General features: G+C 59.9%; 52 protein-coding genes and 1 pseudogene (1 of these 53 running past the window's edge). 15 read left to right on the top strand and 38 right to left on the bottom strand.

Going from position 1 to position 57,406, the window contains the following annotated elements; all coding sequences use genetic code 11:
- The 4 genes from HP062_RS19315 to HP062_RS19330 all read right to left on the bottom strand — a co-directional run.
- A protein-coding gene (locus HP062_RS19315; RefSeq protein ID WP_010466724.1) for an SdiA-regulated domain-containing protein crosses the window boundary here: on the bottom strand, nt 1-246 show its start. Its footprint begins 672 nt before the window's first position; only the first 246 of its 918 coding nucleotides appear in the window; its start codon is at nt 244-246; its stop codon lies beyond the left edge, outside the window.
- 105 nt (nt 247-351) lie between these two features.
- On the bottom strand, nt 352-1,281 hold the full coding sequence (locus HP062_RS19320; protein WP_154502110.1) for an SdiA-regulated domain-containing protein: 930 nt from the start codon (nt 1,279-1,281) through the stop codon (nt 352-354).
- Nucleotides 1,282-1,535: 254 nt separating this feature from the next.
- The gene (locus tag HP062_RS19325) at nt 1,536-2,201 is read right to left on the bottom strand and encodes a fumarylacetoacetate hydrolase family protein (protein ID WP_010466720.1); all 666 of its coding nucleotides are present in this window, start codon (nt 2,199-2,201) and stop codon (nt 1,536-1,538) included.
- A gap of 22 nt (nt 2,202-2,223) precedes the next feature.
- Entirely contained in the window at nt 2,224-3,618 is a 1,395-nt protein-coding gene (locus HP062_RS19330) for an FAD-binding oxidoreductase (protein WP_010466719.1), read from the bottom strand.
- Nucleotides 3,619-3,981: 363 nt separating this feature from the next.
- Here HP062_RS19330 and serA point away from each other — a divergent pair, with 363 nt between their 5' ends.
- A complete protein-coding gene (serA, locus tag HP062_RS19335) occupies nt 3,982-5,211 on the top strand; it encodes a phosphoglycerate dehydrogenase (protein WP_010466716.1) in 1,230 nt (409 codons plus the stop codon).
- 60 nt (nt 5,212-5,271) lie between these two features.
- On the opposite strand, the gene HP062_RS19340 is transcribed toward serA, so the two are convergent.
- The gene (locus tag HP062_RS19340) at nt 5,272-5,697 is read right to left on the bottom strand and encodes a DUF4399 domain-containing protein (RefSeq protein WP_010466714.1); all 426 of its coding nucleotides are present in this window, start codon (nt 5,695-5,697) and stop codon (nt 5,272-5,274) included.
- 136 nt (nt 5,698-5,833) lie between these two features.
- On the opposite strand from HP062_RS19340, the gene HP062_RS19345 reads away from it, so the two are divergent.
- Complete coding sequence (locus HP062_RS19345) at nt 5,834-6,418, top strand: transporter substrate-binding domain-containing protein (RefSeq protein WP_102594809.1); 585 nt, start codon at nt 5,834-5,836, stop codon at nt 6,416-6,418.
- A gap of 125 nt (nt 6,419-6,543) precedes the next feature.
- Here HP062_RS19345 and HP062_RS19350 read toward each other — a convergent pair whose 3' ends face one another.
- Together HP062_RS19350 and HP062_RS19355 are read right to left on the bottom strand one after the other, a co-directional pair.
- Nucleotides 6,544-7,029 carry a DUF523 domain-containing protein gene (locus HP062_RS19350; protein WP_102594808.1) on the bottom strand — a complete coding sequence of 162 codons (486 nt, stop codon included), beginning with the start codon at nt 7,027-7,029 and terminating at the stop codon, nt 6,544-6,546.
- 2 nt (nt 7,030-7,031) lie between these two features.
- The gene (locus HP062_RS19355) at nt 7,032-7,664 is read right to left on the bottom strand and encodes a 2OG-Fe(II) oxygenase (RefSeq protein ID WP_042932493.1); all 633 of its coding nucleotides are present in this window, start codon (nt 7,662-7,664) and stop codon (nt 7,032-7,034) included.
- A 123-nt stretch (nt 7,665-7,787) separates the two neighbouring features.
- Between HP062_RS19355 and HP062_RS19360 the strand changes: the two genes are divergently transcribed.
- On the top strand, nt 7,788-8,540 hold the full coding sequence (locus HP062_RS19360) for a DUF2059 domain-containing protein (RefSeq protein WP_169857161.1): 753 nt from the start codon (nt 7,788-7,790) through the stop codon (nt 8,538-8,540).
- A gap of 50 nt (nt 8,541-8,590) precedes the next feature.
- On the opposite strand, the gene HP062_RS19365 is transcribed toward HP062_RS19360, so the two are convergent.
- Nucleotides 8,591-9,538, bottom strand: a complete 948-nt coding sequence (locus HP062_RS19365; RefSeq protein ID WP_169857162.1) for an alpha/beta hydrolase — start codon at nt 9,536-9,538, stop codon at nt 8,591-8,593.
- 98 nt (nt 9,539-9,636) lie between these two features.
- On the opposite strand from HP062_RS19365, the gene HP062_RS19370 reads away from it, so the two are divergent.
- Both HP062_RS19370 and HP062_RS19375 read left to right on the top strand, forming a co-directional pair.
- Complete coding sequence (locus HP062_RS19370) at nt 9,637-10,215, top strand: DUF6436 domain-containing protein (protein WP_083375517.1); 579 nt, start codon at nt 9,637-9,639, stop codon at nt 10,213-10,215.
- Between the two features lie 102 nt (nt 10,216-10,317).
- Nucleotides 10,318-12,729: a penicillin acylase family protein gene (locus HP062_RS19375; RefSeq protein WP_172791890.1), complete on the top strand. Its 2,412-nt coding sequence runs from the start codon at nt 10,318-10,320 to the stop codon at nt 12,727-12,729.
- A gap of 127 nt (nt 12,730-12,856) precedes the next feature.
- Here HP062_RS19375 and HP062_RS19380 read toward each other — a convergent pair whose 3' ends face one another.
- Nucleotides 12,857-13,822: a GlxA family transcriptional regulator gene (locus HP062_RS19380; RefSeq protein ID WP_172791891.1), complete on the bottom strand. Its 966-nt coding sequence runs from the start codon at nt 13,820-13,822 to the stop codon at nt 12,857-12,859.
- A 336-nt stretch (nt 13,823-14,158) separates the two neighbouring features.
- Between HP062_RS19380 and HP062_RS19385 the strand changes: the two genes are divergently transcribed.
- Entirely contained in the window at nt 14,159-14,800 is a 642-nt protein-coding gene (locus HP062_RS19385; RefSeq protein WP_077747187.1) for an HD domain-containing protein, read from the top strand.
- Between the two features lie 132 nt (nt 14,801-14,932).
- Here the strand turns inward: HP062_RS19385 and HP062_RS19390 are convergent, their stop codons facing one another.
- The 7 genes from HP062_RS19390 to HP062_RS19420 all read right to left on the bottom strand — a co-directional run bounded on the left by HP062_RS19390 (nt 14,933) and on the right by HP062_RS19420 (nt 23,306).
- Nucleotides 14,933-15,826, bottom strand: a complete 894-nt coding sequence (locus HP062_RS19390; RefSeq protein ID WP_010466694.1) for an ABC transporter permease subunit — start codon at nt 15,824-15,826, stop codon at nt 14,933-14,935.
- The gene (locus HP062_RS19395; RefSeq protein ID WP_169857238.1) at nt 15,823-16,704 is read right to left on the bottom strand and encodes an ABC transporter permease subunit; all 882 of its coding nucleotides are present in this window, start codon (nt 16,702-16,704) and stop codon (nt 15,823-15,825) included. Before HP062_RS19395 ends, HP062_RS19390 begins: the two co-directional genes overlap by 4 nt.
- 35 nt (nt 16,705-16,739) lie before the next feature.
- The gene (locus HP062_RS19400; RefSeq protein ID WP_010466690.1) at nt 16,740-17,882 is read right to left on the bottom strand and encodes an ABC transporter ATP-binding protein; all 1,143 of its coding nucleotides are present in this window, start codon (nt 17,880-17,882) and stop codon (nt 16,740-16,742) included.
- A gap of 73 nt (nt 17,883-17,955) precedes the next feature.
- A complete protein-coding gene (locus tag HP062_RS19405; RefSeq protein WP_077747186.1) occupies nt 17,956-19,053 on the bottom strand; it encodes a polyamine ABC transporter substrate-binding protein in 1,098 nt (365 codons plus the stop codon).
- 188 nt (nt 19,054-19,241) lie between these two features.
- Nucleotides 19,242-20,354 carry a polyamine ABC transporter substrate-binding protein gene (locus HP062_RS19410; protein WP_010466686.1) on the bottom strand — a complete coding sequence of 371 codons (1,113 nt, stop codon included), beginning with the start codon at nt 20,352-20,354 and terminating at the stop codon, nt 19,242-19,244.
- A 169-nt stretch (nt 20,355-20,523) separates the two neighbouring features.
- Nucleotides 20,524-21,888, bottom strand: coding sequence for an aspartate aminotransferase family protein (locus HP062_RS19415; RefSeq protein WP_010466685.1), 1,365 nt, complete (start codon nt 21,886-21,888; stop codon nt 20,524-20,526).
- Between the two features lie 59 nt (nt 21,889-21,947).
- Nucleotides 21,948-23,306: a glutamine synthetase family protein gene (locus HP062_RS19420; protein WP_010466683.1), complete on the bottom strand. Its 1,359-nt coding sequence runs from the start codon at nt 23,304-23,306 to the stop codon at nt 21,948-21,950.
- A gap of 696 nt (nt 23,307-24,002) precedes the next feature.
- On the opposite strand from HP062_RS19420, the gene HP062_RS19425 reads away from it, so the two are divergent.
- Both HP062_RS19425 and HP062_RS19430 read left to right on the top strand, forming a co-directional pair.
- Nucleotides 24,003-25,379, top strand: coding sequence for a glutamine synthetase family protein (locus HP062_RS19425; RefSeq protein ID WP_010466681.1), 1,377 nt, complete (start codon nt 24,003-24,005; stop codon nt 25,377-25,379).
- A 263-nt stretch (nt 25,380-25,642) separates the two neighbouring features.
- Entirely contained in the window at nt 25,643-26,281 is a 639-nt protein-coding gene (locus HP062_RS19430) for a TetR/AcrR family transcriptional regulator (RefSeq protein ID WP_010466680.1), read from the top strand.
- A 202-nt stretch (nt 26,282-26,483) separates the two neighbouring features.
- On the opposite strand, the gene HP062_RS19435 is transcribed toward HP062_RS19430, so the two are convergent.
- The 9 genes from HP062_RS19435 to HP062_RS19475 form a co-directional block, all read right to left on the bottom strand.
- On the bottom strand, nt 26,484-26,699 hold the full coding sequence (locus HP062_RS19435; protein WP_003229256.1) for a molybdopterin-binding protein: 216 nt from the start codon (nt 26,697-26,699) through the stop codon (nt 26,484-26,486).
- A gap of 107 nt (nt 26,700-26,806) precedes the next feature.
- Nucleotides 26,807-27,613 (bottom strand): aliphatic sulfonates ABC transporter ATP-binding protein, encoded by an 807-nt coding sequence (gene ssuB, locus HP062_RS19440; RefSeq protein ID WP_010466673.1) that lies wholly within the window; start codon nt 27,611-27,613, stop codon nt 26,807-26,809.
- Nucleotides 27,610-28,392, bottom strand: coding sequence for an aliphatic sulfonate ABC transporter permease SsuC (gene ssuC, locus HP062_RS19445; protein WP_010466671.1), 783 nt, complete (start codon nt 28,390-28,392; stop codon nt 27,610-27,612). The genes ssuB and ssuC overlap by 4 nt, the downstream gene beginning before the upstream one ends.
- 7 nt (nt 28,393-28,399) lie before the next feature.
- A complete protein-coding gene (gene ssuD / locus HP062_RS19450; RefSeq protein ID WP_172791892.1) occupies nt 28,400-29,548 on the bottom strand; it encodes an FMNH2-dependent alkanesulfonate monooxygenase in 1,149 nt (382 codons plus the stop codon).
- Nucleotides 29,549-29,573: 25 nt separating this feature from the next.
- Nucleotides 29,574-30,539, bottom strand: a complete 966-nt coding sequence (locus HP062_RS19455; RefSeq protein ID WP_083375509.1) for a sulfonate ABC transporter substrate-binding protein — start codon at nt 30,537-30,539, stop codon at nt 29,574-29,576.
- Between the two features lie 101 nt (nt 30,540-30,640).
- Complete coding sequence (gene ssuE / locus HP062_RS19460; RefSeq protein WP_010466665.1) at nt 30,641-31,234, bottom strand: NADPH-dependent FMN reductase; 594 nt, start codon at nt 31,232-31,234, stop codon at nt 30,641-30,643.
- A gap of 316 nt (nt 31,235-31,550) precedes the next feature.
- A complete protein-coding gene (locus tag HP062_RS19465) occupies nt 31,551-32,189 on the bottom strand; it encodes a peroxiredoxin (RefSeq protein WP_172791893.1) in 639 nt (212 codons plus the stop codon).
- A gap of 293 nt (nt 32,190-32,482) precedes the next feature.
- On the bottom strand, nt 32,483-33,826 hold the full coding sequence (locus HP062_RS19470) for an OprD family porin (protein WP_010466661.1): 1,344 nt from the start codon (nt 33,824-33,826) through the stop codon (nt 32,483-32,485).
- 373 nt (nt 33,827-34,199) lie between these two features.
- Entirely contained in the window at nt 34,200-35,537 is a 1,338-nt protein-coding gene (locus tag HP062_RS19475) for an OprD family outer membrane porin (RefSeq protein ID WP_172791894.1), read from the bottom strand.
- A 363-nt stretch (nt 35,538-35,900) separates the two neighbouring features.
- Between HP062_RS19475 and tauA the strand changes: the two are divergent.
- Nucleotides 35,901-36,092: pseudogene (tauA, locus tag HP062_RS31520) on the top strand (taurine ABC transporter substrate-binding protein); the annotation flags it as partial.
- A gap of 347 nt (nt 36,093-36,439) precedes the next feature.
- Here the strand turns inward: tauA and argA are convergent.
- Both argA and argE read right to left on the bottom strand, forming a co-directional pair.
- Nucleotides 36,440-37,738, bottom strand: a complete 1,299-nt coding sequence (gene argA, locus HP062_RS19480; protein WP_172791895.1) for an amino-acid N-acetyltransferase — start codon at nt 37,736-37,738, stop codon at nt 36,440-36,442.
- A gap of 233 nt (nt 37,739-37,971) precedes the next feature.
- Nucleotides 37,972-39,141: an acetylornithine deacetylase gene (gene argE / locus HP062_RS19485; protein ID WP_172791896.1), complete on the bottom strand. Its 1,170-nt coding sequence runs from the start codon at nt 39,139-39,141 to the stop codon at nt 37,972-37,974.
- A 157-nt stretch (nt 39,142-39,298) separates the two neighbouring features.
- Here argE and HP062_RS19490 point away from each other — a divergent pair, with 157 nt between their 5' ends.
- Nucleotides 39,299-40,666, top strand: coding sequence for an inorganic triphosphatase (locus tag HP062_RS19490; protein ID WP_077747177.1), 1,368 nt, complete (start codon nt 39,299-39,301; stop codon nt 40,664-40,666).
- Nucleotides 40,667-40,787: 121 nt separating this feature from the next.
- Here HP062_RS19490 and HP062_RS19495 read toward each other — a convergent pair whose 3' ends face one another.
- A complete protein-coding gene (locus HP062_RS19495; protein WP_046045137.1) occupies nt 40,788-41,252 on the bottom strand; it encodes an Lrp/AsnC family transcriptional regulator in 465 nt (154 codons plus the stop codon).
- Between the two features lie 125 nt (nt 41,253-41,377).
- Here HP062_RS19495 and HP062_RS19500 point away from each other — a divergent pair, with 125 nt between their 5' ends.
- The 3 genes from HP062_RS19500 to HP062_RS19510 all read left to right on the top strand — a co-directional run bounded on the left by HP062_RS19500 (nt 41,378) and on the right by HP062_RS19510 (nt 43,981).
- Entirely contained in the window at nt 41,378-41,716 is a 339-nt protein-coding gene (locus tag HP062_RS19500; protein WP_172791897.1) for a hypothetical protein, read from the top strand.
- A 90-nt stretch (nt 41,717-41,806) separates the two neighbouring features.
- Nucleotides 41,807-43,591: a GspE/PulE family protein gene (locus tag HP062_RS19505; protein WP_077747176.1), complete on the top strand. Its 1,785-nt coding sequence runs from the start codon at nt 41,807-41,809 to the stop codon at nt 43,589-43,591.
- Nucleotides 43,592-43,660: 69 nt separating this feature from the next.
- Nucleotides 43,661-43,981, top strand: a complete 321-nt coding sequence (locus HP062_RS19510) for a DUF2388 domain-containing protein (protein ID WP_169857239.1) — start codon at nt 43,661-43,663, stop codon at nt 43,979-43,981.
- A gap of 174 nt (nt 43,982-44,155) precedes the next feature.
- Here HP062_RS19510 and gcvP read toward each other — a convergent pair whose 3' ends face one another.
- The 10 genes from gcvP to HP062_RS19560 form a co-directional block, all read right to left on the bottom strand.
- The gene (gene gcvP, locus HP062_RS19515; RefSeq protein ID WP_172791898.1) at nt 44,156-47,029 is read right to left on the bottom strand and encodes an aminomethyl-transferring glycine dehydrogenase; all 2,874 of its coding nucleotides are present in this window, start codon (nt 47,027-47,029) and stop codon (nt 44,156-44,158) included.
- A 173-nt stretch (nt 47,030-47,202) separates the two neighbouring features.
- Nucleotides 47,203-47,586, bottom strand: a complete 384-nt coding sequence (gcvH, locus tag HP062_RS19520; RefSeq protein WP_010464979.1) for a glycine cleavage system protein GcvH — start codon at nt 47,584-47,586, stop codon at nt 47,203-47,205.
- Between the two features lie 49 nt (nt 47,587-47,635).
- Nucleotides 47,636-48,718, bottom strand: coding sequence for a glycine cleavage system aminomethyltransferase GcvT (gene gcvT / locus HP062_RS19525; RefSeq protein WP_172791899.1), 1,083 nt, complete (start codon nt 48,716-48,718; stop codon nt 47,636-47,638).
- A 155-nt stretch (nt 48,719-48,873) separates the two neighbouring features.
- Nucleotides 48,874-50,490: an iron ABC transporter permease gene (locus tag HP062_RS19530; protein WP_102594811.1), complete on the bottom strand. Its 1,617-nt coding sequence runs from the start codon at nt 50,488-50,490 to the stop codon at nt 48,874-48,876.
- Nucleotides 50,491-50,701: 211 nt separating this feature from the next.
- Nucleotides 50,702-51,706 carry an extracellular solute-binding protein gene (locus HP062_RS19535; RefSeq protein ID WP_010464985.1) on the bottom strand — a complete coding sequence of 335 codons (1,005 nt, stop codon included), beginning with the start codon at nt 51,704-51,706 and terminating at the stop codon, nt 50,702-50,704.
- Between the two features lie 219 nt (nt 51,707-51,925).
- Nucleotides 51,926-53,143, bottom strand: a complete 1,218-nt coding sequence (locus tag HP062_RS19540) for a 2-octaprenyl-3-methyl-6-methoxy-1,4-benzoquinol hydroxylase (RefSeq protein WP_172792597.1) — start codon at nt 53,141-53,143, stop codon at nt 51,926-51,928.
- Nucleotides 53,144-53,152: 9 nt separating this feature from the next.
- Entirely contained in the window at nt 53,153-53,638 is a 486-nt protein-coding gene (locus HP062_RS19545) for a DUF4442 domain-containing protein (RefSeq protein WP_010464988.1), read from the bottom strand.
- The gene (gene ubiH, locus HP062_RS19550) at nt 53,631-54,818 is read right to left on the bottom strand and encodes a 2-octaprenyl-6-methoxyphenyl hydroxylase (protein ID WP_083375501.1); all 1,188 of its coding nucleotides are present in this window, start codon (nt 54,816-54,818) and stop codon (nt 53,631-53,633) included. The genes HP062_RS19545 and ubiH overlap by 8 nt, the downstream gene beginning before the upstream one ends.
- Complete coding sequence (gene pepP, locus HP062_RS19555) at nt 54,815-56,149, bottom strand: Xaa-Pro aminopeptidase (RefSeq protein ID WP_077747170.1); 1,335 nt, start codon at nt 56,147-56,149, stop codon at nt 54,815-54,817. Before pepP ends, ubiH begins: the two co-directional genes overlap by 4 nt.
- Before the next feature lie 26 nt (nt 56,150-56,175).
- Nucleotides 56,176-56,736, bottom strand: a complete 561-nt coding sequence (locus HP062_RS19560) for a YecA family protein (protein WP_010464994.1) — start codon at nt 56,734-56,736, stop codon at nt 56,176-56,178.
- A gap of 124 nt (nt 56,737-56,860) precedes the next feature.
- Between HP062_RS19560 and HP062_RS19565 the strand changes: the two genes are divergently transcribed.
- Both HP062_RS19565 and HP062_RS19570 read left to right on the top strand, forming a co-directional pair.
- Complete coding sequence (locus HP062_RS19565) at nt 56,861-57,070, top strand: TIGR02449 family protein (RefSeq protein ID WP_003213954.1); 210 nt, start codon at nt 56,861-56,863, stop codon at nt 57,068-57,070.
- Nucleotides 57,067-57,384, top strand: a complete 318-nt coding sequence (locus tag HP062_RS19570; RefSeq protein ID WP_007942435.1) for a cell division protein ZapA — start codon at nt 57,067-57,069, stop codon at nt 57,382-57,384. The genes HP062_RS19565 and HP062_RS19570 overlap by 4 nt, the downstream gene beginning before the upstream one ends.
- Nucleotides 57,385-57,406 lie beyond the last annotated feature (22 nt).

Here is a 57,406-nt window from a genome sequence, read left to right on the forward strand (position 1 = left end):
TTTGCGCACCGGATCGAAGGTCAGCGCCGACACGTCGTCGTTCAGCCCGTCAATGACCCGGGCTTCGATCTCCACCCGGTATTGATCCAGGCCGATGGACTCGCTGCTTAAAGGTTGCCAGAGGGTGTGCAGGTTGAACCAGGCGCGCTCGAACAGACGCATGTATTGGCCAACCGCAATCAGCGCGACCAGTGCAATGACTGTCAGGATCAAAATAAGGGGTTTGGGACGGGCAAGTCGGCGCATTCAGGCGGGCTCGGAAACAGAAACAGGCGGATGAAATATCACGCCTGTATGAATTCAAGCTTAATGGCCAGTTGCCTTTGACCACAACGCCTGGATTCTGAGCGCCTATTTCTGCTTTTCGAAACGGTAGAACAGGTTCGGCTCACTCACCATGTACAGCGTGCCCGCCTCGTCCATGGTCACGCCTTCGGCGCGCGGAATGGTCTTCTTCAAGCCGTTGAAGCCGCCCAGCAAGGTCATGAAGCTGACCTGCTCGCCCTTCTCGTCCAGTTCCAGCAACAAGTGGGAATCGGCGGACAGCACCAGGGTGTGGCCTGTGCGCGGGTCGATGGCCAGTCCCGAGAGGTTGCGGATGTCGAGTTCGTCATTGGCGAGTTTCTGCTTGTCGCCCTTGAGGGTCTGGCTGCCGTCGCTTTTCCAGCTGAACAGCGCAGGCGGACGCTCCTCACCCAGGAGGATTTGCTGATTGCGCGGGTCATAGACGATGGCTTCGAAGGCCTTGTTCTGGTCTTTCGAAGGGCCGAGGTCGTATTTAGGGAAGTTGGCGATGTTCAGTTCACGCGTGTCGGCATCGACCTTGACGATGGAGAGCATATGCTCACGCTCATCGACGATGGCCAGCAGACCATTGCCCATCATGGTCAGGCCTTCAGGGTTGCTCCAGCCCACCAGCGGCATCTTGCGCAGGACATCGCCTTGCAAGGTCAGCTCAACGAGGAACGGGTTTTTGCCCATGACCGAAAACAGGGTTTTGGTGTGCGGGTTGTAGGCCAGGTCCGACGCTTCGTCCTTCTCCATGCCCGGCAGCAGCTTGGCGTCGATCACTGCGCGGTAATCCGGTAGCCAGATACTTTCCTGACGCTCGGCCGGGCTTTCAAAACGCTCATGCAGCCAGAGCACACCGCGATCGTCCCAATGCATCGCAAAGGCGAGGCCATAAACGGCGACAGCCACCAGCAAAAGCCAGGAATACCAACGCATGACAAAGCGCGAGCGGCGGGCAGTTTTGACAGTGGGCAGCGGTCGGGTGGCCATTCAGGATGCGTTCCAGAAATTCAGGCTACGGGTAATAGCACAATTGGGACCGGCTCAGACGCCGGAATCCGCGGAATTATCCAGACAAGATGTGAAAAAAACGGGAAATGGCGGGATTGCCCTTCTGCGGGCCACCACAAACCGATGTCGGAGCGAGCCTGCTCGCGATGAGGGCGTGTCAGTCAACAGAGATGTCGAATGACAGGCCGGTATCGCGAGCAGGCTCACGCCTACAGGGTTTTGCGGTGTTTGGGTTAACGGACGCTGCTGGTGAAACTGCTCGCGCCGGACAGTTCGATCACCAGTTCATCACCGACATTCAGCGGGCCAACGCCCACTGGCGTGCCGGTCAGGATCACGTCCCCGGCCTGCAGCGAGAAGCAACCGGCCATGTGCTGGATCATCGGCACGATCGGGTTGAGCATGGCGCTGCTGTTGCCATCCTGGCGCACTTCGCCATTGATGGTCAGGCGAATGCCGATGTCAGTCAGGTCGGCAAAGGTGCTGCCGGACACGAACGGCGCAATCACCGCCGCGCCGTCGAAGGACTTGGCGATTTCCCACGGCAGGCCCTTGGATTTCAGCTCGGCCTGCTTGTCGCGCAACGTCAGGTCCAGGGCCGGGGCGAAACCGGAAATCGCATCCAGCACTTCTTCACGGCTTGGCTTGGTCGACAACGGCTTGCCGATCAACACCGCGATTTCCGCTTCGTAATGCACCGAACCGCGCTCGGTCGGAATGCTGAACCCGCCTTCCAGCGGCACCACGCAACTGCCTGGCTTGATGAACAGCAGCGGCTCGGTAGGCACCGGATTGTCCAGTTCCTTGGCGTGTTCGGCGTAGTTACGGCCGATGCACACCACTTTCCCCAGCGGGAAGTGAATACGCGTACCGTCGACATACTGGTGCTGATAGCTCATTACCGACTCCTGTTCCGTTGATTCAAACAGCGAAGATTTTGCCCGGGTTCATGATGCCGTTCGGGTCGAACACCGCCTTGACGGCTTTCATGTATTCGATCTCGACCGGCGAGCGGCTGTAGGTTAAATAATCACGCTTGGTCATGCCCACGCCGTGTTCGGCGGAAATCGAGCCGTTGTACTTCTCGACGGTTTCGAACACCCATTTGTTGACGGTGGCGCACTTGGCGAAGAACTCGTCCTTGCTCAGGTTTTCCGGCTTGAGGATGTTCAAGTGCAGGTTGCCGTCGCCGATGTGGCCGAACCAGACGATTTCGAAATCCGGGTAGTGTTCGCCGACAATTGCGTCGATTTCCTTCAGGAATGCCGGGACTTTCGACACGGTGACCGAAATGTCGTTCTTGTATGGCGTCCAGTGGGAAATGGTTTCGGAAATGTATTCGCGTAGTTTCCACAGGTTCTGCAGCTGGGTTTCGCTCTGGCTCATGACGCCGTCCAGCACCCAGCCCTGCTCAACGCAGTGCTCAAAGGTTTCCAGGGCGTGGTTGGCCACTTCTTCGGTGGTCGCTTCGAATTCCAGCAGCGCGTAGAACGGGCAATCGGTTTCAAACGCCGCCGGCACGTCGCCGCGGGCCATGACCTTGGCCAGGGCCTTGTCGGAGAAGAACTCGAAGGCGGTCAGGTCGAGTTTGCTCTGGAACGCGTGCAGCACCGGCATGATCGAGTCGAAATCGGCGGTGCCGAGGACCATCGCGGTGAGATTTTTCGGCGCACGGTCCAGGCGCATGGTTGCTTCGACGACAAACCCGAGGGTGCCTTCGGCGCCGATGAACAGCTGACGCAGGTCGTAGCCGGTGGCGTTCTTGATCAGGTCGCGGTTCAGTTCCAGCAGATCGCCCTTGCCGGTGACGACTTTCATGCCGGCTACCCAGTTGCGGGTCATGCCGTAGCGAATCACCTTGATCCCGCCGGCATTGGTGCCGATATTGCCGCCAATCTGGCTCGAACCCGCCGACGCAAAATCCACGGGGTAATACAGGCCTTTTTCTTCAGCCACGTTCTGCAGATGCTCGGTGACCACGCCTGGCTGGCACACGGCCGTGCGGTCGGTCAGGTTCACGTCGAGAATCTGGTTCATGTAGTCGAACGACACGACCACTTCACCATTGGCCGCCACCGCAGCGGCGGAAAGACCGGTACGACCGCCGGACGGCACCAGCGCCACCTTGTGCGTGTTGGCCCAACGGACAATGGCCTGGACCTGCTCGGTGGTCTTGGGGAACACGATGGCGGTCGGGGCCGGGGCGAAATGCTTGGTCCAATCCTTGCCATAAGTATTCAGGGAGTCGGCGTCGGTCAACACCTTGCCAGGCTCAACCAGGGTCTTCAGCTCATCAATCAGGGCAGGATTGGTCATCGACAGAACTCTCGAACAATTCATGGTCATCCTGAGAACGCTTCACGTCGCAGGAATGAGTGTTTAGCGGGGTGCGTATGCTAGCATACCGACCCCGCAGGGTAGTGCCCAACGGCTATTCTGCGGTGACGGCATTCTTGCCGTCCGGGTCAGCGTTATGTGCCCTGTTTTATACGTACGATCCTCTTTTGACGAGTGGCTGTTGTCGTCAGGCAAGGCGCCGCGACGAGTCATAGCCCGCTATGGCGAGGAGCGGCAACGCAGCATGACGGCAACAGACGCCGTCAAAAAGGATCAGTACGTATAAGACAGGGCACCCTGACTATTTCCTGCCATTTTTCTCCGGGATACAGGTTTACGCAGATGAGCAAGACTTCTCTCGATAAGAGCAAGATCAAGTTCCTTCTTCTCGAAGGCGTCCACCAATCGGCTGTCGACGTCCTCAAGTCGGCGGGCTACACCAGCATCGAGTACCTCACTGGTTCTCTGCCGGAAGCCCAGCTGAAGGAAAAGATCGCTGATGCGCACTTCATCGGCATTCGCTCTCGCACTCAACTGACCGAAGAGATCTTCGATCACGCGAAGAAGCTCGTGGCTGTGGGGTGTTTCTGCATCGGCACCAACCAGGTCGACCTGAACGCGGCGCGCGAACGCGGCATCGCGGTGTTCAACGCCCCGTACTCCAACACTCGCTCCGTTGCCGAGCTGGTGCTGGCCGAAGCGATCCTGTTGCTGCGCGGCATTCCTGAGAAAAACGCATCCTGCCACCGTGGCGGCTGGATCAAGAGCGCGGCCAACTCCTTCGAGATCCGCGGCAAGAAGCTGGGCATCGTCGGCTACGGCTCGATCGGCACTCAACTGTCGGTCCTGGCGGAAGGCCTGGGCATGCAGGTGTACTTCTACGACACCGTGACCAAGCTGCCATTGGGCAATGCAACCCAGGTCGGTAACCTGACCGAGCTTCTGGGCATGTCCGACATCGTTACCCTGCACGTTCCGGAAACCGCGGCGACCCAGTGGATGATCGGCGAGAAGGAAATCCGCGCCATAAAGAAGGGCGGCATTCTGATCAACGCCGCACGCGGCACCGTGGTCGAACTGGACGCCCTGGCGGACGCGATCAAGGACAAGCACCTGATCGGCGCGGCCATCGACGTGTTCCCGGTGGAGCCACGCTCCAACGACGAAGAGTTCGAAAGCCCGCTGCGTGGCCTGGACAACGTGATCCTGACCCCGCACATCGGTGGTTCCACCGCCGAGGCGCAGGCCAACATCGGTCTGGAAGTGGCAGAAAAACTGGTCAAGTACAGCGACAACGGCACCTCGGTGTCTTCGGTGAACTTCCCGGAAGTGGCCCTGCCGGCTCACCCTGGCAAGCACCGCCTGCTGCACATCCACCAGAACATTCCGGGTGTGATGAGCGAGATCAACAAGGTCTTCGCCGAAAACGGCATCAACATCTCCGGTCAGTTCCTGCAGACCAACGAGAAAGTCGGCTACGTGGTCATCGACGTAGACGCCGATTACTCGGAAATCGCCCAGGAGAAACTGCAGCACATCAACGGCACTATTCGTTGCCGCGTGTTGTTCTGACAGTGACTTGAGCGACAAAAAAAGGAGCCCTTCGGGGCTCCTTTTTCATGCGCTACCGTGTCATTTGACGTTGACGGTGATCTTCTTCGACACGATGGGCGGATCGAACGGCATGTGTCCGCTGTCGCCCAGCTCAAGCTGCAAGGTGTGTTTGCCCGGGGCCAGTTTGATTTCGGCCTGGGTCTGCGCCTTGCCGAAGTGCATGTGGTTAGCATCCAGCGGAATCGGTGCGCCGGCGGCCGGCAGTTTGTCGACATCGATCAGCAAGTGGTGGTGACCGGTGTTCTTGGTGACATCCCCGGCCGGTGCCAGGGCGATGTCCTTGACGCCGAATTTGACGGTGAAGGTTTCCGGGACAGTGGCGCCGTCTGCGGGAGATACGATAAACACTTCTGCACCCTTGGGCGCCGGAGTCGCAGCCGTTGCCAGCATCGAAGCACTCAGCAGCAGCCCAGCGAATGCTGCTCGTGACATAAACGTTTTCATTCTCTTCTCCAGTTTTTCCGTAAAATCCGCGTGGCCGAGACAACTTCACGGCCATTTGTTGTCGAAGGACCTCGACAACCATAGCAAAGCGAGCCTGAATCAGAGCATCGCGATAAATGTATTCAAAGGAGTGACCATGCGCTTTTTGCCTGGCCTGATCTGCCTGCTACCCCTTTTGAGCCCTTTGGCCCATGCCGAACTGATTGACGATGTAAACGATCGGGGCGAACTGCGTATTGCCCTTGAGGCTAATACACCCCCCTTCAATTTCAAGGACGAGGGCAAACTCACCGGCTTCGAAGTGGAATTGGGCCAACAGCTGGCCAACGAACTGGACGTGCGGGCCGACTTCGTCGTGACCGATTCCAGCGACCTGTTGTCCGGCGTTGAAACCGGCAAGTACGACATCGCCATCAACCACATAGCAATGACCCCGGATCTCAAGGATCGTTTCGACTTCACCGAGCCTTACATTCAAACCAATGCGCAATTGATCGCGCAGAAAGAAGAGCCGCGTTCGATCCTGTTGGTGCAGTCGCTGACGGAAGAAAAGCCGAAAACCGCCCCGGCTGTGGATTTGGCGATTCCGTTTCAGAAGGGTAACCCGGCGTTTCACGCCAGCCTGGAAGCTGCGTTGAAGCGGATCAAGGCGGATGGTCGACTGGAGGCGCTGGAGCAGAAGTGGTTTGGGGCGGATGCGAGTGTGACGCCCAAACCCTGATCCCGGACTGACGACCAACCCTATAGGAGTGAGCCTGCTCGCGATAGCGGCCTAACATTCAACATCACCGTTGACTGGTATGGCCTCATCGCGAGCAGGCTCACTCCTGCAGGGTGTGTAGGTGGTTAGTCTTGCGCGGTCAATGCAGCGGACGCTTCGGCCAGCTCCAACTCACTGAAGACTTGCACACCATGGCGCTTGAGCAACGCCGCCGTCACCCCCTCGCCGCTGACCTTCACACCGCTGAAGCTCCCGTCATACGTCAGCAAGTTCCCGCACGACGGGCTGTTGGCCTTGAGCACGGCGATGCGGATGCCGTGCTTTCGCACCAACTCCAGCGCCTGATAAGCCCCCGAGAGAAACTCGGCGCTGACGTCCTCACCCTCGGTAGTGATGACGGAGGCGTGGCCATCCAGCACTTCACCGCCCTGCCCGCCCGGAATTTCCGCTGCGGCCCTGGGTGTTGGCAAACCACCGGCAACCTCCGGGCACAACGGCACCACGCGACCTTCATCGAGCCACTGTTGAAGCTGATCGAACGGCCCGCTCGCCCCGCCGTCGTAACGCACGCGATGGCCCAGCAGGCAGCGGCTTACCAGAATCTTCTGCATGATCAGAACGGCTCGTTACCGCGGCGCCGGAACCAGCCCGTCAATGAAAGGCGATCCCGGGTCGCGGGCAGGACTTCGTGAGGCACCTCGCCTGACAGAAACACCACCAGGCATCCGCCAGTGGGCACCACGTCGTGTTCGACGCCGTCCTCCAAATACATGCGCAACTGGCCTCCGTGCTCGGGCAGCCAGCCGTCATTGAGGTAGATCACCGCCGAAACCATGCGCCGGTCGTCATCCCGAAAACGATCGACATGCTTGAGGTAAAACGCACCGGGCGGGTACAGGGCGAAATGGCTTTCGAAATCTTCCAGGCCCAGGTACAACCCGCGATTCATCGCCTCGCGCAGGCTGTCCATCAAGCTCAGGTAACTGTCGCACGCCAACGCCTGGCCGGGCTCGATCCACTGGATGTGGTCGCCGCGGATCCCCTCGCGAATCTCCGACGTCGGCCCTCGCCCCACGGCCGCCGGGGCCAATTCGCCCTCGGCTGCACGTTTACGGCACTCAGCCGCCAGTTCCCGGGTCAGACCCAGAGGCAGGAAAATATTCTGCTGCGACCAGCCGCGCTCGGCCAGGTCGTCGACGATACGTAACAGCAGCGGGTGATCAGAGGATATTTGCATGGCGCGCATAGTATTCCTGTGCCTGCAAATCCGACAGAGCCGCGCGGCGGAGGATTTGTCGGATTACTGATACGAATTCTCGACAAGTACGAAAGCCGCACGGAGAATAGTCGCCTGCTGACAGGAGTCCCTATGCGCCGTTTGTTTTTTTCATTGCTGATGCTCTGTGTGTTGCCCGCTTGGGCAGACGGCCACGACCAGTTGTACAAGGTCGCCGGTTGGCCAGATCAGCGCGCGCATTTTAACGACGCCCTCTCTGCCGCTCAGCAGCGCTACCAGAACAGCCTGCCACCGGCGGTGTTTCAAGCCTTGGTGAACAACAGCAATCAACGTTTCGCCTCCCAGGCCGTGGACCAGCGCGCCGAAGCTCAATTGCGTAAAAGCCTCGCCGATCCGCAACCTGCGCTGACCTTCTTTCAATCGCCCCTGGGCAAGAAAATCGTCGCCGCCGAATTGCTGGCGACCCGTCGCGATCAACTGGCGAAAAACGCCAAGGGTTTGCCGAAGATTCAGGCCAGTGACAGCCGTCTGCTGATCATCGGCCACCTGGCCCAGGCCCTGCCCGCTCGCGAGGCTGGTGCGGAAGTCAGCCTGGCGATCGCCGGTGTCGCGGCTGACAGCCTGAGTTCGATGATCCCGGGGTTGCTCGGTGGCGGTCAGGCGCAAGGGGTGTTGAACGGACAGCGCCAGCGTTTGATGGAACAGATTGGTGCTGATCTGAACAACACGCTGTTGTATGTGTATCGCGATCTGTCGGATGAAGAACTGGAAGAGTTCGCCACGTTTGCCGAGTCCACCGAGGGCAAGGCGTATTACCAGGCAGCGCTGGCAGCCATTCGGGCGGGGTTGGCGGTGGGGCAGGATCCAGCGAATCTCAATCAGTAATCTTTAGCGCCTGATACACCGACTTGCCCGCGATGAGGCCCTCACTTGCGCTAAAGATTCCGACCCTTGATCCGCTTGGTCAAAAACCCGAAATACTCCCGCCGCAACCCAACCGTCTCATTCGCCAGATGATGCCGCGCCTCTGGCAGCATCAATACCTGCGGCCGATCAAACTTGGCCTTCAACACCTCAAGGTTATGCTCCCAATCCACCGTCATGTCCGACTGCCCCTGCACAATCAGCGGTCGCCGTGGACTGTTCGGTGCCGCCTCGATTCGCTTGATCCACCGCGCCAACGCACCGACCCACGCCGTTGGCAGTCGCAGCGCTTGCAACGGATCGGCTTGCAGGAACGACAGGAACTCAGGGTCGTTGGAATTCTCGCTGAAGCGCCGGGCAATGCCGTTCACGAAAGGCTTGAGCAGGTAATAACTGAGCTGCGACCAGCCCCAGGCGCGCGGCCGAACCAGCGGTGACAGCAGAATCACCTGACCCTGGGCCGGACTGTCTGCACCGTGGTTAAGTACATGATCGATCACGATCGCCCCGCCAGTACTTTGCCCGCACAGGTGCCACGGCTGTGGGAGGTCAAGCGACTGCGCCTCGGCAAGCAACCCTTCCAGGGTGTGCTGATACTCGGCGAAATCCTTGATGCTCGCCCGCTCGCCACTGGACAGACCATGCCCCGGCAAGTCGCAGGCAATCACTGCGAAGCCCTGATCCAGCGCCCACTCGATCACATGCCGGTAGAGCCCGGTGTGGTCGTAGAAGCCATGGAACATAAACAGCGTCGCCTTCGCCTGGTCAGGCCACCAGACCTGGCTGACCACTTCATAGCCATCGACCTCGAAACGCCCCAATCCGCGGCGCAGCATTCGCCCCGGAAAATCCAGCCCGTAAAACCGCTGATAGGCCAGCGCCTCCACCGAAAGCGGCTGCCATTCGGCCAATGGCCGCAGGCTGGCGCGCAAATGATCGGGGTCGAAAGTGGCAGACATGAGCTATTTCCAGAGCGTTAAACAGACTTTATGGGCCTGCGATATTCATCTGTCGCGGCAAGCATGGCAAGCTAGCCGACCTTCGAGGATTGAAACCCATGCGCCCGGCCTACCGCACCACACTGCTTGCCAGCCTGCTCGCCCTCGTGTGTGCCGGCGTCTTGTGGGCGGCCTATGACTGGTTTCAGGGGCGCTACCTGCGCGCATTCAGTTCGCACACCGCGTTATTTTCCGGTGATCCGCTGCGCCTGCCCGCCGACCTCGCCGGCCCCGGCGCCATACGCCTGGTGCACTTCTGGGACCCGGCCTGCCCGTGCAATGTCGGCAACCAGCAACACCTGACTGAACTGGTCGATCAATACGTACCGCAGGGCGTGGAGTTTTACGCGGTCCAAAAACCCGGCAGCCACGGTCAGTTGCCCAGCACCTTGAGCCGCCTGAAAACCATCACCGTTCTCCCGGGTTCCGAACAGATCCCCGCCAGCCCGGCGGTGGCGATCTGGGACCGCAGCGGCAAACTGGCCTACTTCGGCCCGTACAGCGAAGGCCTGACCTGCAATTCGAACAACAGCTTTATCGAGCCCATCCTGCAAGCACTCAGCGAAGGTCGTGCGGTGGGCGCCACCCATACGCTGGCGGTCGGTTGCTACTGTCCTTGGCCGGAGGAAGCGAAGTAAGGCAATCCTGACTTTTCCAGGACCGCGATGCCCGGTACAGAAGGTCTGTGCTACATGTTTGCAGCCCGCACGGGCGGCAATCCCGAAGAACAAGGAGTCACCATGAAACGCGTCCTGACCGTACTTGTATTGCTGATCGTCACGCTCGTCATCGGGGTCGGCGGGTACGTGTACATCAAGCAGCCGACGCGCCAGGGCCAGGTGGAGTTGCAGCATCTTCAGGGCTCGGTGACCGTGCGTTACGACGAGCGCGGCGTGCCGCATATCCGCGCCGAAAACGAAACCGACCTCTACCGCACCCTCGGCTACGTGCAGGCTCAGGATCGGTTGTTCCAGATGGAAGCCATGCGCCGCCTCGCCCGGGGTGAGCTGGCCGAAATCCTCGGTCCGAAACTGATCGACACCGACAAACTGTTCCGCAGCTTGCGTATCCGGGAGCGCGCCGAGAGTTATGTGGCCGCACTGGATCGTCAGTCACCGGCATGGAAGGCGCTGGAAGCCTATCTGGATGGCATCAACCAGTATCAGGACACTCACGCGGCGCCCGTGGAGTTCGACGTGCTGGGCATCCACAAGCGCCCGTTCACCGCCGAAGACAGCATCAGCGTCGCCGGTTACATGGCGTACAGTTTTGCCGCCGCGTTTCGCACCGAACCTTTACTGACGTTTGTGCGCGACCAACTGGGTGTCGAGTACCTGAGTGTTTTCGAACTCGACTGGCAGCCCAAAGGCGTATTGGCCAAGACGCGCTCAACACCCGGCCCCGCCCTCGCTGCCGGTGACTGGAAAGACCTGAACGCCCTCGCCCGCCTGAGCGAACAGGCCTTGGCCGACAACGGCCTGCCGCAGTTCGAAGGCAGCAACGCCTGGGTGATTGCCGGCAACCGCAGCAAAAGCGGCAAGCCGCTGCTGGCCGGTGACCCGCACATTCGCTTCTCGGTGCCGTCGGTATGGTACGAGGCGCAATTGTCGGCGCCGGGCTTCGAGCTCTACGGTCATCATCAGGCGCTGGTGCCGTTTGCCTTTCTCGGCCACAACCTGGACTTCGGCTGGAGCCTGACGATGTTCCAGAACGACGACCTCGACCTGATCGCCGAGAAGATCAACCCGGACAACCCGAACCAGGTCTGGTATCGCGGCAAATGGGTCGACATGGTCAACACCGAGCAACAGATCGCGGTGAAAGGCCAGGCGCCGGTCACCCTGAAGCTGCGCCAGTCGCCCCACGGTCCGATCATCAACGATGTGCTGGGCAGCGCCGCCGGCAAGACACCGGTGTCCATGTGGTGGGCGTTCCTTGAAACGCCGAACCCGATCCTCGAAGGTTTCTACCAGCTCAACCGCGCCGACACCCTGGCCAAGGCCCGCGCCGCAGCGGCCAAGGTTCAGGCACCGGGATTGAACATCGTCTACGCCAACGCCAAGGGCGACATCGGTTGGTGGGCCTCGGCGCTGCTGCCCAAGCGTGCGGCCGGGGTGAAGCCCGGTTTCATCCTCGACGGCAGCACCAATCAGGCGGACAAGGAGGGTTTCTACCCGTTCAGCGCCAACCCGCAGGAAGAAAATCCGGCGCGCGGCTACATCGTCTCGGCGAACTTTCAGCCCGTTTCGCCGACTGGCATGGAGATTCCCGGTTACTACAACCTCGCCGATCGCGGCCAGCAACTCAATCATCAGCTCAGCGACAAGAGCGTGAAATGGGACAACGAGGCCAACCAGAAGCTGCAACTGGGCACCACCACCGCCTACGGCCCGCGTCTGTTGGCGCCGCTGTTGCCGGTACTGCGTGAAGGGGTGAGCGATCCCGCCGAACTGAAACTGGTCGAGCAACTGGCGCAATGGAAAGGCGATTACCCGCTGGATTCCACCAGCGCCACGCTGTTCAACCAGTTCCTGTTCAACCTGGCCGACGCGACGATGCACGATGAGCTGGGGAATGATTTTTTCGAGACCCTGCTCTCGACTCGCGTGATCGACGCTGCGCTACCCCGCCTGGCCGCGACGGCCGATTCGCCGTGGTGGGACAACCGCAACACCCTCGGCAAGGAAACCCGCGCCGATACAGTGAAAGTGGCCTGGCAAGCGAGCATCGCCCACCTAAAGACGACCCTTGGCCCTGACGTCGCGCACTGGCAGTGGGGCAAGGCGCACACCCTGACCCACGATCACCCTTTGGGCGTGCAGAAGCCGCTGGACCGAATCTTCAACGTCGGCCCGTTCGCGGCGCCCGGCACCCATGAAGTGCCGAACAACCTCTCGGCCAAGATCGGCCCGGCGCCGTGGCCGGTGACGTATGGCCCGTCGACGCGGCGCCTGGTGGACTTTGCCGACCCGGCCCACAGCCTGACCATCAACCCGGTCGGCCAGAGCGGCGTGCCGTTCGACAGCCACTACGAAGACCAGGCCGAGGCGTATGTCGAAGGGATTTACTACGAGGCGCACTTCAATAACGAAGAAGTCACGGCCAATACGCGCAGTACGTTGAAGCTGTTGCCGGCGCGAAGTGCTCAATAGTTTTGTATTGGCTGGACTGGCCTCATCGCCAGCAGGCTGGCTCCCACAGTGATCCTGTACACGCAGATCCATTGTGGGAGCCAGCCTGCTGGCGATGAGGCCCGCAAGAACAACGCCTGTTCATGGCTCAAACCATCGCCGCAAAATTCAGCCTGAACTGCTGCGGCGTCACTCCCAATCGGCGACTGAACACCGTGCGCATGTGCTGGGCATCGCGAAACCCGCATTGATACGCCACCGTTTTGAGCGGTGAATGGGTGCTTTCAAGCAGCACCCGCGCCGCGTCCACCCTCGCCCGCTCGACGAATTCCGCCGGAGTGATTTTCGCCTCCTTGGCGAACACCCGGGAAAAGTTGCGGGCACTCATGTTGGCCGCGTTCGCCAGATCGGCAATGGTCAGGTCGCCGGTCAGGTTGGCCAGGACGTAGAGTTGCACCAGTGCCACCGCCGACGTCGGTTCGGCGTGGGGTGTGAGGAACGGGCTGAACTGCGATTGCCCGCCCGAGCGTTGGGTGAACACCACCAGCCGCTTGGCCACGCTCAACGCCACTTCCGGCCCATGGTCCCGGGCCAACAGGTACAACGACAAATCAATCCCCGCCGTGACGCCGGCCGAGGTGAAGAGCTCACCGTCCTGAACGTAGAGGCGATCGGCATCGACCTGAGTCGATGGGCACGCTGTCGCCAACGCCGCGGCATCATCCCAATGGGTGGTGACGGTCCGTCCTTCGAGCAATCCGGCCCGGGCCAGCATGAACGCGCCGTTGCAGATCGAACCAAATCGTTGCGCCCGCGCACAGGCATCGCGCAACCAGTCATCGAAGGCGGCGCCAAAATCCAGGAACGGCAATTGCGGCCCGCCGGCCACCAGCAGCAAGTCATAAGCCTCCAGCGCTTCGCTGAAATGCCGATGGGCATTGAGCGACAAACCGTTGGAGCACGCCATCATCCCGTGCTCGACGCCGATAACCTCTAGCCGGTAATGGTCATGCGGTTCGAGGAAGCGATTGGCTTCGCAAAACACATCCATGGGACCGGTGACGTCCAACGACTGGACGCCAGCGAACACTACGATGGCAACGGTTTTACTCATGGTTGGACTGCCTCTACGGGTCACACTTACCTGTGGCGAGGGAGCTTACTCCCGCTGGAGTGCGCAGCACTCCCATTCCTGTCACTACTGTTTGCCTGGTGTAATTGAGTTGCAGGTTTTGGAGCCGCTTCGCAGCCCAGCGGGAGCAAGCTCCCTCGCCACAAAAGCGTATTCGCCGGTACCAAACTTAGCCAACCCGGGCGCAACAAGCGAGGTTGGCGCGATTTGCATGCTCATTGGCCGGGATCGCAGCCATGGATCGATTGTCCGGTTTTGGAGGCCGGAACAGACTTGTTCCATCAGCGCCGCCACGGCGTTCCCCACGAGGAAAGCACCATGAGCAGCATCATTGCCGGTATCAAAATCCCCGACAGCGCGTTGGCCAAGGCCACCACCGAATACATTCGCGACGCCGAGTCCGATTTGCTTTACCACCATTCGCGCCGGGTGTTTCTGTTCGGCGCCTTGAGCGGTGAGCGCAAGCAGTTGGCCTACGATCCAGAGATGCTCTACGTCGGCGCCATGTTCCATGACCTGGGCCTGGTGGAAGGTCATCGCACGGACAACGAGCGCTTCGAAGTCGATAGCGCCAACGCCGCCAAAGCGTTCCTCAAGCCGTATGGGTTGTCGGATGGCGATATCGAGCAGGTGTGGCTTTCGATTGCCCTGCACACCACGCCGGGCGTACCGCAACACTTGCGGCCTAATGTGGCATTGGTCACGGCCGGTGTGGAAATGGATGTGCTGGGTATCGATTACGCCGCGTTTCCCACCGTGCAGCGTGAGGAAGTGGTGCATGCGCACCCACGGGGCGAGGGGTTCAAGGAATGCATCCTGTGCGCGTTCGCCAACGGCTTCAAACACAAACCGGATACCACGTTCGGCACGGTGAACGCAGATGTGCTGGTGGACAGCGAGCCGGGGTTCAAGCCGATGAACTTCGTCGAGATCATCCGCAAGTCTCCCTGGATGTCCTAAAACAACTGTGGGAGCGAGCCTGCTCGCGAATGCGGTGTGTCAGTCGACATCTCTATCAACTGACACGACCTCATCGCGAGCAGGCTCGCTCCCACACTGGATCGGGGTTGGCCACATAATCGTGGCCAACCATCAAGCCGCTTCCGGCGCCTGCTGGGCGCGACGCACGTCCGGTTGTTTCCAGGAGTCGGCCGCGCTTTCTTCGATCGCCTGCTGGATCGCACGCTTGCGCGCTTCTTCGGCACGGCGGCTGAAGAACCAGACCAGGAAGGTCATCAGCGAAACCGCCAGCAGAATCAGGCTGGCCACGGCGTTGATCTCGGGTTTAACCCCAAGGCGCACCGCCGAGAACACTTCCATCGGCAGGGTCGTGGAGCCCGGGCCCGACACGAAGCTCGCCAACACCAGGTCATCCAGGGACAGGGCGAACGACATCATGCCGCCGGCACCCAGGGATGGCGCGATCATCGGGATGGTGATCAAGAAGAACACCTTCCATGGCCGCGCACCGAGGTCCATGGCCGCCTCTTCGATGGACAGGTCCAGCTCACGCAAGCGCGCCGACACCACCACCGCCACATACGCCGCACAGAACGTGGTGTGAGCGATCCAGATGGTGACAATGCCCCGTTCCTGTGGCCAACCGATCATCTGCGCCATGGCCACGAACAGCAGCAACAGCGACAGACCGGTGATCACTTCGGGCATCACCAGCGGCGCGGTGACCAGGCCGCCGAACAGCGTGCGACCCTTAAAGTGGGTGATACGGGTCAGCACAAATGCCGCCAACGTACCCAATGCCACCGCCGCCACCGCCGTGTAGCAGGCGATTTCCAGCGAGCGCACCACCGAGCCCATCAATTGAGTGTTGTCCATCAAACCGACGTACCACTTGATCGACCAGCCGCCCCACACCGTCACCAGTTTCGAGGCGTTGAACGAGTAGATCACCAGGATCAGCATCGGCGCGTAGATGAACAGCAAGCCCGCGATCAGCATGAAACTCGAGAAACGGAAGCGCTTCATTCTTTACCCTCCATTTCCTTGGCCTGACTGCGGTTGAACAGAATAATCGGCACAATCAGGATCGCCAGCATCACCACCGCCAGGGCGGACGCCACCGGCCAGTCGCGGTTGTTGAAGAATTCTTGCCAGAGCACTTTACCGATCATCAGGGTTTCCGGACCGCCCAGCAGTTCCGGGATCACGAACTCGCCCACCACCGGAATGAACACCAGCATGCAGCCGGCGACGATGCCGTTCTTCGACAGCGGAATAGTGATCTTCCAGAAGCTGTTGAACGTGCTCGAACCCAGGTCCGACGCAGCTTCCAGCAGACTGTTGTCGTGCTTCACCAGGTTGGCGTAAAGCGGCAGGATCATGAACGGCAGGTACGAATAGACCACGCCGATGTACACGGCGAGGTTGGTGTTGAGGATCTGCAGCGGTTCGTCGATCCAGCCCATGGTCATCAGGAAACCGTTGAGCAGGCCGTTGTTGCTGAGGATGCCCATCCACGCATACACGCGGATCAGGATCGCCGTCCAGGTCGGCATCATGATCAGCAGCACCAGCACCGTTTGCAGCTCTTTGCGGGCACTGGCGATGGCGTAGGCCATCGGGTAGCCAATCAACAGGCAGAGGACGGTGCTGATCAGCGCCATCTTCAGCGAGCCAAGGTAGGCAGCGATGTACAACTCGTCGCCGGCCAGCATCGCGTAGTTGCTCAGGTTAAGCAGCAACTGCACCTTCTGGTCGATGTAGCTGTAGATTTCGGTGTACGGAGGAATGGCTACGTCGGCTTCAGCGAAGCTGATCTTCAGGACGATGAAGAACGGCAGCATGAAGAACAGGAACAGCCAAATGAACGGAACCCCGATGACCAGCTGGCGCCCACCGGGAATTATTCGATTGAGGCGGCGTTTGAATTTGCGCATGTTCATGAGCGAAGTACCACGCCGCTATCGTCTTCCCAGTACACGTAGACCTGGTCACCCCAGGTTGGGCGCTGGCCACGGCGCTCGGCGTTGGCGACGAACGACTGGACGATCTTGCCGCTCGGCAGCTCGACGTAGAACACCGAGTGACCGCCGAGGTAGGCGATGTCGTGCACCTTGCCGCTGGACCAGTTGTATTCGCAGGTCGGCATGGTCGGGGTCACCAGCAGTTTTTCCGGACGGATCGCGTAGGTCACGGATTTGTCCTGCACCGAGGTGCTGATGCCGTGGCCCACGTAGATCTTCCGGTCGAGGTCCTTGCAGGTGATGATCGCGTGCCCCTCGGCGTCATCGATCACTTCACCGTCGAAGATGTTGACGTTGCCGATGAACTCGCAGACCAGGCGGCTGGTCGGGGTTTCGTAGATGTCGATCGGGCTGCCGATCTGAGCGATCCAGCCCAGGTGCATGATCGCAATGCGCTCGGCCATGGTCATGGCCTCTTCCTGATCGTGGGTCACCATGACGCAGGTCACGCCGACGCGCTCGATGATCTCGACCAGTTCCAGCTGCATTTGCGAACGTAGCTTCTTGTCCAGCGCACCCATCGGCTCGTCGAGCAGCAACAGCTTCGGCCGCTTGGCCAACGAGCGCGCCAGGGCCACACGCTGACGCTGGCCACCGGACAACTGATGCGGCTTGCGTTTGGCGTACTGGGTCATCTGAACCAGCTTGAGCATGTCTGCGACACGGGCATCGACTTCAGAGGCGGGCAGCTTGTCCTGCTTGAGGCCGAAGGCGATGTTCTGCGCCACGGTCATGTGCGGGAACAACGCGTAGGACTGGAACATCATGTTGATCGGCCGCTCGTATGGCGGCATGTCAGTGATGTCTACGCCATCGAGGTAAATGCGCCCCTCCGTGGGCCGTTCGAAGCCTGCGAGCATGCGCAGCAACGTGGATTTGCCCGATCCAGAACCGCCGAGCAAGGCGAAAATCTCGCCTTTCTTGATTTCCAGGGACACATCGTCCACGGCAATCGTCTCGTCGAACTTCTTCGTGACCCGGTCGATTTTGACCAGCACCTGTTTAGGTGTCTGGTCGCCCTCGAGGGCTTTCTTATAGGCGCCGGAGGCAACTGCCATTTACGAAACTCCCAGAAAAAAAGAGTGCAGTTCGCTCAAGGTGAGCCAACCTTGGATAGTTTGAGCCTTGTCGCTATTTACCCGACTTGACCTTGGTCCAGCTGCGGGTCATCAAACGTTGAATGTTTGGTGGTAACTCGACGGACACATAGGTCTTGTCGAGAACGGCTTGCGGTGGATAGACCGACTCGTCGGTGCGGATGGACTGTTCCATCAACTTGTCCGAGCCAGGGTTGGGGTTCGCATAGCCAACAGAATCACTGACCTGTGCGATCACCTCGGGTTTCAACAAATAGTTGATGAAGGCGTGGGCCTCTTTGACGTTGCTCGAATCCTTCGGAATCGCAAGCATGTCGAACCACAGCGCACCGCCCTCCTTGGGAATGGTATAGGCCACATTCACGCCTTTGCCGGCCTCGGATGCCCGGGCCTTGGCCTGGAACATGTCACCGGAGAAACCGATGGCGATGCAGATGTCGCCGTTGGCGAGGTCCGCGATGTATTTGGAGGAGTGGAAGTACGTCACGTAAGGGCGCACCGCCAGCAACTTGGCTTCGGCCTTTTTGTAGTCTTCGGGGTTGGTGCTGTTAGCGTTGAGGCCCATGTAGTTGAGGACGGTGGGCATCATTTCATCGGCGGAATCGAGGAACGCGACGCCGCAAGCGTGCAGCTTCTTGATGTTCTGCGGTTCGAATACCGCGCTCCAGGAGTCGATCTTGTCGACGCCCAGTACCGCCTTGATCTTGTCGACGTTGTAACCGATGCCGTTGGTGCCCCACAGGTAAGGCACGGCGTACAAGTTGCCCGGATCGTTTTGCTCAAGACGCTTGAGCAGTACCGGATCGAGGTTGGCATAGTTAGGCAGCTTCGACTTGTCGAGCTTCTGGAAGGCGCCCGCCTTGATCTGTTTGCCCAGGAAGTGGTTGGACGGTACGACCACGTCGTAACCGGTGCGCCCGGCCAGCAACTTGCCTTCCAGGGTTTCGTTGGAATCGAAGACGTCATAAACCGGTTTGATGCCGGTCTCTTTCTGGAAGTCGGCCAGCGTCGTCGGGCCGATGTAGTCCGACCAGTTATAAATATGCACAGTGCCGGCGGCCTGGACACTGACAGCGAGTGTCAGCCCGGCGCCGACCAGCATGGCATTGCGCAACAAAGAAAAAATAGGCAAGTGGAGGTCCTCTAAAATTAGTTGGGCCCAAGTTGCCCCGCGTTACATGACAGGCATGGCTGCCCAGCAACAAAACCGGCGCGCAACTTACCCTCGAAAAACCGTTCCAGCAAAACTTTCTGTCATTTAATTACACCTGTTGCCGTCACCGCGCAGGCGACGGCAACAGGTTGTTGCCTCAAAACGGCTTATTTACCCGATTTGATCTTGGTCCAGCTGCGCGTCATGATCCGCTGGGTCGCGGCCGGCAAGTCGGCAATCGCGTACAACTTGGCCAGCACTTCTGCCGGCGGGTAGATGCCCGGGTCGGCGGTGATTTCTTTATCAACCAAGGCGGTGGCGGCCGCGTTACCGTTCGGGAAGCGCACGGCGTTGGTGATTTCAGCCATGATTTCCGGCTTCTGCAGGAAGGTCATGAACTTGTAGGCGCCTTCGACGTTTTCGGCATCTTTAGGGATGGCGACCATGTCGTAGAAGCTGCCGGCACCTTCTTTCGGAATGTTGTAGCTGACTTTCACCTTGTCACCGGCTTCAGCCGCGCGGGACTTGGCCTGGTAGATGTCACCCGAGTAACCCACAGCCACGCAGATGTTGCCGTTGGCCAGGTCGGAGATGTACTTGGACGAGTGGAAGTAGCCCACCGAAGGACGAATCTTCAGGAACAGCGCTTCGGCTTCGGCCAGTTGTTTTTTGTCCTGGCTGTCGGTTGGATAGCCCAGGTAGTGCAACGCCACCGGAATCATCTCGGTTGGCGAATCGAGGAAACTGATACCGCACGACTTCAACTTCGCGGCGTTTTCAGGTTTGAACAACAGGTCCCAGGAATTGGTTGGTGCATCGGCACCCAGTGCAGCCTTGACCTTCTCGGCGTTGAAGCCAATGCCGATCGAACCCCACATGTACGGGAACGCGTGTTCGTTGCCCGGGTCGCTCACCGACACAGCCTTGAGCAGGTCAGTGTTCAGGTTTTTCCAGTTAGGCAGCTTGGACTTGTCCAGCTTCTGGTAAACGCCGGCCTTGATCTGCTTGGCCAGAAAGTTGTTCGACGGTACGACGATGTCGTAGCCGGACTTGCCTGCCAGCAACTTGGCTTCCAGGGTTTCGTTACTGTCGAATACGTCGTAGACAACCTTGATGCCGGACTCGGTTTCGAACTTCTTGATGGTGTCCGGCGCGATGTAGTCGGACCAGTTATAGACGTGCAACACCTTGTCGTCCGCCTGAACCGCACCCGCCATTATGCCCATCAGGGACATGGCGAGAAGTGTCTTGCCAGCAAGCTTTTTTCCTAATGCCTTCATGCGTAATGCTCCAAATTTTTTCTTTTTTGAACCACTTTGTTCAGCGGCCGAATCCGGACAACTGGAACCGCGGCTAGTCTGGCAAGATCCGAGGCGGTCTTTCAAGGAAAGGCCTCCTTTAGAGCTGCTCTGAGCGAAAGTTTCATGACTCCCGCCCAGAGCCTAGCACTTAGCCCTGCAACGCACTCAGGGTCAGGTCCAGGCACTTGCGTGCCTTGGTTACCAGCTCATCGATTTCAGCCTTGGTAATCACCAGCGGCGGAGCAATGATCATGGTGTCCCCCACGGCGCGCATGATCAGGCCGTTGTCGAAGCAGAACTGGCGGCAGATCATGCCGACGCCCTTGCCTTCGTAACGCTTGCGAGTGGCCTTGTCCTGCACCAGCTCGATTGCCCCCAGCAGACCGACCCCACGCACTTCCCCCACCAACGGGTGATCGTTCAGTTCCCGTAGACGCTTTTGCAAATAGGGTGCCGTTTCGGCATGAACGCGCTCGATAATTTTTTCTTCGCGCAGGATGCGGATGTTTTCCAGTGCCACCGCCGCGGCCACCGGGTGTCCGGAATAAGTGAAACCGTGGTTGAAATCGCCACCTTCGTTGAGCACGGCGACCACTTCGTCACGCACGATCAGGCCACCCATCGGAATGTAGCCGGAGGTCAGGCCCTTGGCGATGGTCATCATGTCGGGCTTGAGGTCGTAGAAATCGGTACCGAACCACTCACCGGTGCGGCCAAAACCACAGATCACTTCGTCCGCCACGAACAGGATGTCGTACTTGGCGAGGATTTCCTTAATGCGCGGCCAGTAGGTGTCTGGCGGAATGATCACGCCGCCAGCGCCCTGGATCGGCTCGGCAATAAAGGCGCCGACATTGTCCACGCCGAGTTCCAGAATCTTTTCTTCCAACTGATTGGCCGCCCACACACCGAACTCTTCCGGTGTCATGTCGCCGCCTTCGCCGAACCAGTACGGCTGGGCGATGTGGACGATGCCAGGGATCGGCAAGTCGCCTTGTTCGTGCATGTACGTCATGCCACCCAGGCTCGCGCCGGCCACGGTGGAACCGTGATAGCCATTCTTGCGGCTGATGATGACTTTCTTCTTCGGCTGGCCCTTGATCGCCCAATAGTGGCGGACCATCCGCAGCATGGTGTCGTTGCCTTCGGACCCGGAACCGGTGAAGAACACGTGGTTCATGCCTTCCGGTGCGATGTCGGCGATGGCCTTGGCCAGTTCCAGCACCGGCGGGTGGGCCGTCTGGAAGAACAGGTTGTAGTAAGGCAGTTCGCGCATCTGTTTGCTGGCGGCATCGGCCAGTTCATCGCGACCGTAGCCAATCGCAACGCACCACAGGCCGGCCATGCCGTCGAGGATCTTGTTGCCTTCGCTGTCCCAGAGGTAAACGCCTTTGGCGCTGGTGATGATCCGCGGGCCTTTCTCTTTCAGCTGCTTGAAGTCGCTGAACGGGGCCAGGTGGTGATCGTTGCTCAGGGTTTGCCATTCACGGGTTTGCGGATTGTTGCTAGTCATACCAATCTCCAAAAAAAATCAGGTGAAAGCGCCGCCCGACAACGACGGCGCCCGGCGTATCAGACGGCGAAGAGCAGGAATTCCCGCTCCCATGAGCTGATGACGCGCTTGAAGTTTTCATGCTCGGCCCGCTTGACCGCGACGTAGCCAGTGATGAATTTCTTGCCCAGGTATTTCTCGATAGTCGCGCTGTTTTCCATGCGTTCCAGCGCGTCTTCGATGGTCAGTGGCAGGCGCAGGTTGCGGCGTTCATAGCCACGACCCACCACCGGCGCACTCGGGTTCAAGCCTTCGACCATGCCGATGTAACCGCAGAGCAGGCTCGCGGCAATCGCCAGGTACGGGTTGGCGTCGGCGCCCGGCAGGCGGTTTTCCACCCGACGGTTTTGCGGCCCGGCATCCGGAACCCGCAGGCCCACGGTACGGTTCTCTTCGCCCCACTCCACATTCACCGGTGCCGAGGTGTCCGGCAGGAAGCGGCGGAACGAGTTGACGTTGGGTGCGAACAGCGGCAACAGCTCGGGGATCAGCTTCTGCAAGCCACCGATGTGGTGCAGGAACAGCTGACTCATGGTCCCGTCTTCATTAGAGAAGACGTTCTTGCCGGTTTCGAGGTCGATGATGCTTTGGTGCAAGTGCATGGCACTGCCGGGCTCGCCGGTCATGGGTTTGGCCATGAAGGTGGCCGCCACGTCGTGCTTGAGCGCGGCTTCGCGCATGGTGCGTTTGAACACCAGGATCTGGTCGGCCAGGGACAGGGCATCGCCGTGACGGAAATTGATTTCCATCTGCGCCGTGCCGTCCTCGTGGATCAGCGTGTCGAGGTCCAGCTCCTGCAATTCGCACCAGTCGTAGACGTCCTCGAACAGCGGATCGAATTCGTTCGCGGCTTCAATGGAGAACGACTGACGACCGATTTCCGGGCGCCCGGAACGGCCGATAGGCGGTTGCAACGGGTAGTCCGGATCGTCACTGCGCTTGGTCAGGTAAAACTCCATTTCTGGCGCAACGATCGGCTGCCAGCCCTTCTCGGAATAGAGTTTGAGCACTTTCTTGAGTACGTTACGAGGCGACAGCTCAATCGGGTTGCCTTGCTTGTCATAGGTGTCATGGATCACCTGCGCGGTGGGCTCGACGGCCCAAGGCACCAGGAACACCGCGTTCTGATCGGGGCGGCAGATCATGTCGATGTCGGCCGGGTCGAGCAGTTCGTAATAGATGTCGTCTTCGACATAGTCGCCCGTCACGGTCTGCAGCAGAACGCTCTCGGGCAGGCGCATGCCTTTTTCAGCAATGAACTTGTTGGTCGGCGAAATCTTGCCCCGGGTGATCCCGGTCAAGTCGGCGATCATGCATTCGACTTCTGTGATCTTGTGGTCTTTCAACCAATCGGTGAGCTGGTCGAGGTTGTTACTCATAAATGCCTCTTAGGCTGAGTTTCCTGACTCTTATAAGTCAGGCGTTGTTTGACGCACGGGCGTCGCGTGATACAGATTGCCACTGCAATAGCCGCGCACAAGTACCCACAGGGGTAATGGCGTGGGTCAGTGAGAGCGTAGTGGAGCGTGCAGAATCATGAGCAGAAGCCGACGCGTTGGTCGGGCTGCCAGGACGAAACGGAACTATATTGGATAGAGAGGCAGTCAAGAGAATGTCGTGCAGACCGTCCAGAATATCGGACGGTGCCAGCAGGTTCGCCGGGGAAGTAAGAGTCGACGGCACGCCTTGGGCAACGCTTGCCTTGGCGTGGACGCTACGATCGCCACTGATGTGATAAGCATACAGACCGATCTGCCTTGAGCAGATGGCGACGCCGATTAACGGCAGGCGAGACATGAAGCACCCCGGTATTATTGCTGTTATGGGTTTGAATCGAGCTTAGCCTTGTTCATTTTTTTACACAACACCCCCGTAAAAAATACAACACGGCCCGCTCAAGCTCGCGGGCGCTAAAGCGCTCAAAGGCATAAAAACGCCCCAAACTGCCTCAAAAAAGCCCTACGAGCGCTTTTTTAGGGCAAAAAAGGCCTCGCTTGACTTCGGCATGCCGTTCGGGTTGACTGAAACCCGAAGAGATCAATGATTGATATTTTTAACAACAAAGGTGTTGCATCATGTCGGTACCCCCGCGTGCCGTTCAGCTTAACGAAGCGAACGCGTTCCTTAAGGAACATCCTGAGGTTCTGTACGTTGACCTTCTGATTGCGGATATGAATGGTGTGGTGCGCGGCAAGCGCATTGAACGCACCAGTCTCCACAAGGTTTACGAGAAAGGCATCAACCTGCCGGCCTCTCTATTTGCTCTGGATATCAATGGCTCGACGGTGGAAAGCACCGGCCTGGGCCTGGACATCGGTGATGCTGACCGAATCTGCTATCCAATCCCCGACACCCTGTGCAATGAGCCCTGGCAGAAGCGCCCTACTGCGCAACTGTTAATGACCATGCACGAACTCGAAGGTGAACCTTTCTTCGCGGATCCCCGTGAAGTCTTGCGTCAAGTTGTTACCAAGTTTGACGAGATGGGTTTGACCATCTGCGCCGCGTTCGAGCTTGAGTTCTACCTGATCGACCAGGAGAACGTGAACGGTCGTCCACAACCTCCGCGCTCGCCGATTTCCGGCAAACGCCCGCATTCGACCCAGGTTTACCTGATCGACGACCTCGACGAATACGTCGACTGCCTCCAGGACATTCTGGAAGGTGCGAAAGAGCAAGGCATCCCTGCCGACGCGATCGTCAAGGAAAGTGCTCCGGCGCAGTTCGAAGTGAACCTGCACCACGTGGCTGACCCGATCAAGGCCTGCGACTATGCGGTCCTGCTCAAGCGTCTGATCAAGAACATCGCCTACGACCATGAGATGGACACCACCTTCATGGCCAAACCTTATCCAGGCCAGGCGGGTAACGGTCTGCACGTCCACATCTCGATTCTTGATAAAGATGGCAAGAATATTTTTGCCAGCGAGGATCCCGAGCAGAACGCCGCACTGCGTCACGCGATCGGCGGTGTGCTCGAGACCCTACCGGCGCAGATGGCTTTCCTCTGCCCGAACGTCAACTCCTACCGTCGTTTCGGCGCACAGTTCTACGTGCCGAACTCGCCGTGCTGGGGCCTGGACAACCGTACTGTGGCGATCCGCGTACCGACCGGTTCCTCCGATGCCGTGCGCATCGAACACCGTGTGGCCGGTGCCGACGCCAACCCGTATCTGTTGATGGCTTCGGTCCTGGCAGGCGTGCATCACGGCCTGACCAACAAGATCGAGCCGGGCGCCCCCGTGGAAGGCAACTCCTACGAGCAGAACGAGCAGAGCCTGCCGAACAACCTGCGCGATGCATTGCGCGAGCTGGACGACAGCGAAGTCATGGCCAAGTACATCGATCCGAAATACATCGATATCTTCGTCGCGTGCAAAGAGAGCGAGCTGGAGGAGTTTGAACACTCCATCTCCGACCTTGAGTACAACTGGTACCTGCATACCGTGTAAGCGGTTGCCGTAAAAACAACGCCGCCGGCTATTGAAGCCTGCGGCGTTTTTTTATGGCCAACATCAAACCTGTGGCGAGGGAGCTTGCTCCCGCTGGGTTGCGAAGCGGCCCCAAAACAGTCAATTAGGTGTGTCTGACAGAACCGTATCGCTGTTACAGGGAGTCCTTCGGCCTCCAACGGGAGCAAGCTCCCTCGCCACAGGGGATATGGAACATGTGCCCGCTCTGCGTACAATGCCCGCTGCCCCGCAGGAGGACTCCAATGACGCGCACCGCCACCGTTCGCAAACCCCGCGCCCGCAGCCAGGCCCGGATCGATTCGATACTCGATGCCGCCCGCACGCTGCTGGCGGCCGAAGGCGTGGCCAGTCTGTCGATCTACAGCGTCGCCGAGCGCGCGGAGATCCCGCCCTCCTCCGTCTACCATTTCTTCGCCAGCGTCCCGGCGCTGCTTGAAGCCTTGACGGCCGACGTCCACGCCGCCTTCCGCGCCTGCCTGCAAGCGCCCATCGACCACGAAGCCCTCAACGGCTGGCGCGACCTGTCGCGAATCGTCGAGCAGCGCATGCTCGACATCTACGACGAAGACGCTGCCGCCCGTCAACTGATCCTCGCCCAGCACGGACTCACCGAAGTCACCCAGGCCGACCGTCAGCACGACATCGAACTCGGCGACCTGATGCACAAACTCTTCGATCATCACTTCGAATTGCCGAGATTGCCGACCGATGTCGATGTGTTTGCCCTGGCGATGGAGCTCGGCGACCGCGTCTACGCCCGTTCAGTGCAGCAGCATGGGCAGATCACGCCGCGCATGGCAGAGGAAGGGATGCGGGTGTTTGATGCGTACCTGGGGCTTTATCTGCCGCCGTACCTGCCGAAGCGCCCCATTCGCGCCTGATTTCTGCGGTGCCTGCAATGGCTTCTTCGCGAGCAGGCTCGCTCCCACATTGGATCTTCAGCGGGCATAGCGTCTGTGTACTGCACAACTTGCTGTGGGAGCGAGCCTGCTCGCGAAGGCCGCACCGCTAAACTCACTGATTCAAACACATAAAAAACCCCGAAGGGTTCACACCCTCCGGGGTTGTCTGCACGGCATGCCCTTACAACTTGGCGATCGACACCTCGGTGGATTTCACAAACGCGATCACTTCACTGCCGACCACCAGTTCCAGCTCTTTCACTGAACGCGTGGTGATCACCGAAGTGACGATGCCGGAAGCGGTCTGTACGTCGATTTCCGACAGCACGTCGCCCAATACGATTTCCTTGATCGAGCCTTTGAACTGGTTGCGAACGTTGATGGCTTTGATAGTCATACGATTTCTCCTGAGGTCGAAATGAGCTGCAGGTGGCAAGCTACAAGTGGCAAGTAAAAGCGCCCTGCTTCTTCTTGCAGCTTGAAGCTTGCAACTCGCCGCTGCGTCTATTGCGCCCAGCGCAATTGCGTGGGCAAGGGTGAAACAGGTTCCGGTTCCGGCGGTTGGCCGGGCAGCGCCAGCACGCGATTGAGCACTTCGGTTTCCAGCGCCGCCAGCCGATGGGAGCCGCGCACGCGTGGGCGGGGCAATTCAACGGGCAGGTCGAGGCCGACTTCGCCCTCTTCGATCAGGATCACCCGATCGGCAATCGCCACGGCTTCGCTGACGTCGTGGGTTACCAGCAACACGGTAAAGCCGTGCGTCTGCCAGAGCCGTTCGATCAACTGCTGCATTTCAATTCGGGTCAGGGCGTCCAGCGCGCCCAGGGGTTCGTCGAGCAACAGCAAGCGCGGTTGATGGATCAGCGCGCGGGCCAGGGCCACACGTTGTTTCTGGCCACCGGACAATGCGGCGGGCCATTCATTGGCGCGATCCGCCAGGCCGACCGATTCCAAGGCTTCCAGCGCTTGTGGCCGCCAGTTGCCCTTGAGCCCGAGGCCGACGTTGTCGATGACCTTTTTCCACGGCAGCAGACGCGCTTCCTGGAACATCAATCGGGTGTCTTCCCGGGCATCGTTCAGCGGCGCGGAGCCGGCGAGCAATTCACCCCCGGTGGGTTTGTCGAGACCGGCGAGCAACCGCAGCAGGGTGCTTTTGCCACAACCACTGCGACCGACCACGGCGACGAACTGACCGGCTGGAATGTGCAAATCGATCTCACGCAACACCTGCCGAGAACCAAAGGCCTTTTGCAGCTCACGCACCACCAGCGGGATTCCGCGCTGCAACCGTGGAGGTTGTTGAGCCGTCATGCCGCACCTCCTTTAACAACTTGATAGGCTGGGTGCCAGCGCAACCACACGCGCTCAAGCCCGCGGGCCGCGAGGTCGGCGAGTTTGCCGAGCACGGCGTACAGAAGAATCGCCAGCACCACCACGTCGGTCTGCAAAAACTCCCGGGCATTCATCGCCAGGTAGCCAATGCCGGCGCTCGCGGAAATGGTTTCCGCGACGATCAGCGTCAACCACATGAAGCCCAGCGCGAAGCGCACACCCACCAGAATCGAAGGCAGCGCCCCCGGCAGAATCACCTGGCGAAACAGGCTGAAACCGGACAAGCCATAACTGCGCGACATTTCCACCAACGCCGGATCGACGTTGCGGATACCGTGATAGGTGTTGAGGTAAATCGGGAACAACGTGCCCAACGCCACCAGGAAAATCTTCGCCGACTCGTCGATGCCGAACCACAGGATCACCAAGGGAATCAGCGCCAAGTGCGGCACGTTGCGGATCATCTGCACCGAACTGTCGAGCAGGCGTTCGCCCCACTTCGACAGACCGGTGATGAAACCCAAGGCCAGGCCGATGCCGCCGCCAATGGTGAAGCCCAGCGCAGCACGCCAGCCGCTGATTGCCAGGTGCGTCCAGATTTCGCCGCTGCGCACCAGGCTCACGCCGGCCTCGATGACCGCGACCGGCGCCGGCAGAATCCGTGTCGACAACCAGCCCGCCGACACTGACAACTGCCACACCGCGAGCAGCAACACCGGCAACGCCCAGGGCGCGAGGTTGTGGATAAGTCTCTTCATGCGCGCCTCAGCTCTGGGACGCGGCTTTGGGAAGAATATCGTTGGCGACCATCTCACCGAACGGGCTGACGTAATTGGCGCCTTGGGGCAGTTCCGGACGTTCGATGTCGAGGTGCGGGAACAGCAATTCCGCAACCCGGTACGACTCTTCCAGGTGTGGATAACCGGAGAAGATGAAGGTATCGATGCCCAGGTCCGCGTATTCCTTCACGCGGGCAGCCACGGTCGGACCATCACCCACCAGCGCCGTACCGGCACCGCCACGTACCAGGCCGACACCGGCCCACAGGTTGGGGCTGACTTCCAGTTTGTCGCGGCTGCCGCCATGCAGCGCGGCCATGCGTTGCTGGCCGACCGAATCGAACCGGGCCAGAGAAGCCTGGGCTCGGGCGATGGTTTCATCGTCGAGATGGGAGATCAGCCGATCCGCCGCTTGCCAGGCTTCGGCATTGGTTTCTCGGACGATCACGTGCAAGCGAATGCCGAAACGCACGGTGCGACCCAGCTTCGCGGCTTTGGCTCGCACTTGTTCAATCTTCTCGGCGACGGCGGCCGGTGGCTCGCCCCAGGTCAGGACCATTTCCACCTGCTCGGCCGCGAGGTCTTGCGCCGCTTCCGACGAACCGCCGAAGTACAGCGGCGGACGCGGTTGCTGGATCGGTGGATAGAGCAACTTGGCGCCTTTCACGCTGATGTGCTGACCGTCGTAATCAACGGTTTCGCCTTCCAGTACGCGACGCCAGATGCGGGTGAATTCCACCGAAGCTTGATAGCGCTCTTCGTGAGTCAGGAACAAACCGTCGCCGGCCAATTCTTCCGGATCACCGCCGGTGACCAGGTTGAACAACGCACGGCCGCCGGACAGGCGATCCAGAGTCGCCGCCTGACGCGCGGCCACCGTCGGGGAAATGATCCCGGGGCGCAGCGCGACAAGGAATTTCAAACGCTGAGTCACTGGAATCAGCGACGCCGCCACCAGCCACGAGTCTTCGCAGGAGCGACCGGTGGGAATCAACACCCCACCGAAGCCCAGGCGATCCGCCGCCTGGGCGATTTGTTGCAGGTAACCGTGGTCGACGGCGCGGGCGCCTTCGGCGGTGCCAAGGTAATGGCCATCGCCGTGGGTAGGCAGGAACCAGAAAATATTGAGGCTCATGGAGTGGTCTCCTTGGGGAATCGAATTACTGCGCTTTGGCAACGGCTGCCGGTGGCGTCCAGATCACGTCTTTGATGCTCAACGGTTTCGGGATCAGCTTGAGCTGGTAGAAGCTGTCGGCGATTTTCTGTTGGGCGGCGACCACTTCAGGCGTGAGGAACAACGCGCCGTAACCCTGACGCTTCATCGAGGTCAGGGTGATGTCCGCCGGCAAGCCGAGCAGTGGCGAAACCTGTTGAGTCACCTCGACTGGATTGGCCTTGGACCACTCGCCGACGGCGCGCACTTCTTCCACGAGGGTCTTGATCACCTCAGGGTTTTTCTGTGCGTAAGGCTTGGTCGCCAGATAGAACTGGTGGTTGTCGACGATGCCCTGGCCATCGCGCAGGGTGCGCGCTTGCAGTTGCTGTTCGGCGGCAGCCTGGTACGGGTCCCAGATCACCCACGCATCGACGCTGCCACGCTCGAACGCAGCGCGGGCATCGGCCGGCGGCAGGAATACGGTCTGGATGTCGGTGTATTTGAGGCCGGCGTCTTCCAGTGCGCGGACCAGCAAGTAGTGGACGTTGGAGCCTTTGTTCAGGACGACTTTCTTGCCCTTGAGGTCCTGCACCGATTTGATCGGTGAATCCTTCGGCACCAGGATCGCTTCGCTGTGTGGCGCTGGCGGTTCGTAGGCGACGTAGAGCAGATCGGCGCCGGCGGCTTGAGCAAAGACTGGTGGGGTTTCGCCGGTGACGCCGAAGTCGATCGAGCCGACGTTCAGGCCTTCAAGCAATTGCGGGCCGCCGGGGAATTCAGTCCATTGCACGTCCACGCCTTGGGCGGCGAGGCGTTTTTCCAACGTGCCTTTGGCTTTGAGCAGCACCAGGGTGCCGTACTTTTGATAACCGATTCGCAACGTCTCGGCTTGAGCTTGAGTAATGGCGCCGAAGGTGACAGCCGCTGCAAACAGAGCGACCAGACCACGACGCAAAATGACAGTGCGCATGGCGCTCTCCTTTTTGCAGTTGGGTTTTGGCTGCACCTGCTTGCCCGTTAGCGGGCGAGTAAGGCCAGTACATCAATTTCAGGTGTGGCTTTAGTGCTGACTTAAATGCTCCAGCGAGCACTCAACAAACGTTCATTCAACAGCTTCGGATCGATCGGCTTGGGCCGTCGGGCCATGGCGCTGAAAAACAGCTCCAGCGATTCCTTCAGTCGTTGTTCCAGCTCTGGTGCCAACTGCGCCTGGGCGCTGCCTTCGCCGTAAGCGATCTGGCTGTCTACCGCGAAAACCCCATGGAGCATTTCCTGGGCTTTCAACGCCGACAGCACCGGCTTGAGCGCGTAATCCACCGCCAGCATGTGGGCGATACTGCCGCCGGTCGCCATGGGCAAAACCACTTTGTGGTCCAACGCGCGCTCGGGCAGCAAATCCAGCACGGTTTTCAGTGCGCCGGAGAACGACGCCTTGTAGACCGGAGTGGCGATCAACAGGCCATCGGCATTTTCAATCTGTTGCAGCAGGTCGATCACCTTCGGGCTGTCGAAGCGTGCATGAAGCAAGTCTTCGGCCGGGAAGTCCCGCACCTGGTAACTCACCACTTCCACACCCTGCTCCTGCAACCAGCGTTGGGAGCGCTCCAGCAGCACCCCGGAGCGGGAGCGTTGGCTGGGACTGCCACCGAGTGAGACGACCAGCATTCAAATGATTCCTTGCACGATGTTGGCGATTCACGGTTTGCGATCTCGCTGTAATGGAGATGACCTTAACAGGTGATTGTTATATCTATAAATCATATTTATTCATTTGGTTATGCACATTGGATATATAAAAAGACACTTCCTGCGGGCGAAAAAAAGGCCGTCGAAACGGCCTGAAATCCCCTGCTTTATGGATACGGTTCAATCTTTCTGCGGTGCCTGCAATTCCGTCATCGCGAGCAGGCTCGCTCCCACAGTGGATAGCGTTCTACCTGCTCATGATGGCGATACCAGCCACACCGAAAATGTTGATGGCTTACCTGTTGGGCTGCGGCGTCAGGCGCAGGTACGGTTTCACCGCGCGGTAACCCTTGGGAAAGCGCTGCTTGATTTCGTCTTCGTCCTTGAGCGACGGCACGATCACCACTTCATCACCGTCCTGCCAGTTGGCCGGGGTGGCCACCTTGTAGTTGTCGGTAAGTTGCAGCGAGTCGATCACCCTCAGGATCTCGTGAAAATTGCGCCCGGTACTCGCCGGGTAGGTGATGGTCAGCCGAATCTTTTTGTTCGGGTCGATCACGAATAGCGAGCGCACGGTCAGGGTGTCATTGGCGTTCGGGTGGATCAGGTCATAGAGGTCGGAGACCTTGCGGTCCGCGTCGGCCAGGATCGGGAAATTGACGAGTGTGTTCTGGGTTTCATTGATGTCCTCGATCCACTTGTGATGCGAGTCCACCGGGTCCACGGACAGGGCGATGGCTTTGACGCCGCGATTGGAAAACTCATCCTTGAGCTTGGCAGTGAAGCCCAGTTCGGTGGTGCACACCGGCGTGAAGTCCGCCGGATGGGAAAACAGCACGCCCCAGCTATCGCCCAGCCATTCGTGGAAACGGAGGGTGCCGGCGCTGGAATCCTGTTCGAAGTCGGGGGCGATATCGCCCAGTCTGAGGCTCATGGTGCTGCTCCTGATGAGTGCTTGTCGGGCTCAACTTTGCCTGTGTTCCTTATGAATTAAAAAGAATAAATATCGATGAATTTAGATCATAAATGAATATTAAATATCTCTTCACTGGACCTCCACGAACATCAGGACGAACATCGCCGACAAGGTTCGAGAAGGCCTTGAGTTGCTGCAAAGAGGGAGTTTTCACGGCGGGATTACGGGGGTGACCCCGCCTTGAAAACGCAAAAGCCCCGCCCGGCGAGATGCCGGGCGGGGCTTTTTTTTCAGCGGTTACGCGAGCGCTGTTACAACAGCGGGATCGAGTAGCTGACGATCAGACGGTTTTCGTCCTGGGAGCGAACGCCCGGGATGTTGGTGCGCCAGGTGGCGTTTTTCCACATCAAGCCAACGTTCTTCAACGGGCCTTCCGGTACGACGTAACCGACAGTCAGGTCGCGTTCCCACTCGGTGCTGTTATTACCGGCTGCAGCAGTAGAGGTGCGATTGGTGTCGATATCGTCGCCACGCAGATAAACCATACCAGCGGTCAAGCCAGGCACGCCGACTTTGGCGAAGTCAAACGAGTAGCGAGCTTGCCAGGTGCGCTCGCCGGCACGGCCGAACTTCTGGATTTGCATGTCGGTGATGGTGTAGTTCGACGAACCGTCGCCCTGGTTCAGCCAAGGGAAGTCGCTGCTGCCGTTGCTGACCTGATAGCCACCACCGAAGGTGTGACCGGCAACGGTGTACAGGAACAAGCCGCTGTACAGATTGTTGTCGACCTTGCCTTTGCCATTGGAGGTGCTGCTGTAGTTGCCGGAGCTGTAGTACAGCGGGTCGTGACCGTTTGCGCCGTCATCCGAGCTGTTGAAGTAGCGCAAGTCAGACTTCAACACGCCAGGGCCGATAGCCCAGTTGTGTACCAGACCCAGGAAGTGCTGCTTGTAGAAGTCTTCCAGATTGCCGTAGTAGTACTGGGCAGTCAGGTCTTTGGTGATTTTGTAATCACCACCGGCATAGATGAACTTGTTGCTGTCGCGGCCGCTGGCGGTACGAGCGTTGGCGCCGCCGATGCTCAGCTGCTCATTGTTGCTGGAGTTACGTCCCTTCACGGCTTCGATCTGACCGCCAACCAGCGTCAGGTCCTTGATCTCGCCGGAAGTGATCTGACCACCCTGCCAGGTTTGTGGCAGCAGACGACCGTCGTTGGTCACGATAACCGGGTTCTTTGGCTGCAACGTGCCCAGCTTCAGTTCGGTCTGGGAGATCTTGGCTTTTGCAGTCAGGCCCAGGCTGGAGAAGTTATCAACTGCTTCGCCGTTGGACTCGCTTGGGAATACTGTGCCGCCGTACGAGTTATTGCTGGCACCGTTGGTACCACCGCCCGAATCCAGACGCACGCCCAACAGGCCGATCGCATCGATACCGAAGCCGACAGTGCCTTGGGTGTAACCGGAGATGAAACGCAGGTCGAAGCCTTGGCCCCACTCTTCGTTTTTGTTCGCGCCCGAACCATCACGGTTATCGGTGTTGATGTAGAAGTTACGCAGACCCAGAGTGGCCTTGCTGTCTTCGATGAAACCGGCGGCGCTTGCCTGCTGCGCCAAAACCCCTACGGCCACGGCCAGGGCCAAGGTGGACTTGTTCATTTGTTTCGCTCCTATCGTTTCTAATTTTTTATGCTTCTGGTCCCGGGTCGGATGCCCTGGATCCTGAAAAGCGCGGTTAGCGCCAGACCGCATGTCAACGTGACAACGCGCATCTACGGTCGCGGCCTACCCGCTGTGATTTTTTGGGGGGCGCATGGTAAAACCGAAAAACATTTATTTCATTATTTTTAATGCCATTTCGGAATATAGCTATGCGCACCGAACACAGGGTATCGGCTCCTTGGCTTGCCACTTTAGGCGCCCGGATAAAAATCCAAAAAGAATAATAAATTACTATTTAAGATCTATTTGGAATATCAAATAAAACGCGAAAAAAAGCCCCGCCCTGAGGCGAGGCTATTTCTGGTGGGTGTTACAGGAAGCTGTAGGTGTAGTTGAAGATCAGGCGGGTCTGGTCCTGATCAAGGGTGCTGGTGTTGCCGCGATACATACCGTGACGCAGCGTCGTGCCAAACCCTTTAAGCGGACCCGTTTGAATCACGTAATCCACACGCAGGTCGGTTTCCCGCTCGTTCAGGTCCTTACCCACACCGCTGGTGGCCTTGATGTCCTGGCCATACAAGTAAGCAGCCGAAGCTTTCAAGCCTGGCACACCCAACGAAGCGAAGTCATAGGAATACTGGCCATACGAGGTATTTTCACCGGCACGGATAAAGCTGCCGACCGTGGCGTCGGTGAACGAGTAGAAGCTGGCGCCGCCAGCACCTTCGTTGCGCCCTCTGCCGTCAACCACGTTGCCCTGGTTCAGGAAAACGAAGCCGCCGTCATCGCTGACACGCTGATGCCCGAGCAGAAACGCGCTGCCACCCAGGGTATAGGTGAATGTGGCGCTCCAGGTCTTGTTATCGACCACGCCCCTTTCCTTGGCGTAGCCGCTGTTGTTGTTGAACTGGTAGCCGGCGTCGCCGTTCTTGCCGTCGGAGCTGCTGTCGAAGTAACGAAGATCGGTCTTGAACGACTGGTTCGGAGCGATCGGGTAGACGTGCACCAGGCCGAGGAAATTCTGCTTGTAGTAGTTTTCCAGGTTCGCGTAGTAGTACTGCAGCGTCAGCTCTTTGGTGACCGCCCAGTCTGCACCGGCGTAGCGGAACTGGTTACTGTCCTGAGTGCCACCCGCCACGGCCAGGCCAGTGCTGTTGGAGGATGCACGACCTGTCGCATGCTCCAACTGACCTACGTTAAAGGTGAAGTTGTCGATTTCCTTCGAGGTGATGGTGCCACCTTCGAAGGTCTGTGGCAGCACGCGGCTGTCGTTCGCAATCAGGATCGGCATGTTTGGTTGCAGGGCGCCACCGTAGTGGGCCTCTGTCTTCGAGAATCGTGCCTTGACGTTGGCCGCCGCACGGCTCCACGAGCTCTCTGCCGAACCATCGGAGTCGCTAGGGCTGAAGGAGTTATTGTCAGGGTGATGGCCCTTGCCACCGTCCAGATGGAGACCGACCATTGCCTGGGCGTCGATACCGAAACCTACGACACCTTGAGTGAAGCCCGACTTGTAATCGAACTTCAGACCCTCGGCAGCCTCTCGCTGCCGGTTAGCAGGAGTCTTGGCACCTTCACGGTTGTCAGCGTCGTAGTAAAAGGTACGAGAACTGACGGATGCCTTGCTGTCTTCGATAAAACCCGCGGCGCCTGCTTGCTGCGCCAAAACCCCTACGGCCACGGCCAAGGCCAAGGTGGACTTGTTCATTGTTTTAGCTCCTCTCGTTTCTAATTCTTGTATTCCTGGCCCTGAGTCGAATGCCCGGGATCCTAAGATGCGCGATTAGCGCCAGACCGTGACTCACAAGTCAATCGTAACTATGTGTGTCTACGACCATGGTCTAATCCCCGTTTTTTTTGGTCCTTGCAGGGTCGTGCGTTCGTCACAAACCCAAAAAGAATTGGTCTGTTCTTTTTAATACCTTTTAGGAATGAAGCTCCGCTCCATTCCTCGTCCCGGGCCAGAGCGGCTGGCTCGAAAATTAATTCCTAAAAGGTATTTTTTAGCGGTTTTTTAGATCGATCAGCTTTGACGCCATTCGGAAACAATCCCCTCCCGAAAGGCCACGCCATGACGACCAAACGCGCACTATCCAGACCAATTGTTACAGTTTGTGTATCGCTATTATTTTTCACTCAGCGTTCAAACGGCGAACCTCACGGTCGGTTATCAAACCGGTATCGACCCCAGCAAAGCCCCCCAAGCGGACGGTGTTTACGAAAAGACCATGGGTGGAAAATCGACTGGCGCCGTTTCAGGGCCTGGATGCCTCGAAGGTCAAAGTGGTGAACGGCAACCGGCGGAAATCGCTGCCGCCTGCAAGCGTGGCGCTGCTGGACGGCGGCACGGCCAAGGCCATTGGCGAGACGGCGAAGTTCTTGAAGGAGCAAGGGAAGGGTCGAGACGGTGCTGCCGGATTATTCGGCGTATGTCAGCGCGAAGTTCGTGCAGGAGTAACACAAACCCTGTGGCGAGGGAGCTTGCTCCCGCTGGGCTGCGGAGCGCCCCCAAACCCGATAAACGCGTTATGTCTGATAGACCGAGTTGCCGGGTTTGGGAGTCCTTCGGCCTCCGGCGGGAGCAAGCTCCCTCGCCACAAAAGCCCGCAGTTACAGGGATTTTTCGAAGATCTTCGAATTACGCTGATAGTTGTACAGCGACGCTCGCGCCGACGGCAGGCGTTCGACGCTGCTCGGCACGAACCCGCGTTCGCGGAACCAGTGAGCGGTCCGGGTCGTCAGCACGAACAGGGTTTTCAAGCCCTGGGCCCGGGCGCGGGTCTCGATGCGCTCCAACAGCTCATCACCGCGACCGCCGTGGCGGTATTCCGGGTTGACCGCCAGACACGCCAACTCGCCAGCGTCCGAATCGGCAATCTGATACAACGCCGCACAAGCGATGATCATGCCTTCGCGCTCAACCACGCTGAACTGCTCAATCTCGCGCTCCAGCACCTCGCGGGAACGACGCACCAGAATCCCTTGCTCTTCCAGCGGGCTGATCAGGTCCAGCAAACCACCGACATCTTCGATGGCCGCTTCGCGCACGATCTCGAATTGCTCCTGGGCCACTAGCGTACCGCCACCGTCGCGGGTGAACAGCTCGGTCAGCAGCGCACCGTTTTCGGCATAGCTGACGATATGGCTGCGGGCAACGCCGCCCCGGCACGCTTCAGCCGCGGCATCCAGCAGTTCCGCCTGATAGTTGCTGCCCAGACGCTGCAAATGCGCCGGGACTTGTTGCGGACGCAGCTCACGCACCAGCCGACCGTTTTCATCGATCAAGCCAAGGTCAGCACCAAACAGCAGCAGTTTGTCCGCACCCAGGTCGATGGCCGCGCGCGTGGCAACGTCTTCGCAGGCGAGGTTGAAAATCTCCCCGGTCGGCGAGTAGCCCAATGGCGACAGCAGCACGATGGAGCGCTCGTCCAGCAGGCGATTGATGCCCTTGCGGTCAACCCGGCGCACTTCGCCGGTGTGGTGATAGTCGACGCCTTCCAGTACGCCGATCGGCCGTGCCGTCACCAGGTTGCCGCTGGCCACCCGCAGGCGCGAGCCCTGCATCGGCGACGAGGCCATGTCCATCGACAGCCGCGCTTCGATGGCGATGCGCAGCTGGCCGACCGCATCGATCACACACTCCAGGGTCGCGGCATCGGTGATGCGCATCCCGTGGTGGTAATGCGGGGTCAGGCCGCGTGCGGCGAGGCGGGTTTCGATTTGCGGACGGGAACCGTGAACCAGCACCAGGCGCACGCCGAGGCTATGCAGCAGCACCAGGTCGTGGACGATGTTGCCGAAATTCGGATGCTCAACGCCGTCGCCGGGCAGCATGACGACGAAGGTGCAATCGCGGTGAGCGTTGATGTAAGGCGAAGCGTGACGAAGCCAATTAACGTATTCGGGCATGAACCTGGGCCTGTAATAAATAGCAGCCAAAAAATGGGCGAAACTGAAAACGCACAGCGGGCTGATGGTTATCGTCGGAACAGGCTTGGCGACACGCGCGCTCTCCTCATGAATACGGGTTGGGACACTGGCATTTTACACCTGTGGGAGCCGGCTTGCTGGCGATGCAGGCGCCGTGGTTCATCAGGTGAACCGCGTCATCGTTCATCGCCAGCAAGCCGGCTCCTACAGGTTCAACCAGCTGACATTGGCGTTTGGGCCGGTGTCAGGCAGTAATGTTCAATCAATTGACGTAATAGATGCACGGTAGGCTGCAAACGTGACATTTCGAGGTATTCACCCGGTTGGTGCGCACAGGCGATATCACCCGGGCCGAGTACCAGCGTTTCGCAGCCAAGACGCTGAAGATAAGGCGCTTCGGTGCCGAACGCCACTGCTTCGGCGCGATGGCCGGTGAGCTTTTCGGCGACCCGGACCAATTCGGCGTCCTCGGCCTGCTCGAACGGCGGCACTTCGGGGAACAGCGGCGCGTAATTGATCTTCACCTGATGGCGTTCGGCAATCGGGTTGAGCCGCTGCAGAATGGCCGCGCGCAGGGCTTTGGGGTCCATGCCCGGCAACGGCCGCAAGTCGAATTCCAGTGAACACTGGCCGCAGATGCGGTTGGGATTGTCGCCGCCATGGATACAGCCGAAGTTCATGGTCGGTGTCGGCACGCCGAATTGCGGATTGCGGAATTCACGCTGCCACAACAGGCGCAGGCCACGCAGCTCGCCGATGGCATCGTGCATGGCCTCAAGGGCGCTATGTCCCAGGCGCGGGTCCGAGGAATGGCCGCTCTGCCCGAGGATGTCGATGCGCTCCATCATGATGCCTTTGTGCATGCGGATCGGCTTCAGTCCGGTCGGCTCGCCAATCACCGCCGCACGCCCCAGCGGACGGCCGGCTTCGGCCAGGGCACGAGCGCCGGACATCGAGCTTTCTTCATCGCACGTGGCGAGGATCAGCAGCGGTTGCTTGAAAGGCTGATCGAGCAGCGGAATCACCGCCTCGATGGCCAGGGCGAAAAAGCCTTTCATGTCGCAACTGCCAAGGCCCACCCAGCGGCCGTCGACTTCGGTCAGTTTCAGCGGATCGGTCTGCCACAGTGCGCCATCGAACGGCACCGTATCGCTATGCCCGGCCAGCACCAGGCCACCGGGGCCGGAGCCGAAACTGGCCAGCAAGTTGAACTTGCCGGGGCTGACCTGCTGGATGTCGCAGGCGAACCCCAGGTCACCGAGCCACGTCACCAGCAAGTCGATGACCGGACGGTTGGATTGATCAAGGCTTGGCTGGGTACAGCTGACCGTCGGCGCAGCAATCAGCGCAGCGAACTGATCTTTCATGGACGGCAAAGGCATCGCTGACTCCAACTCGCGAATTGAAGACCATCATAGAACCATCTGGCGACAGGAATAAACCGCCGCGGCACGTAGGACTAAGGAGTCCTGTACACTGCACGGCCTTGGCAGCCACACATTTCCCCCGGCTGCGCTCCCGATCCTGGATTTTCCGGCCATGCAGAAAGAAACCGAAATCAAACTCCGCGTCAGCCGCGAAACCCTCGCAGCCCTGCGCGAGCACCCGCTCCTGAAAAAACGCAACAAAAGTGGCTGGGAACGCCGTGAGTTGATGAACCAATACTTCGACACGCCTGAGCGCGACCTGGCCCGCGCCAAGGTTGCCCTGCGCCTGCGCAAGGACGGCGAAGAAGTGATTCAGACCCTCAAGACCCGAGGCCAGAGCGTCGCCGGTCTGTCCGAGCGTAACGAATACGACTGGAACCTGCCCAAAGCCAAGCTCGACGTGAAAAAACTCGACGGCGAATGCTGGCCAGAAGAATTGGCCGAGCTGGACAAGAAAACCCTGAAACCGATCTTCACCACCGATTTCGTTCGCGAACGCGCTGAAATCGCCTGGGGCCGCGGCAAGACCAAAGTGGTCATCGAAGCCGCGCTGGACCTGGGCCACGTGGTGGTCGGCAAGCAGAAAGAAGAAATCTGCGAGCTGGAACTGGAACTGCGCGAAGGCGAGCCGGCTGCCCTGCTGGAACTGGCCGCCGAACTGGCCGCGACCCTGGCCCTGATGCCGTGTGACATCAGCAAGGCCGAGCGCGGTTATCGCTTGTACGACGCCAACAGCTATTCGTTGAGCCTGCCGGCACCGCAAATCACCGCTGAAACGCCGCTGGACGATGCATTCGCCGCGCTGAGCTGGCATTTGCTGAGCAGCAGCCAGCGTCTGGCCGAGCAGTATCGCTTCAATGGCCACTGGCGCTTGTTGCAGGACTGGGTCGAGAACCTGGCCGAATTGCGTGCCTTGCTGAGCAGCCTGGGCCAGGCCGCACCGCGTCAGTCGACTCACGATCTGCGCGTTGCTCTGGATGCATTGCTCGAAGACTGGCGCCCGCTGGTGCAAGCCGGTATCGACGACGAAGACGTGCGCAAAGCCGCGCCGGAGCAATTCCTCGAAGAACTGGAAGACCCGCGCTGGGGCTTGTTCTCGCTGAACACGTCGCGTTGGTTGCTGGCCCGCACCTGGGCAGCTGATCGCAACGTCCGTGGCAATCGCCAGGGTGCTGCGCAGTTGGGTAGCTGGTTGCCGCGTTTGCTGGGTGAAGAAGCGACCTCCCTGCAATTGCAGCGTTATCAGCAACAGCCGGAAGACCTGGCCGAGCAACTGCCGCGCATCGAGCGCATCCAGGCCTGGCTGCACCATGCCCGTGGCGTGCTGGACATTCCGGAAATGGACCGCCTGTACGGCGAGCTGAAGCAGCTTGCCCAATTGGCGAACGAGCCGATCACCGATGAATCGCTGGATGCGCGCAAGCAGCAGGCCATTGCGGTTTATCAGAATCGTGCCTGGAAAATGCTGCTGCGTATGTAACACCGCCTTCGCGGGCAAGCCTCGCTCCTACAGTATTTTCGTTGACCCCAATTCGGCGGCCGACTCAAACCTGTAGGAGCGATGCTTGCCCGCGAAGAGGCCAGCACATTCACCGCATACCCTAGACAGGCAAACTCGTCGTCGACTTGATCTCCGACAACGCCACAATCGAGTTCACTTCCTGAATCCCCGGCACCATCGACAGCTTTTCAAAGAAAAACCGCTCATACGCCTCGATGTCCGCCGTGACGATCCGCAGCAAAAAATCCACCGACCCCATCAGCACATAACACTCCAGCACCTCGGGAAAGCCGCGAATCGCCTCGGTAAACTCAGTGAAGTTCGAACGCCCGTGCGCGTTGAGTTTGATCTCGGCAAAGATCTGCGTGTTAAGCCCGATCTTCTTCCGGTCGAGCAACGTCACCTGCCCGCGAATGATCCCCTCCTCCTTCATCCGCTGAATCCGCCGCCAGCACGGCGACTGCGAGAGCCCTACCTGCTCGGCAATCTGTGCGCTGGACAGCGAAGCGTCTTCTTGCAGCAACGCGAGAATCTTGCGGTCGTAGCCATCCAGCTCGCTGTGCATAAATAAACCCGTAATTGATAGATGGCCAAATCAAACAATTCGAAAAATAGCCAACAAGCCCCATCATAGATAAGAAATGCCCGGCACCGAATGTAAAAATTTCTCCATAGATTTGGAGACCGACCATGCCGCACCTGGAAGCTGTGAACACCTCGCCTAACCGCGCCGATGTCTGGCACGCCGGCAACGCGCACTGCCGCGTTCATTACCAACTGCTGGCGGAAGCCGAGCCGGACCTGCTGTGCCGGGCGCTCAACCTGTTCGCTTTGCAGTTTCTGACGCCGCAACAGGTCAGCGCGCAGCGGATGGACGATCTGATGTCGATCGACATCGTCATGGACGGGTTGAGCTGGCATCGCGCAGAAGTGATTGCGGAAAAATTACGTAACCTGATCAACGTGTGTTCGGTGGAGCTGCAAGCGGCTGATTCCCTGCGGGAAGCGCCTGTTCAGGCGGCGGGCTGACAAACCTCGACACGGCTTCGTCGGGTAGTGGCCCAACGGTCGGCGGGTCCGCGACTATCCTTTGCGAACTGTTGTTCATGAGGAGCCCGCATGTCCGTTCAACTTGCCATTCAGGACCGCTGGCTGGATCTCAATGATTTGCTGCGTGAACTGGTCGCCCAGGGCTTTATCAGCCAGGACTCGGCCGAACACGCGCTCAATGCCCGCCGCCGCCACGCCACCCATGGCCAGATGCATCCCCTGGAATTCATCGCCAGCCAGCACCTGGACGACCTCAGCCGTCCCGGTAAACACCTCGACCTGGAAAGCCTGACCCTGTGGCTGTCGCAGCAGGCGGGCCAGCCTTACTTGCGCATCGATCCGCTGAAAATCAACGTGGCGGCGATTACGCCGCTGATGTCCTACGCCTTCGCCCAGCGTCACAAGATTCTGGCGGTGTCCATCGACCGCGACGCGGTGACCGTGGCCAGCGCCCAGCCTTACGTCAACGGCTGGGAAGCTGACCTGACTCATGTGCTGAAACTGCCGATCAAACGCGTAGTGGCCAACCCGGTGGACATCCAGCGCTTCAGCGTCGAGTTTTTCCGGCTGGCCAAATCGGTCAGCGGTGCGACCAACAACGATCAGCAGGCCAGCAACCTGGGCAATTTCGAACAATTGCTCAACCTCGGCGCCAGCGACCAGGAACCGGACGCCAACGACGCGCACATCGTCAACATCGTCGACTGGCTGTTCCAGTACGCCTTCCAGCAGCGCGCCAGTGATATCCACATCGAACCTCGACGCGAGCAAGGCACGGTGCGCTTTCGCATCGACGGCGTGCTGCACAACGTCTATCAATTCCCCCCGCAAGTGACCATGGCCATCGTCAGCCGCCTGAAAAGCCTCGGGCGAATGAACGTGGCGGAAAAACGCAAACCCCAGGACGGCCGGGTGAAGACCAAGACCCCGGACGGCGGTGAGGTCGAGCTGCGGCTGTCGACCTTGCCGACGGCATTTGGCGAAAAAATGGTCATGCGGATCTTCGACCCGGAGGTGCTGCTCAAGGACTTCGATCAGTTGGGCTTCTCCGCCGAAGACCTGCGCCGCTGGCAGGACATGACCCGCCAGCCCAACGGCATCATTCTGGTGACCGGGCCAACGGGTTCAGGCAAAACCACCACGCTTTACACCACGCTGAAGAAACTGGCGACGCCGGAGGTCAACCTCTGCACCATCGAAGACCCGATCGAAATGGTCGAGCCGGCCTTCAATCAGATGCAGGTCCAGCACAACATCGACCTGACCTTCGCCGCCGGTGTTCGCGCGCTGATGCGGCAGGATCCGGACATCATCATGATCGGCGAGATTCGCGACCTCGAAACCGCAGAAATGGCGATCCAGGCCGCGCTCACGGGTCACCTGGTGCTCTCGACCTTGCACACCAATGACGCGCCCAGCGCGATCAGCCGCTTGCTGGAACTCGGCGTGCCGCATTACCTGATCAAAGCCACGGTGCTCGGCGTCATGGCCCAGCGCCTGGTGCGAACCTTGTGCTCGCACTGCAAGGCACCACTGACGTTGGGTGAAGAAGACTGGCAAACCCTGACCAAACCCTGGCAAGCGCCACTGCCCACCAACGCCCAGCGCGCCATCGGCTGCCTGGAATGCCGCGACACCGGCTACCGCGGCCGCGCCGGGGTCTACGAAATCATGCAACTGACGGATGGCGTTAAGGCGCTGATCAATCCCGACACCGATCTGCTGGCGGTACGGCGCCAGGCGTTCAAGGAAGGCATGCGCAGCCTGCGGCTGTCGGGGGCGCAGAAAGTGGCGGCCGGCCTGACGACCATCGAGGAAGTCTTGCGCGTGACGCCGCAGAGCGAACAAAAGTAGGCACGGCCGTCACGGAACTGGATGGGGGGAAAGGCATCCAACGCCGTAGTTAACCAGTGGAGTCACCCCATCATGCGTCTCAAACTTGCTGTCGCTACCATCGCGTTGTTGTCCCTTCCAGTCGGTTCGGCGATGGCCGATAGCTTTTGGCGTAACGTCATTTCGTCCGGTGCCACCACCGGTTCGACCTACCTGACCTTCAAGGATCACAAGCTGATCGTTGCCGCGCAGGACGATGCCGGCAGCTTCGTTGCCAGCGACGGCGGCATCCGCGGTCCTTATCTGGAAGCCGCAATGCAGAAAGTCCGCGCCGACAATCCGGGCCTGCAGGCGACGGACATGGAGCTGGCCAATGCGATCCTGGCAAAGAATGCCGTGGCTTCGGAATAAGCTGTTCAGCTGAATAAAAATGCCGCTCCCATGAGCGGCATTTTTTTGCCCGACACAAAACCCTGTAGGAGCGACCTGCTCGCGATAGCGGTGGATCAGTCAACATTTCAGCGACTGTTGCACCGCTATCGCGAGCAGGCTCGCTCTTAAATTGGATTTGCGTAGTCCGGGCGATCAGCGGTAATCATCGACGGGCACGCAGGCACAGAACAGATTCCTGTCGCCATAGACGTTGTCCACCCGATTCACCACCGGCCAATACTTGTGCGCCTTGGTGTGCGCATCCGGCGTCACCGCTTGCTCGATGCTGTAAGGCCGCTCCCAGACCCCGGTGATATCGGCCAAGGTGTGCGGCGCTCGCTTCAGCGGATTGTCTTCGGCGGGCCAGTTACCGTTCTGCACCTCGGTGATTTCCGCGCGAATGCTCAGCATCGCCCCGATAAACCGATCCAGTTCGGCCTTTGATTCGCTCTCGGTCGGCTCGACCATCAGTGTCCCTGGCACCGGAAACGACATGGTCGGCGCATGGAAGCCGTAATCCATCAGACGCTTGGCCACGTCCTCTTCACTGATCCCGGTCAGCGCCTTCAATGGCCGCAAATCGAGGATGCATTCGTGCGCCACCCGTTCGTTGCGCCCGGTGAAGAGCACTGGAAACGCCCCGGACAAATGTTGCGCCAGGTAATTCGCAGCGAGGATCGCCACCTCGCTGGCATCCGCCAATTGCGGGCCCATCATGGCGATGTACATCCAGCTGATCGGCAAAATGCTCGCGCTGCCCCAGGGCGCTGCGCTGACCGCACCGTTCTGCGCCAGCGGTCCCTCAATCGGCACCACCGGGTGATTGGCGACGAACGGCGCCAAATGCGCGCGCACGCCTATCGGCCCCATGCCCGGCCCGCCGCCGCCATGGGGAATGCAGAACGTCTTGTGCAAGTTCATGTGGGAGACATCGGCGCCAATGTCCGCCGGCCGCGCCAATCCCACCTGCGCGTTGAGGTTGGCGCCGTCCATGTACACCTGGCCGCCGTGGCTGTGGATAACTTCACAGATTTCGCTGATGCCTTCCTCGTACACGCCATGGGTCGACGGATACGTCGCCATCAGGCAGGCGAGTTTGTCGCCTGCGTCCGCGGCCTTGCCTTTCAGGTCATCCAGATCGACGTTGCCGGCCTCGTCGCACTCGACGATCACCACGCGCATCCCGGCCATCTGCGCCGAGGCGGGGTTGGTGCCGTGGGCCGAGGACGGAATCAGGCAAATCTCTCGCGCCCCCTGATGACGGCTCTCGTGATATTTGCGGATCGCCAGCAGCCCGGCGTACTCGCCTTGAGCGCCGGAATTGGGTTGCATGCAGATCGCGTCGAAACCGGTGATTGCGCAGAGCCAGCGTTCCAGCTCTTCGATCATCAGCGAATAACCCACCGCCTGCTCTTTCGGTACAAACGGATGCAGGTTGGCGAATTGCGGCCAGGTGATGGGGATCATCTCGCTGGTGGCATTGAGTTTCATGGTGCAGGAGCCCAGCGGGATCATTGATTGGTTGAGCGCCAGGTCTTTGTTTTCCAGTTGCTTGAGGTAACGCAGCATCTCGGTTTCGCTGTGATGGGCGCTGAATACCGGATGACGCAGATAAGGTGAGGTGCGCAGCAGACCTGCCGGAATACCGGAAGCAAGGGTTTGAGCGTCCAGTTCGTCGACGTTCAGCCCATGATCAGAACCGAGGAACACATCAAACAGTTTCGCTACCGTGGATTCGTCAGAGGTTTCGTCGAGGCTCAGCCCCAACTGCCCGCGCCCGAGAATGCGCAAGTTGATCTGTGCAGCCTGGGCGCTTTCGATAATTGCGGTCTGAGTACCACCAACCTCCAGCGTCAGCGTGTCGAAAAAGTGGGTGTTGAGGCGAGTGATGCCGTGACGCTCCAGGCCAGCGGCGAGGATGCAGGTCAACCGATGGACGCGCTGGGCAATGCGTTTGAGTCCTTCCGGGCCATGGTAGACCGCATAGAAACTGGCGATGTTGGCCAGCAGCACCTGAGCGGTGCAGATGTTCGAGTTGGCCTTCTCCCGGCGGATATGTTGCTCACGGGTTTGCAGGGCCATGCGCAGCGCGACATTGCCGCGAGCATCTTTCGACACGCCGATGATCCGCCCGGGAATCGCCCGTTTGTACTCATCGCGACTGGCAAAAAACGCCGCGTGCGGCCCGCCGTACCCCACCGGCACACCGAAGCGCTGGGACGAGCCGAACACCACGTCGGCGCCCAACTCCCCAGGCGGGGTCAGCAACAGCAGGCTCAGCAGATCCGTCGCGACACAGGCCAGCGCCTGTTGGGCATGCAGATGATCGATCAACGGACGCAGGTCGCGGATCTCGCCGTGGGTGTCGGGATATTGCAGCAACGCGCCAAACACCTCGTGCTGTTTCAAGTTATCCACAGCGTCGATGATCAGCTCGAAACCGAATCCTTCGGCCCGGGTCTGCACCACGGAAATGGTTTGCGGATGGCAGTTCTCATCGACGAAGAACAGATTGCTCCGGGACTTGGCGACCCGCTTGGCCAACGCCATGGCTTCCGCCGCCGCCGTGGCTTCATCGAGCAGCGAAGCGTTGGCCAGTTCGAGGCCCGTGAGGTCGATGGTCAATTGCTGGAAATTCAGCAGCGCTTCGAGCCGCCCCTGGGCAATCTCCGGCTGATAAGGGGTGTAGGCGGTGTACCAACCGGGATTTTCCAACACGTTGCGCAGAATGACGGCCGGCGTGAGGGTGCCGTGGTAACCCATGCCGATCAGGCTGGTCCAGACCTGGTTTTGCTCGGCGTACCCGCGCAGCTTGGCCAGCGCAGCCTCTTCGTCGAGGGCCGGCGGCAAATCGAGCTCGCGGTTCAGGCGGATTCCCGGCGGTACCGTCTGTTCGATCAGTTCGACCCGGCTGCCGAGGCCGAGGCTGTCGAGCATCGCCTGTTGCTCGGCAGCATCGGGGCCAAGGTGGCGGCGAAGGAAGGCATTGGGATCGCGTAACTGGCTCAAGGACGGCAACTGGGACATGACGGGCTCTCTCTAGGCTGGCGCTCAACGTCGATGCAACACGGTCAAACCAGCATAGCAGCCGCTGCCAACAGCGAACCCGCGCAGGTGCGAGGCTTGCCCGCTCCCACAGGGAAATCCGTCAGGCGAAAAAAAGCCCCGACACGTCGGGGCTTTGGGATGACGCTGAAGGCTTAGTCGCCGATGGCGGCCTTGTAGCCGGCTGCATCGAGCAGCTTGTCCAGCTCAGCCTTGTCGCTAGGCTTGAGTTTGAAGATCCACGCGCCGTATGGATCGGTGTTCAGCAGTTCAGGCGAACCGTTCAGCTCTTCGTTGATCGCAATCACTTCGCCAGCAATCGGCGCATAGATGTCGGACGCAGCTTTAACCGACTCAACGACACCGGATTGATCGCCGGCAGCGAAAACTTTTCCGACTTCAGTCAGCTCAACGAACACCACATCGCCCAAGGCTTCCTGAGCGTGATCGCTGATGCCCACGGTAACGGTGCCATCGGTTTCCAGACGGGCCCATTCGTGACTTTCGGCAAAACGCAGGTCGGCAGGGATATCGCTCATGTTCTGTGTCCTCAAGAGAATTGTCAGCGGTCGTTGCCCGCCAAAAAGGTTAGATCAAGGTTTTGCCATGGCGGACGAAGGTCGGTTTGACCACCCGGACCGGGTACCACTTGCCACGGATTTCCACTTCTGCGCGGTCGGCAGTTGCCATCGGCACGCGCGCCAGTGCTATCGACTTGCTAAGCGTAGGAGAGAAACTACCACTGGTGATCTCTCCTTCGCCAACATTGGCGATACGGACCACTTGATGAGCGCGCAAAACCCCACGCTCCTCAAGGACCAGACCGACCAGCTTATGCTGCACACCACCGGCCCGCTCGGCTTCCAGAGCACTGCGACCAATGAACTGGCGAGTGGCCGGTTCCCAGGCAATGCTCCAGGCCATGTTCGAGGCCAGCGGTGAAACGTCTTGATGAATGTCCTGGCCGTACAGGTTCATGCCGGCTTCGACACGCAAGGTATCCCGGGCACCCAGGCCGATAGGAGAAATGCCCGCGCCCACCAGGTCGTTGAAAAACCCTGGCGCCTGATTGGCGGGTAGAACGATTTCCAGGCCATCTTCACCGGTATATCCGGTGCGCGCGATGAACCAGTCGCCGTCAGGCTGACCTTCAAAAGGCTTGAGCATCTGGATCAAGTTGCCGCGGGACTGGGTGACCAGTTCGGAAATCTTGTGCCGGGCATGGGGGCCTTGAATCGCCAGCATCGCCAGTTCGGAGCGCTCGTTGAGCTGCACATCGAAACCATCGAGGTGGGCCTGCATCCAGGCGAGGTCCTGATTGCGGGTGGAGGCGTTGACCACCAGCCGATAACTGTCCTCGAGACGGTAGACGATCATGTCGTCGACGATGCCGCCGCGCTCGTTGAGCATGGTGCTGTACAAGGCACGGCCAGGGCTGTGCAGGCGCTCGACGTCATTGGCCAGCAAATGCTGGAGCCAGGCCTTGGCCTGGGGGCCGGTGACATCAATCACGGTCATGTGGGATACATCGAAAACCCCGCAATCGCGGCGCACCTGATGGTGTTCCTCGACCTGCGATCCGTAATGCAGAGGCATATCCCAACCGCCAAAATCGACCATCTTCGCGCCAAGGGCGAGATGAAGGTCATACAGAGGCGTGCGCTGTCCCATGGGTTTCTCCTTCCGGGCGTGGCGAAGGTGCGGGCCGGTGCTTTACGGGCGAAAGCCTTGAAATAGAAGGCTTTGAGCCGATGTCAGCTACCAGGTCCGTAGGACGGACCGCACCGAATGCCGCGCATTGTAGCCTCAAGGTGTAGGACTGACACCTAGGCGTTTCGATGCGCCGAACGTCGAATCAATCCGATGACCGGTAACAGCCCGACCAAAACCAGCGTCAAGGCCGGCAACGAAGCTCTCGCCCACTCCCCTTCGCTGGTCATTTCAAAGATCCGAACCGCCAGCGTGTCCCAGCCAAACGGGCGCATCAGCAGGGTCGCGGGCATTTCCTTGAGCACATCGACGAACACCAGCAACGCAGCGCTCAAGGTGCCGGGCAGCAATAACGGCAGATACACTTTGAAAAACAGTCGTGGCCCACTGACCCCAAGGCTACGTGCCGCTTCGGGCAAAGATGGCCGTATTCGCGCCAGGCTGCTTTCCAACGGTCCGTAGGCCACGGCGATGAAACGCACCAGATAGGCCAGCAACAACGCCGACAGACTGCCCAGCAGCAATGGCTTGCCCGCGCCACCGAGCCAGCCCGACAGCGGGATGACCAGCTCGCGATCCAGATAACTGAACGCCAGCATGATCGACACCGCCAGCACCGAACCCGGCAGGGCGTAGCCGAGGTTGGCCAGGCTGATACCGGAGCGGATCGCCCGGGTCGGTGCCAGGCGCCGGGCAAATGCCAGCACCAGGGCAACGCTGACGGTGATCAGCGCGGCCATGCCGCCCAGGTACAAGGTGTGGACGATCAGACCGGCGTAACGCTCATCCAGGTCGAAGCGTCCACGCTGCCAGAACCACACCACCAGTTGCAGCATCGGAATGACGAAGGCACAGGCGAACACCAGGCCACACCAAGTCATGGCCGCCAACGCCTTGAAACCCCGCAGGTGGTACAGCGCCTTGATGCGAGGTCGTTCATTGCTGGTGCGGTTGGCCCCGCGAGCACGCCGTTCGCCGTACAACACGACCATCACCACCAGCAGTAACAGGCTGGCCAGTTGCGCGGCGGTGGAGAGGCTGAAAAATCCGTACCAGGTTTTGTAGATGGCCGTGGTGAACGTGTCGAAGTTGAACACTGACACCGCGCCGAAGTCCGCCAGGGTTTCCATCAATGCCAAGGCCACACCGGCACCAATCGCCGGCCGCGCCATGGGCAAGGCCACTCGCCAGAACGCCTGCCACGGTGATTGCCCCAGCACCCGCGCCGCTTCCATCAGGCCTTTGCCTTGGGCCAGGAACGCAGTGCGCGCCAGCAGGTAGACATAGGGATAGAACACCAGCACCAGAACAAGGATGACGCCGCCGGTGGAACGCACTCTCGGCAATCGCAGCTCGGTGCCGAACCATTCGCGCAGCAAGGTTTGCACGGGGCCGGCGAAATCCAGCAGGCCGACGAAGACGAAGGCCAGCACGTAAGCAGGAATGGCAAATGGCAGCATCAGCGCCCAGTCCAGCCAACGCCGGCCGGGAAATTCGCAGAGGCTGGTGAGCCAGGCGAGGCTCACACCCAGGAGCGTGACGCCGATACCGACGCCGAACACCAGGGTCAGGGTATTGCCCAGCAGGCGCGGCATCTGGGTGTCCCAGAGGTGGGACCAGATTTGCTGATCGATGGTTTGCCAGGAGAAGAACAGGACGCTTAGGGGCAGCAGGACCAGCGCGGCGATGGCGAAGACCAGGGGATACCAGCGGCGTTGGGCGGGGTGGGCCAAGGGGATTCTCTAGAAAATATGGGCCGACTCTAACCTGAAGTCGGCTCCATTTTGTGGCGAGGGAGCTTGCTCCCGCTCGGGTGCGAAGCAGCCGCAGGAGGTTATCAGATCATCTCGATCCTGACCTGTCGACGCCAACGGGGCCGTTTCGCAGCTCAGCGGGAGCAAGCTCCCTCGCCACAGGTAGCCGCTCGCCACAATAACGGTGAAGTCAGTTCCAGCCAGCCCGATCCATCATGCGAATCGCTTCAGCCTGACGCTTGCCGGCAATTTCCACCGGTAGCGTATCCGCCACAAACTTGCCCCAGCTCGCCACTTCCGCAGACGGCTGAACCGCAGGGTTAGCCGGGAATTCCTGGTTCACGTCAGCGAAGATCTTCTGCGCTTCAGGGGTGGTCATCCATTCAACCAGGGCTTTGGCGGCTTCTGGATGCGGTGCATGCTTGGTCAGGCCGATGCCCGACAGGTTCACGTGTACGCCGCGATCGCCCTGGTTCGGCCAGAACAGCTTCACGGCCAGGTCAGGCTTCTGTTTGTGCAGGCGGCCATAGTAGTAAGTGTTGACGATGCCGACGTCGCATTGGCCAGCGTTGATCGCTTCCAGCACCGCGATGTCATCGGAGAACACATCGGTGGACAGGTTGTTGACCCAACCTTTGAGGATCTTCTCGGTTTTTTCGGCGCCGTGCACTTCGATCATGGTGGCGGTCAAGGACTGGTTGTAGACCTTCTTCGCCGTGCGCAGGCACAGGCGACCTTCCCAGTTTTTATCGGCCAGCCCTTCATAAGTGGTCAGCTCGCCCGGTTTCACCCGCGCGGTGGAGTAGGCGATGGTCCGCGCCCGCAGGCTCAAGCCAGTCCAGGCGTGAGCCGAGGAGCGGTATTGCAGCGGGATGTTGGCGTCGATCACCTTGGAGGTGAACGGTTGCAGGATGCCCATCTGCTCCGCCTGCCAGAGGTTGCCGGCATCGACGGTCAGCAGCAGGTCGGCGGTGGCGTTCTCGCCCTCGGCCTTGATCCGCTGCATCAACGGCGCTTCCTTGTCGGTGATGAACTTCACCTGCACACCGGTTTTCGCGGTGTAGGCATCGAAGACCGGCTTGATCAGCTCGTCGATACGCGAGGAGTAAACCACCACCTCGTCGGCGGCCTGGGCAGTGGTGCTACCGATCAGGGTCAGGGCGAGTGCAGTCAGTAGACGCTTCGGTGCCAACATGGGAGCGATCTCTCGATTGGAAAATTGAGGGCAAATGATAAGGACTCACATTTAGCTTCTCAATCGAACAGTTCGCGGAGGCGTTACCAAATGTTGCATGGTCGACATGGGGGTGAATGTACCAACGCCATCGCAAGCAGGCTCGCTCCCACAGGGGAATGCATTTCAACTGTGGGAGCGAGCCTGCTCGCGATGAGGCCGTCTGCCGCAATGAAGATGTCAGGCCTTGGCCAGCGCCGGCAAATCCCCGATCAACCCCAGCGCTTCGCGCACGAACAACGCCTTGGCTTCCGGCATCTGGTCAACCATCTTCAACCCGGCATTACGCAACCAGCGAACCGGCAACGGATCCGCCTGGAACAAGCGTTCAAAGCCTTCCATCGCCGCCATCAACGCCAGGTTGTGCGGCATGCGCCGACGCTCGTAACGACTGAGCACCTTCACATCCGCCAATCGCTCGCCGCGCCCTGCCGCTTGCAGCAGCACTTCGGCCAGCACAGCGGCGTCGAGAAAACCGAGGTTGACGCCCTGCCCGGCCAGTGGGTGAATGGTATGCGCCGCATCACCGATCAACGCCAAACCTTCAGCCACATATCGCTTGGCATGCCGCTGACGCAGCGGCACGCACAAACGCGGGTCGGCGCTGAGCACCGTGCCGAGCCGGCCTTCAAAGGCGCGTTCCAATTCGAGACAGAAAGCGCCGTCGTCCAGCGCCATCAGGCGTTCGGCTTCGCTCGGCGTGGTCGACCAGACGATCGAACACCAATCCTGCTGACCGTCCCGCTCCAACGGCAGAAACGCCAATGGACCGTTGTCGGTGAAGCGCTGCCACGCGGTCATTTGATGAGGTTTGGAGTTGCGCACGCTGGTGACGATCGCATGGTGCAGATAGTCCCACTCGCGCGTGGCCACGCCGGTCAGGCGCCGCACCGCCGAATTGGCGCCATCCGCCGCTATCACCAGGGGCGCGCGCAAGGTGCGCCCATCGGCCAGGGTCAGCAGCCAGTCATCGCCGGAGCGGCGCATCTGCTCCAGACGCGCATTGGCCAGCATCCCGAGGTCGCAGTCGTGCAGACGATCCAGCAAGGCATCCTGAACCACGCGGTTCTCGACGATATGGCCCAGCACGTCGGCATGCACACTGGCGGCCGAGAAACGGATCTGCCCGGTGCCGCTGCCATCCCAGACCTGCATGTCGGTGTAAGGGCTGCTGCGGCGATTGGCGATGCCGTCCCACACGCCCAGGCGCTCGAGAATGCGCTGGCTGGCCGCCGACAAGGCACTCACCCTCGGTTCGAACGGCGCCTGGGCATCAAAGGGTTTGACGCTCATCGGGCTGCCGTCCAGCAACAGGACTTCCAGCCCGCTGTCCTGCAACGCCAGCGCCAGGGCGCTGCCGACCATTCCGGCCCCGACAATCAGCAGATCTGCGCGCATTTCCATGCTTTAAGCCTGTCTCGCTTGCGGTTTGAGCCGCACGTAAAGGGTTTTCTGCACCCGCGCCACCAGGGCGCCAGCACCGTCATGAATATCGACCTGCAACTGCGGCAGGTACTTTTCGCCGTTCGCTGTCTGTCGACGGATCTCGTCGAGCAAGGTCTCGTCGATGCTGAAGCGGGCGAACACCGGGCCTTTGCCCGGCGCGATGAAATCGATGTCGGCAGCCTTGTCCCAGACAATGAACTGACGACCGAGGTTTTCCATCAGCATCAGCATGTAGAACGGGTCGACCATCGAATACAGGCTGCCGCCAAACTGGGTACCGACGTAATTGCGGTTGTACCAACTCAGTCCCATGGACACTTGAATGTCCCGGAAGTCATCGCTGATGTGCTGCACCCGCACCCCGGCACCGAGGTACGGCGGGTAGAAGGTCATGAACCACCGCATCAACCGCGCTTTACCGAACGTATCAGTCAGCCACTTAAGCATCGGGACGCGTACCCAGGCCCATGGCTTGCCGGGCGAACCAGCGCTTGGCCGGCGGCAGCAGATCGAGACCGAGCAGGCCGATGTTGCGGCCCAGCGAAACCAGTGGCTGGGTGCTGCCGAACAAACGGGTCACCTGATCGGAGAACCCCACAGTCAGGTTCTGATCCATGCGCTGACGCTCGCGATAAGCCTGCAAGGTCGCGAAGTCGCCGGGCGACGTGTCGCTCGCCAGCAGCGCATCGGCCAGGGCTTGAGCATCACGCAACGACAGGTTGAAGCCCTGGCCGGCAATCGGGTGCAGGCTGTGGGCGGCGTTGCCGAGGATGGCCAGATGCGGACGCACTTGCTCTTCGGCTTCGATCAGCGTCAATGGGTACAGATGCCGCGCGCCCACCTGCTTCAGGGTGCCAAGGCGATAACCGAACACGCCCTGCAACTCGCTGAGGAAACTGCGCTCATCCAGCGCCGCCAGTCGTTGCGCGTCCATGCCCAAACGGGTCCAGACCAGGGCGCAGCGGTTGTCCGGCAGCGGCAACAACGCCATCGGGCCGTCATCGGTGAAGCGCTCGAAGGCCACGCCGTTATGCGCTTCGCTCGGGGTGATGTTGGCAATCAGTGCACTCTGGTTGTACGGACGCTTTTTGATGCCGATGCCCAATTGCTCGCGCAGGCCCGAACGGCCGCCATCAGCGAGCACCGCAAGGTCGCATTCCAGGGTGGTTTCATCGTTGAGGGTCAGGCGATAGCCATCGGTCAGCGGTTCCATGCGCGTGACTTCCGCCGGGCAACGCCAAGTGACCACATCCTTGTCCAGGCCCTGCCAGAGGCATTGGCCGAGCCAGGCGTTTTCCACCACATAACCCAGCGCCGGCACGCCCTCTTCCATCGCCGACAAACGTGCGGTGGAAAAACGTCCACGGTCGGAGACATGAATCTGCTTGATCGGCTCGGCGCGGCGGGAGATTTCCTGCCACACGCCCAACCGTTGATAAATCTGTTTGGCCCCGTAGGACAGCGCCGAAGAACGGGCGTCATAGCTCGGTTGATAGGTGTCGCCCGGGGCGAATGGCTCGATCAGCACGATCTTCCAGCCGCGGGCCTTGGCTCCGGCCTGCAACGCCAATGCAAGGCTGGCGCCCACCAGGCCGCCACCGATAATTGCCAGATTGACTCGACTCATGCCGCTTGTGTCCGCGCAGCAGCCATCAAGGCCTCGATCTCGGCGACCGTTTTCGGCACGCCTTGGGTCAGGATTTCACAACCGTTTTTGGTGACCACCACGTCGTCCTCGATGCGCACGCCAATGCCGCGCCATTTCTTCGCTACGTTCTGGTTGTCCGGGGCAATGTAGATGCCCGGTTCCACAGTGAGCGCCATGCCGACTTCCAGCACCCGCCATTCGCCGCCGACCTTGTATTCGCCGACGTCATGCACATCCATGCCCAACCAATGGCCGGCACGATGCATGTAAAACGCTTTATAGGCTTCGCTGGCGATCAACTCGTCGACGTCGCCCTGCAACAGGCCCAACTTCACCAGACCGGAGGTAATCACCCGGACCGTGGCTTCGTGCGCCTGATTCCAGTGTTTGTTCGGGGCGATTTCGGCGAATGCGGCTTCTTGCGACGCCAGCACCAACTCGTAAATCGCTTTCTGCTCCGCTGAATATTTGCCGTTGACCGGCCAGGTGCGGGTGATGTCGCTGGCGTAGCAGTCGATCTCGCAACCGGCATCGATCAACACCAGGTCGCCATCCTTGAGCACGGCGTCATTCTGCTGGTAATGCAGGATGCAGCTGTTACGCCCGGCGGCGACGATCGAACCGTAGGCCGGCATCTTCGCCCCGCCCTTGCGGAATTCGTAATCGAGTTCGGCTTCGAGGCTGAACTCGTGCAGCCCGGCCCGGCTGGCCTGCATCGCCCGGATATGCGCCTGGGCGGAAATCCGTGCAGCTTCGCGCATCACCTTCACTTCTGCCGCCGATTTATACAGGCGCATGTCGTGCAGCAGATGATCCAGGGCAACGTATTCGTTCGGCGGCTGGGCGCCGAGGTGCGCTTTAGAGCGGATCACGTTGATCCACTCCATCAGGTGCCGGTCGAATTCCGGGTTGCTGCCCATGGCCGAATACACCCGGTCGCGCCCTTCGATCAGGCCCGGCAGGATGTCGTCGATGTCGGTGATGGGAAACGCATCGTCGGCGCCGAAGTCGCGGATCGCGCCTTCCTGGCCGGCGCGCAGGCCGTCCCACAGTTCTCGCTCGGCGTTGCGTTCACGGCAGAACAGAATGTACTCGCCATGTTCGCGACCGGGCATCAGTACGATGACGGCCTGAGGCTCGGGGAAGCCGCTGAGGTACTGGAAGTCGCTGTCCTGCCGGTAGACGTGCTCGACGTCGCGGTTGCGTATGGCTACTGCGGCGGCGGGCAGGATGGCGATGCTGTTGGGTTCCATCTGCGCCATCAGGGCCTTGCGGCGACGGCTGTATTCCGATTTCGGGATATGAATCATGGGCAGATGGCGTTCCCTGGCAACAATTAATGCAGCGACGGCTTGGCCGCAGCCGGCTCTTCCGCTTTTTTGGTTTCGGAGAACAGCAGCAGCGGCGCAACGCGCAGGTATTCCATCACTTCCATGTAGTCGCTTTCGCCGTCTTCGGACTCTTCCAGGGCGTCTTGCACCTGGGAAATGGCCGCCAGATCCTGCAACACTTCGGTGGCTTCGGTGCTCAGCATGCTGCTGTCACGGCAGTTCAGGCCGAAACCGCTGAGAAAGCCCTGGCACCATTGGCCCAGTGCCGCGGCACGGTCAGCCAGTGGCGCGTCATCGGTCGGCAGCAGCAGAACGACAGTGACGTCGTCGCCGGTGAGCTCGCCCTTGACCATCTCCTGCAAGCCGATCAAGGCATTGCGGACATTATCCTGGGGCTCAGTTTCGAGCAGTTCGGCGGCATCGACCAGCCAGCCTTCGGCATCGAAACCTGCACCGGCGCAGCTGCGGCCGAGCAGCAGGCCGTGCAGTTCGGCAGGCGAGACGTTATGACCGCTGGAAGTCAGCAGGGTGGCGAAGGCTTGGTACGGGGAATTCTGAATGGGCATGGGCAGCTAGGCGCCAGACGGCGCTATGTCTAGAATGAAGGCCTTGTATCCTACATCGACAGACTCGCCAAGACTATTAAAGGCTGTCCGCCCGTTACCCCCATCAGACTATTCAGTGGACACAATGGAAGACACCGACCTGCAAGCGCTGATGGCCAGACTCGAACTGCTAATTAATCGGGTCGAGCAACTTAAGAGTCAAAACGGACTCCTATTAGCTCAGGAAAAAACCTGGCGCGAGGAACGCGCTCACCTCATTGAAAAGAACGAAATCGCCCGGCGTAAGGTCGAATCAATGATTTCGCGCCTCAAGGCCCTGGAGCAAGACTCATGAGTTCAAGCAATAGCGTTACCGTGCAGATCCTCGATAAAGAATATTCGATCATCTGCCCCCAGGAAGAGCGCAGCAACCTGGTGAGCGCCGCCCGTTACCTGGACGGGAAGATGCGTGAAATCCGCAGCAGCGGCAAAGTCATCGGCGCCGACCGCATTGCCGTGATGGCCGCGCTGAACATCACGCACGATCTTCTGCACAAGGAAGAACGCCCGGATGTGCAGGCCAGTGGCTCGACTCGCGAGCAGGTTCGCGACCTGCTGGATCGCGTCGATCTGGTGCTCGCCACCGATCCGGACGTCACCAAGGGCTGAAACACGAAACCGCTTGGGGTAT

The sequence above is a fragment of the Pseudomonas sp. B14-6 genome, from assembly GCF_013260315.1.
GTDB lineage: Bacteria > Pseudomonadota > Gammaproteobacteria > Pseudomonadales > Pseudomonadaceae > Aquipseudomonas > Aquipseudomonas mandelii.

Bases quoted from the DNA above. Each gene is read 5' to 3' on its own strand.
- HP062_RS19320 (WP_154502110.1), bottom strand. From the start codon at position 1,281: ATGGCCACCCGACCGCTGCCCACTGTCAAAACTGCCCGCCGCTCGCGC.
- HP062_RS19325 (WP_010466720.1), bottom strand. From the start codon at position 2,201: ATGAGCTATCAGCACCAGTATGTCGACGGTACGCGTATTCACTTCCCG.
- HP062_RS19330 (WP_010466719.1), bottom strand. From the start codon at position 3,618: ATGACCAATCCTGCCCTGATTGATGAGCTGAAGACCCTGGTTGAGCCT.
- serA (WP_010466716.1), top strand. From the start codon at position 3,982: ATGAGCAAGACTTCTCTCGATAAGAGCAAGATCAAGTTCCTTCTTCTC.
- HP062_RS19340 (WP_010466714.1), bottom strand. From the start codon at position 5,697: ATGAAAACGTTTATGTCACGAGCAGCATTCGCTGGGCTGCTGCTGAGT.
- HP062_RS19345 (WP_102594809.1), top strand. From the start codon at position 5,834: ATGCGCTTTTTGCCTGGCCTGATCTGCCTGCTACCCCTTTTGAGCCCT.
- HP062_RS19350 (WP_102594808.1), bottom strand. From the start codon at position 7,029: ATGCAGAAGATTCTGGTAAGCCGCTGCCTGCTGGGCCATCGCGTGCGT.
- HP062_RS19355 (WP_042932493.1), bottom strand. From the start codon at position 7,664: ATGCGCGCCATGCAAATATCCTCTGATCACCCGCTGCTGTTACGTATC.
- HP062_RS19360 (WP_169857161.1), top strand. From the start codon at position 7,788: ATGCGCCGTTTGTTTTTTTCATTGCTGATGCTCTGTGTGTTGCCCGCT.
- HP062_RS19365 (WP_169857162.1), bottom strand. From the start codon at position 9,538: ATGTCTGCCACTTTCGACCCCGATCATTTGCGCGCCAGCCTGCGGCCA.
- HP062_RS19370 (WP_083375517.1), top strand. From the start codon at position 9,637: ATGCGCCCGGCCTACCGCACCACACTGCTTGCCAGCCTGCTCGCCCTC.
- HP062_RS19375 (WP_172791890.1), top strand. From the start codon at position 10,318: ATGAAACGCGTCCTGACCGTACTTGTATTGCTGATCGTCACGCTCGTC.
- HP062_RS19380 (WP_172791891.1), bottom strand. From the start codon at position 13,822: ATGAGTAAAACCGTTGCCATCGTAGTGTTCGCTGGCGTCCAGTCGTTG.
- HP062_RS19385 (WP_077747187.1), top strand. From the start codon at position 14,159: ATGAGCAGCATCATTGCCGGTATCAAAATCCCCGACAGCGCGTTGGCC.
- HP062_RS19390 (WP_010466694.1), bottom strand. From the start codon at position 15,826: ATGAAGCGCTTCCGTTTCTCGAGTTTCATGCTGATCGCGGGCTTGCTG.
- HP062_RS19400 (WP_010466690.1), bottom strand. From the start codon at position 17,882: ATGGCAGTTGCCTCCGGCGCCTATAAGAAAGCCCTCGAGGGCGACCAG.
- HP062_RS19410 (WP_010466686.1), bottom strand. From the start codon at position 20,354: ATGAAGGCATTAGGAAAAAAGCTTGCTGGCAAGACACTTCTCGCCATG.
- HP062_RS19415 (WP_010466685.1), bottom strand. From the start codon at position 21,888: ATGACTAGCAACAATCCGCAAACCCGTGAATGGCAAACCCTGAGCAAC.
- HP062_RS19420 (WP_010466683.1), bottom strand. From the start codon at position 23,306: ATGAGTAACAACCTCGACCAGCTCACCGATTGGTTGAAAGACCACAAG.
- HP062_RS19425 (WP_010466681.1), top strand. From the start codon at position 24,003: ATGTCGGTACCCCCGCGTGCCGTTCAGCTTAACGAAGCGAACGCGTTC.
- HP062_RS19430 (WP_010466680.1), top strand. From the start codon at position 25,643: ATGACGCGCACCGCCACCGTTCGCAAACCCCGCGCCCGCAGCCAGGCC.
- HP062_RS19435 (WP_003229256.1), bottom strand. From the start codon at position 26,699: ATGACTATCAAAGCCATCAACGTTCGCAACCAGTTCAAAGGCTCGATC.
- ssuB (WP_010466673.1), bottom strand. From the start codon at position 27,613: ATGACGGCTCAACAACCTCCACGGTTGCAGCGCGGAATCCCGCTGGTG.
- ssuC (WP_010466671.1), bottom strand. From the start codon at position 28,392: ATGAAGAGACTTATCCACAACCTCGCGCCCTGGGCGTTGCCGGTGTTG.
- ssuD (WP_172791892.1), bottom strand. From the start codon at position 29,548: ATGAGCCTCAATATTTTCTGGTTCCTGCCTACCCACGGCGATGGCCAT.
- HP062_RS19455 (WP_083375509.1), bottom strand. From the start codon at position 30,539: ATGCGCACTGTCATTTTGCGTCGTGGTCTGGTCGCTCTGTTTGCAGCG.
- ssuE (WP_010466665.1), bottom strand. From the start codon at position 31,234: ATGCTGGTCGTCTCACTCGGTGGCAGTCCCAGCCAACGCTCCCGCTCC.
- HP062_RS19465 (WP_172791893.1), bottom strand. From the start codon at position 32,189: ATGAGCCTCAGACTGGGCGATATCGCCCCCGACTTCGAACAGGATTCC.
- HP062_RS19470 (WP_010466661.1), bottom strand. From the start codon at position 33,826: ATGAACAAGTCCACCTTGGCCCTGGCCGTGGCCGTAGGGGTTTTGGCG.
- HP062_RS19475 (WP_172791894.1), bottom strand. From the start codon at position 35,537: ATGAACAAGTCCACCTTGGCCTTGGCCGTGGCCGTAGGGGTTTTGGCG.
- argA (WP_172791895.1), bottom strand. From the start codon at position 37,738: ATGCCCGAATACGTTAATTGGCTTCGTCACGCTTCGCCTTACATCAAC.
- argE (WP_172791896.1), bottom strand. From the start codon at position 39,141: ATGCCTTTGCCGTCCATGAAAGATCAGTTCGCTGCGCTGATTGCTGCG.
- HP062_RS19490 (WP_077747177.1), top strand. From the start codon at position 39,299: ATGCAGAAAGAAACCGAAATCAAACTCCGCGTCAGCCGCGAAACCCTC.
- HP062_RS19495 (WP_046045137.1), bottom strand. From the start codon at position 41,252: ATGCACAGCGAGCTGGATGGCTACGACCGCAAGATTCTCGCGTTGCTG.
- HP062_RS19500 (WP_172791897.1), top strand. From the start codon at position 41,378: ATGCCGCACCTGGAAGCTGTGAACACCTCGCCTAACCGCGCCGATGTC.
- HP062_RS19505 (WP_077747176.1), top strand. From the start codon at position 41,807: ATGTCCGTTCAACTTGCCATTCAGGACCGCTGGCTGGATCTCAATGAT.
- gcvP (WP_172791898.1), bottom strand. From the start codon at position 47,029: ATGTCCCAGTTGCCGTCCTTGAGCCAGTTACGCGATCCCAATGCCTTC.
- gcvH (WP_010464979.1), bottom strand. From the start codon at position 47,586: ATGAGCGATATCCCTGCCGACCTGCGTTTTGCCGAAAGTCACGAATGG.
- gcvT (WP_172791899.1), bottom strand. From the start codon at position 48,718: ATGGGACAGCGCACGCCTCTGTATGACCTTCATCTCGCCCTTGGCGCG.
- HP062_RS19535 (WP_010464985.1), bottom strand. From the start codon at position 51,706: ATGTTGGCACCGAAGCGTCTACTGACTGCACTCGCCCTGACCCTGATC.
- HP062_RS19540 (WP_172792597.1), bottom strand. From the start codon at position 53,143: ATGCGCGCAGATCTGCTGATTGTCGGGGCCGGAATGGTCGGCAGCGCC.
- HP062_RS19545 (WP_010464988.1), bottom strand. From the start codon at position 53,638: ATGCTTAAGTGGCTGACTGATACGTTCGGTAAAGCGCGGTTGATGCGG.
- ubiH (WP_083375501.1), bottom strand. From the start codon at position 54,818: ATGAGTCGAGTCAATCTGGCAATTATCGGTGGCGGCCTGGTGGGCGCC.
- pepP (WP_077747170.1), bottom strand. From the start codon at position 56,149: ATGATTCATATCCCGAAATCGGAATACAGCCGTCGCCGCAAGGCCCTG.
- HP062_RS19560 (WP_010464994.1), bottom strand. From the start codon at position 56,736: ATGCCCATTCAGAATTCCCCGTACCAAGCCTTCGCCACCCTGCTGACT.
- HP062_RS19565 (WP_003213954.1), top strand. From the start codon at position 56,861: ATGGAAGACACCGACCTGCAAGCGCTGATGGCCAGACTCGAACTGCTA.
- HP062_RS19570 (WP_007942435.1), top strand. From the start codon at position 57,067: ATGAGTTCAAGCAATAGCGTTACCGTGCAGATCCTCGATAAAGAATAT.